At 46.3% G+C, this 57,671-nt stretch carries 52 protein-coding genes, 1 tRNA gene, 1 pseudogene and 1 riboswitch (1 of these 55 running past the window's edge); of the genes and pseudogenes, 10 read left to right on the top strand and 44 right to left on the bottom strand.

The window, feature by feature from the left end:
- Positions 1 to 30: the end of a peptidase associated/transthyretin-like domain-containing protein gene (locus BM241_RS06405; protein WP_025748009.1), read on the top strand. Its footprint begins 504 nt before the window's first position; only the last 30 of its 534 coding nucleotides appear in the window; its start codon lies off the left edge, out of view; it ends in the stop codon at positions 28 to 30.
- Here the strand turns inward: BM241_RS06405 and BM241_RS06400 are convergent.
- The 6 genes from BM241_RS06400 to acpS form a co-directional block, all read right to left on the bottom strand.
- Complete coding sequence (locus BM241_RS06400) at positions 27 to 422, bottom strand: adenine nucleotide alpha hydrolase family protein (protein ID WP_092282317.1); 396 nt, start codon at positions 420 to 422, stop codon at positions 27 to 29. The genes BM241_RS06405 and BM241_RS06400 overlap by 4 nt on opposite strands.
- 88 nt (positions 423 to 510) lie before the next feature.
- Positions 511 to 1,341, bottom strand: coding sequence for a YitT family protein (locus tag BM241_RS06395; RefSeq protein WP_025748011.1), 831 nt, complete (start codon positions 1,339 to 1,341; stop codon positions 511 to 513).
- 151 nt (positions 1,342 to 1,492) lie between these two features.
- Entirely contained in the window at positions 1,493 to 1,843 is a 351-nt protein-coding gene (locus BM241_RS06390; protein ID WP_025748012.1) for a type II toxin-antitoxin system PemK/MazF family toxin, read from the bottom strand.
- A 6-nt stretch (positions 1,844 to 1,849) separates the two neighbouring features.
- Positions 1,850 to 2,125: a CopG family ribbon-helix-helix protein gene (locus BM241_RS06385; protein ID WP_025748013.1), complete on the bottom strand. Its 276-nt coding sequence runs from the start codon at positions 2,123 to 2,125 to the stop codon at positions 1,850 to 1,852.
- A gap of 196 nt (positions 2,126 to 2,321) precedes the next feature.
- Complete coding sequence (locus BM241_RS06380) at positions 2,322 to 3,911, bottom strand: NAD(P)H-hydrate dehydratase (protein ID WP_177206111.1); 1,590 nt, start codon at positions 3,909 to 3,911, stop codon at positions 2,322 to 2,324.
- Positions 3,874 to 4,290, bottom strand: coding sequence for a holo-ACP synthase (gene acpS / locus BM241_RS06375; RefSeq protein WP_092282326.1), 417 nt, complete (start codon positions 4,288 to 4,290; stop codon positions 3,874 to 3,876). The genes BM241_RS06380 and acpS overlap by 38 nt, the downstream gene beginning before the upstream one ends.
- A 249-nt stretch (positions 4,291 to 4,539) precedes the next feature.
- Here acpS and aroC point away from each other — a divergent pair, with 249 nt between their 5' ends.
- Complete coding sequence (gene aroC, locus BM241_RS06370) at positions 4,540 to 5,640, top strand: chorismate synthase (protein ID WP_025748016.1); 1,101 nt, start codon at positions 4,540 to 4,542, stop codon at positions 5,638 to 5,640.
- A gap of 211 nt (positions 5,641 to 5,851) precedes the next feature.
- A complete protein-coding gene (locus BM241_RS06365; protein WP_025748017.1) occupies positions 5,852 to 6,262 on the top strand; it encodes a YckD family protein in 411 nt (136 codons plus the stop codon).
- Between the two features lie 24 nt (positions 6,263 to 6,286).
- On the opposite strand, the gene BM241_RS06360 is transcribed toward BM241_RS06365, so the two are convergent.
- The 12 genes from BM241_RS06360 to BM241_RS06310 all read right to left on the bottom strand — a co-directional run bounded on the left by BM241_RS06360 (position 6,287) and on the right by BM241_RS06310 (position 19,215).
- On the bottom strand, positions 6,287 to 7,399 hold the full coding sequence (locus BM241_RS06360) for an MGDG synthase family glycosyltransferase (protein WP_092282315.1): 1,113 nt from the start codon (positions 7,397 to 7,399) through the stop codon (positions 6,287 to 6,289).
- A gap of 338 nt (positions 7,400 to 7,737) precedes the next feature.
- Positions 7,738 to 9,558 carry an L-fucose isomerase gene (locus BM241_RS06355; protein ID WP_035146705.1) on the bottom strand — a complete coding sequence of 607 codons (1,821 nt, stop codon included), beginning with the start codon at positions 9,556 to 9,558 and terminating at the stop codon, positions 7,738 to 7,740.
- A gap of 111 nt (positions 9,559 to 9,669) precedes the next feature.
- Positions 9,670 to 11,655 carry a beta-galactosidase trimerization domain-containing protein gene (locus tag BM241_RS06350; RefSeq protein ID WP_092282314.1) on the bottom strand — a complete coding sequence of 662 codons (1,986 nt, stop codon included), beginning with the start codon at positions 11,653 to 11,655 and terminating at the stop codon, positions 9,670 to 9,672.
- Between the two features lie 209 nt (positions 11,656 to 11,864).
- The gene (locus tag BM241_RS06345) at positions 11,865 to 12,869 is read right to left on the bottom strand and encodes a LacI family DNA-binding transcriptional regulator (protein WP_025748021.1); all 1,005 of its coding nucleotides are present in this window, start codon (positions 12,867 to 12,869) and stop codon (positions 11,865 to 11,867) included.
- Positions 12,870 to 13,316: 447 nt separating this feature from the next.
- Positions 13,317 to 13,481 carry a hypothetical protein gene (locus tag BM241_RS12445; RefSeq protein WP_156925102.1) on the bottom strand — a complete coding sequence of 55 codons (165 nt, stop codon included), beginning with the start codon at positions 13,479 to 13,481 and terminating at the stop codon, positions 13,317 to 13,319.
- Between the two features lie 121 nt (positions 13,482 to 13,602).
- Positions 13,603 to 13,678: transfer RNA gene (locus tag BM241_RS06340), tRNA-Ala, on the bottom strand.
- Positions 13,679 to 13,905: 227 nt separating this feature from the next.
- Positions 13,906 to 15,351 carry a proline--tRNA ligase gene (proS, locus tag BM241_RS06335; RefSeq protein WP_025748071.1) on the bottom strand — a complete coding sequence of 482 codons (1,446 nt, stop codon included), beginning with the start codon at positions 15,349 to 15,351 and terminating at the stop codon, positions 13,906 to 13,908.
- Positions 15,352 to 15,520: 169 nt separating this feature from the next.
- On the bottom strand, positions 15,521 to 16,504 hold the full coding sequence (locus BM241_RS06330) for a polyprenyl synthetase family protein (protein WP_092282313.1): 984 nt from the start codon (positions 16,502 to 16,504) through the stop codon (positions 15,521 to 15,523).
- Between the two features lie 10 nt (positions 16,505 to 16,514).
- On the bottom strand, positions 16,515 to 17,033 hold the full coding sequence (locus BM241_RS06325; RefSeq protein WP_092282312.1) for a Gx transporter family protein: 519 nt from the start codon (positions 17,031 to 17,033) through the stop codon (positions 16,515 to 16,517).
- An 11-nt stretch (positions 17,034 to 17,044) separates the two neighbouring features.
- Positions 17,045 to 17,443 carry a NusG domain II-containing protein gene (locus BM241_RS06320; RefSeq protein WP_092282311.1) on the bottom strand — a complete coding sequence of 133 codons (399 nt, stop codon included), beginning with the start codon at positions 17,441 to 17,443 and terminating at the stop codon, positions 17,045 to 17,047.
- Positions 17,440 to 18,498: an FAD:protein FMN transferase gene (locus tag BM241_RS06315; protein WP_177206110.1), complete on the bottom strand. Its 1,059-nt coding sequence runs from the start codon at positions 18,496 to 18,498 to the stop codon at positions 17,440 to 17,442. Before BM241_RS06315 ends, BM241_RS06320 begins: the two co-directional genes overlap by 4 nt.
- A gap of 186 nt (positions 18,499 to 18,684) precedes the next feature.
- Positions 18,685 to 19,215 (bottom strand): FMN-binding protein, encoded by a 531-nt coding sequence (locus tag BM241_RS06310; RefSeq protein WP_025748076.1) that lies wholly within the window; start codon positions 19,213 to 19,215, stop codon positions 18,685 to 18,687.
- 345 nt (positions 19,216 to 19,560) lie between these two features.
- Between BM241_RS06310 and BM241_RS06305 the strand changes: the two genes are divergently transcribed.
- The gene (locus tag BM241_RS06305) at positions 19,561 to 21,360 is read left to right on the top strand and encodes an FAD-dependent oxidoreductase (RefSeq protein WP_092282309.1); all 1,800 of its coding nucleotides are present in this window, start codon (positions 19,561 to 19,563) and stop codon (positions 21,358 to 21,360) included.
- 217 nt (positions 21,361 to 21,577) lie between these two features.
- Here BM241_RS06305 and BM241_RS06300 read toward each other — a convergent pair.
- From BM241_RS06300 to BM241_RS06255, 10 genes and pseudogenes are all read right to left on the bottom strand, one after another.
- Positions 21,578 to 22,759, bottom strand: a pseudogene (locus BM241_RS06300) (heavy metal translocating P-type ATPase); the annotation flags it as partial.
- 475 nt (positions 22,760 to 23,234) lie between these two features.
- Positions 23,235 to 24,341 (bottom strand): Gfo/Idh/MocA family protein, encoded by a 1,107-nt coding sequence (locus tag BM241_RS06295; protein ID WP_025748079.1) that lies wholly within the window; start codon positions 24,339 to 24,341, stop codon positions 23,235 to 23,237.
- A 17-nt stretch (positions 24,342 to 24,358) separates the two neighbouring features.
- A complete protein-coding gene (locus BM241_RS06290) occupies positions 24,359 to 25,084 on the bottom strand; it encodes a ThuA domain-containing protein (RefSeq protein WP_025748080.1) in 726 nt (241 codons plus the stop codon).
- 185 nt (positions 25,085 to 25,269) lie between these two features.
- Entirely contained in the window at positions 25,270 to 26,697 is a 1,428-nt protein-coding gene (locus BM241_RS06285) for a DUF4340 domain-containing protein (protein WP_177206109.1), read from the bottom strand.
- Positions 26,694 to 28,151 (bottom strand): GldG family protein, encoded by a 1,458-nt coding sequence (locus BM241_RS06280; protein ID WP_092282307.1) that lies wholly within the window; start codon positions 28,149 to 28,151, stop codon positions 26,694 to 26,696. Before BM241_RS06280 ends, BM241_RS06285 begins: the two co-directional genes overlap by 4 nt.
- Before the next feature lie 18 nt (positions 28,152 to 28,169).
- Entirely contained in the window at positions 28,170 to 29,033 is an 864-nt protein-coding gene (locus BM241_RS06275; RefSeq protein ID WP_025748083.1) for an ABC transporter permease subunit, read from the bottom strand.
- Positions 29,033 to 29,980: an ABC transporter ATP-binding protein gene (locus BM241_RS06270; RefSeq protein WP_025748084.1), complete on the bottom strand. Its 948-nt coding sequence runs from the start codon at positions 29,978 to 29,980 to the stop codon at positions 29,033 to 29,035. The genes BM241_RS06275 and BM241_RS06270 overlap by 1 nt, the downstream gene beginning before the upstream one ends.
- A 110-nt stretch (positions 29,981 to 30,090) precedes the next feature.
- Positions 30,091 to 31,095 carry a CPBP family intramembrane glutamic endopeptidase gene (locus BM241_RS06265; protein ID WP_025748085.1) on the bottom strand — a complete coding sequence of 335 codons (1,005 nt, stop codon included), beginning with the start codon at positions 31,093 to 31,095 and terminating at the stop codon, positions 30,091 to 30,093.
- A gap of 24 nt (positions 31,096 to 31,119) precedes the next feature.
- Positions 31,120 to 32,250 (bottom strand): S1C family serine protease, encoded by a 1,131-nt coding sequence (locus BM241_RS06260; protein WP_051456375.1) that lies wholly within the window; start codon positions 32,248 to 32,250, stop codon positions 31,120 to 31,122.
- A gap of 63 nt (positions 32,251 to 32,313) precedes the next feature.
- Positions 32,314 to 33,111: an MBL fold metallo-hydrolase gene (locus BM241_RS06255; protein WP_025748087.1), complete on the bottom strand. Its 798-nt coding sequence runs from the start codon at positions 33,109 to 33,111 to the stop codon at positions 32,314 to 32,316.
- A 358-nt stretch (positions 33,112 to 33,469) separates the two neighbouring features.
- On the opposite strand from BM241_RS06255, the gene BM241_RS06250 reads away from it, so the two are divergent.
- On the top strand, positions 33,470 to 34,309 hold the full coding sequence (locus tag BM241_RS06250; RefSeq protein ID WP_025748088.1) for a fumarate hydratase: 840 nt from the start codon (positions 33,470 to 33,472) through the stop codon (positions 34,307 to 34,309).
- 62 nt (positions 34,310 to 34,371) lie between these two features.
- The gene (locus BM241_RS06245; RefSeq protein ID WP_025748089.1) at positions 34,372 to 34,929 is read left to right on the top strand and encodes a Fe-S-containing hydro-lyase; all 558 of its coding nucleotides are present in this window, start codon (positions 34,372 to 34,374) and stop codon (positions 34,927 to 34,929) included.
- Between the two features lie 255 nt (positions 34,930 to 35,184).
- On the opposite strand, the gene BM241_RS06240 is transcribed toward BM241_RS06245, so the two are convergent.
- The 4 genes from BM241_RS06240 to BM241_RS06225 form a co-directional block, all read right to left on the bottom strand.
- Positions 35,185 to 36,480: a UDP-N-acetylglucosamine 1-carboxyvinyltransferase gene (locus tag BM241_RS06240; protein ID WP_025748090.1), complete on the bottom strand. Its 1,296-nt coding sequence runs from the start codon at positions 36,478 to 36,480 to the stop codon at positions 35,185 to 35,187.
- A gap of 212 nt (positions 36,481 to 36,692) precedes the next feature.
- A complete protein-coding gene (locus tag BM241_RS06235; RefSeq protein ID WP_025748091.1) occupies positions 36,693 to 36,911 on the bottom strand; it encodes an FmdB family zinc ribbon protein in 219 nt (72 codons plus the stop codon).
- 106 nt (positions 36,912 to 37,017) lie between these two features.
- A complete protein-coding gene (locus tag BM241_RS06230; RefSeq protein ID WP_092282306.1) occupies positions 37,018 to 38,532 on the bottom strand; it encodes a M1 family metallopeptidase in 1,515 nt (504 codons plus the stop codon).
- A 34-nt stretch (positions 38,533 to 38,566) separates the two neighbouring features.
- Complete coding sequence (locus BM241_RS06225; protein ID WP_092282305.1) at positions 38,567 to 39,859, bottom strand: ATP-binding protein; 1,293 nt, start codon at positions 39,857 to 39,859, stop codon at positions 38,567 to 38,569.
- A gap of 338 nt (positions 39,860 to 40,197) precedes the next feature.
- On the opposite strand from BM241_RS06225, the gene BM241_RS06220 reads away from it, so the two are divergent.
- A complete protein-coding gene (locus BM241_RS06220; protein WP_092282304.1) occupies positions 40,198 to 41,574 on the top strand; it encodes an MATE family efflux transporter in 1,377 nt (458 codons plus the stop codon).
- Positions 41,575 to 41,759: 185 nt separating this feature from the next.
- On the opposite strand, the gene BM241_RS06215 is transcribed toward BM241_RS06220, so the two are convergent.
- From BM241_RS06215 to BM241_RS12440, 4 genes are all read right to left on the bottom strand, one after another.
- Entirely contained in the window at positions 41,760 to 42,542 is a 783-nt protein-coding gene (locus tag BM241_RS06215; protein WP_025748095.1) for an ABC transporter ATP-binding protein, read from the bottom strand.
- Positions 42,543 to 42,546: 4 nt separating this feature from the next.
- Positions 42,547 to 43,539: a FecCD family ABC transporter permease gene (locus tag BM241_RS06210; protein WP_025748096.1), complete on the bottom strand. Its 993-nt coding sequence runs from the start codon at positions 43,537 to 43,539 to the stop codon at positions 42,547 to 42,549.
- Position 43,540: 1 nt separating this feature from the next.
- Positions 43,541 to 44,578 carry an ABC transporter substrate-binding protein gene (locus tag BM241_RS06205; protein WP_025748097.1) on the bottom strand — a complete coding sequence of 346 codons (1,038 nt, stop codon included), beginning with the start codon at positions 44,576 to 44,578 and terminating at the stop codon, positions 43,541 to 43,543.
- Positions 44,579 to 44,733: 155 nt separating this feature from the next.
- Positions 44,734 to 44,922, bottom strand: a riboswitch (cobalamin riboswitch).
- Positions 44,890 to 45,213 (bottom strand): hypothetical protein, encoded by a 324-nt coding sequence (locus BM241_RS12440; protein ID WP_025748098.1) that lies wholly within the window; start codon positions 45,211 to 45,213, stop codon positions 44,890 to 44,892. It overlaps the preceding riboswitch by 33 nt.
- A 192-nt stretch (positions 45,214 to 45,405) precedes the next feature.
- On the opposite strand from BM241_RS12440, the gene BM241_RS06200 reads away from it, so the two are divergent.
- Positions 45,406 to 45,639, top strand: coding sequence for an HPr family phosphocarrier protein (locus BM241_RS06200; protein ID WP_092282303.1), 234 nt, complete (start codon positions 45,406 to 45,408; stop codon positions 45,637 to 45,639).
- A 239-nt stretch (positions 45,640 to 45,878) separates the two neighbouring features.
- Here BM241_RS06200 and BM241_RS06195 read toward each other — a convergent pair whose 3' ends face one another.
- The 3 genes from BM241_RS06195 to BM241_RS06185 all read right to left on the bottom strand — a co-directional run bounded on the left by BM241_RS06195 (position 45,879) and on the right by BM241_RS06185 (position 49,964).
- Positions 45,879 to 47,303: an aminopeptidase gene (locus BM241_RS06195; RefSeq protein WP_025748100.1), complete on the bottom strand. Its 1,425-nt coding sequence runs from the start codon at positions 47,301 to 47,303 to the stop codon at positions 45,879 to 45,881.
- 249 nt (positions 47,304 to 47,552) lie between these two features.
- On the bottom strand, positions 47,553 to 49,709 hold the full coding sequence (gene feoB / locus BM241_RS06190) for a ferrous iron transport protein B (RefSeq protein ID WP_092282302.1): 2,157 nt from the start codon (positions 49,707 to 49,709) through the stop codon (positions 47,553 to 47,555).
- A 15-nt stretch (positions 49,710 to 49,724) separates the two neighbouring features.
- On the bottom strand, positions 49,725 to 49,964 hold the full coding sequence (locus tag BM241_RS06185) for a FeoA family protein (protein ID WP_035146723.1): 240 nt from the start codon (positions 49,962 to 49,964) through the stop codon (positions 49,725 to 49,727).
- Between the two features lie 408 nt (positions 49,965 to 50,372).
- On the opposite strand from BM241_RS06185, the gene BM241_RS06180 reads away from it, so the two are divergent.
- Both BM241_RS06180 and BM241_RS06175 read left to right on the top strand, forming a co-directional pair.
- Positions 50,373 to 50,807 carry a Fur family transcriptional regulator gene (locus tag BM241_RS06180; RefSeq protein WP_025748103.1) on the top strand — a complete coding sequence of 145 codons (435 nt, stop codon included), beginning with the start codon at positions 50,373 to 50,375 and terminating at the stop codon, positions 50,805 to 50,807.
- A gap of 2 nt (positions 50,808 to 50,809) precedes the next feature.
- Positions 50,810 to 51,472, top strand: coding sequence for a peroxiredoxin (locus tag BM241_RS06175; RefSeq protein ID WP_025748104.1), 663 nt, complete (start codon positions 50,810 to 50,812; stop codon positions 51,470 to 51,472).
- 336 nt (positions 51,473 to 51,808) lie between these two features.
- Here the strand turns inward: BM241_RS06175 and BM241_RS06170 are convergent, their stop codons facing one another.
- The 5 genes from BM241_RS06170 to tnpC form a co-directional block, all read right to left on the bottom strand.
- A complete protein-coding gene (locus BM241_RS06170) occupies positions 51,809 to 53,254 on the bottom strand; it encodes a tagaturonate epimerase family protein (protein ID WP_092282301.1) in 1,446 nt (481 codons plus the stop codon).
- A gap of 280 nt (positions 53,255 to 53,534) precedes the next feature.
- Positions 53,535 to 53,699, bottom strand: a complete 165-nt coding sequence (gene rd / locus BM241_RS06165) for a rubredoxin (RefSeq protein ID WP_084054708.1) — start codon at positions 53,697 to 53,699, stop codon at positions 53,535 to 53,537.
- A gap of 132 nt (positions 53,700 to 53,831) precedes the next feature.
- Entirely contained in the window at positions 53,832 to 54,983 is a 1,152-nt protein-coding gene (locus tag BM241_RS06160; protein ID WP_092282300.1) for a plasmid pRiA4b ORF-3 family protein, read from the bottom strand.
- 62 nt (positions 54,984 to 55,045) lie between these two features.
- Positions 55,046 to 55,183 carry a hypothetical protein gene (locus BM241_RS12435; protein WP_156925110.1) on the bottom strand — a complete coding sequence of 46 codons (138 nt, stop codon included), beginning with the start codon at positions 55,181 to 55,183 and terminating at the stop codon, positions 55,046 to 55,048.
- Positions 55,184 to 55,957: 774 nt separating this feature from the next.
- A complete protein-coding gene (gene tnpC, locus BM241_RS06155; RefSeq protein ID WP_092282325.1) occupies positions 55,958 to 57,529 on the bottom strand; it encodes an IS66 family transposase in 1,572 nt (523 codons plus the stop codon).
- Positions 57,530 to 57,671 lie beyond the last annotated feature (142 nt).

Genomic DNA, 57,671 nt, shown 5'->3' with positions numbered 1-57,671 from the left:
AGACAACTTGTGGAAAAGTTCAAACGCTAACTTTGGGGTACAACCCTCAGCTCCAAATCCGGCAAACGCTTCTCCATCTCCTGTATTATGTTTCTATCGCCATCTCCTCGAGAACCGGGCGATTCCCCCATAATCACAATGGAAACATTATTCTTTCTCGCAAAATCCACCAGCGTATCCACCACGCGGTCAGAGCGAAGCACTGTCATCTCAGCCCCCGCCTCTTTGGAGACCTGAAACAGGTAATCCAGGGCTTCCCCTTCATCGGGATTACCCAGAAAATTTACCCCATTTTTCTCCACATGAACTACATATAGTTTAGCACCGGTATAGCCTTTTACAATCTGCTTTCCCAATTTTATTAAGCGTTCGCAAGCCTTTTGTCGCGTCACGCAAATCATAACGTTGCGCTCATTAGCCATTTGATAACCCCCCCCCCGCAAAACTTGGAATTGTAGTATTTACGTCCGAGGGAGCCAACAGGCTTGTCAAAATCCATTTTGGGCCCAATCAAAAGCCCTCACCCATCACTTCCCTCACATCGGTAACCAAAACGAAAGCTAAAGGATCCACCTCGTTTACGATGGCCTTTAGCCGTACCACCTGTGCTCTATTCACCACGCATAAAATCACATTTTTCCTTTGCATGGTATACGCCCCTCTACCTTCTAAAAAGGTGACGCCTCTGTCTATTTCGGTCATAATCCTGTGGCTTATCTCATCGGCATGGTCAGAAACGATGATAAAAGCCTTGGCTGAGTCCAAGCCTTCCAGCACCACGTCTATCACGCGGGCGCTCAAGTATAAAGACACCAGCGCATAAAGCGCCTGGTTTGGTCCAAAAACGATGGCGGCCGTCAAGACAACTAAAAAGTCAACGACAAAGAGTATCCAGCCCACTCCCACCAGAGGGTAAAATTTGTGCACTATCTTGGCAAACAGGTCGGTGCCCCCGGTGGTAGCGTTGCCCTGGAAGACAAGTCCCAAACCAACGCCCATCAGCACGCCGCCGTAAATGGAAGCAAGTATGGAATCATGCGTAAGCGAGGGAACCTTTACAAGATCAATAAATGCCGACAGCAATACCGTAGCCAAAAGCGTCTTAAATCCAAAATCTTTACCTAATTTTTTAACGGCCATTATAAATATGGGCACGTTGAGAAGCAGCATGGTAACGCCCACTGGAATCCCAAAAAGGTAGTACAATACCGTGCCTATACCGCTTAATCCCCCTGGAGCAATCTTGTGCGGTATAAGAAAGAAGTTGAATGCAAGTGCAGTCAAAAACGTGCCTACCACTATGAGCACATAATCTTTTATCAGCAAATACAGCTTCTTCATGCAGTACTCCTTTTTAATCCTTTTGTTGTTTCGAGTGTAGTACTCTCCTCTCGTATATAAGATATATAAGAGTAGATTCCACAGCCGCTATTTCTGCTCCACAATCAGCTTTATTGGCAATCAAAAAATTAAACGCCCGCCCCATCCTGCTTTACAGATCAATAAGTCCCAGGCTTATCTGCAGTGCCTCGTTTACCTTTTCCATAACCTCGGGCGACAGCGTGCATATTTTTTCCCTCAACCTCTTTTTATCAATTGTCCTTATTTGCTCAAGCAAAATGACCGAATCCTTGGGCAACCCATACTCGGATGCGCTAAGCTCCACATGGGTGGGAAGCTTGGCCTTGTTAATCTGCGAAGTGATGGCCGCCACGATGACGGTGGGACTGTATTTGTTTCCTATATCGTTTTGTACTATGAGCACCGGCCTCACTCCGCCCTGCTCCGAGCCCACTACAGGGCTGAGGTCAGCGTAATAGATTTCTCCTCTTCTCACTATCATAATTAATCATTCACTCTCCGATAAAAGGGCTTCATAAGTGGCCAACGCCTCGTTGCTGGACTCAAATCCTACCTTGCTCAACTCGGCATTTATTTTTGCCATCTCTTCGTAGCCCTTTTTCATCTTTTCCCTTATTTCCATCTTATGCCTCTCCCTGATGTAAAGTTTCATGGCTTCTCGAATAAATTCGCTCCTGTTTCTCTTCTCAATCGCGACAATCTCATCAACTTCCCTCAAAAGGCTATCAGGTAAGCTCACCAAAATCTTCTTTAATTCAGCCACAGTGGGCACCTCCTATAAATTATGTACTCAAGATTCCCACCTTAACTGCTCCCTAGCAAAAACCGGAGCTTCCCACCTGCACAAAATTACCCCCTGCCTCCACAAACAATGTCAGCTATGTTCATCCAGGAAAGCAGGAAGATTTATGGTCGGCCTCACGCTGATGTGCTAACATACACCATAACTATATTCAGTATTATATACGATGTGACCAACTTTTACAATGCTCTGCCAGCAAATTATACATCTTCTTAAGTGCCAGCGGCACGGCCTCAAGTATATCCCCAGCCACCATTCCTGCCTGACCGTGGGCATCAGCCGCCAAATCGCCTGCATAGCCATGGACAAACGCGCCCAATACCGCCGCGTCAAAAGGCTCATACCCTTGTGCAATAAATCCGGCAATGATGCCGGTTAAAACATCACCGCTTCCCGCCGTAGCCATCCCGGAATTCCCAGTCGTGTTGAAGTATACTCTGCCATCCGGATGGCACACCACCGTAGTGGCACCCTTTAGCAATACCACCACTCCTGTTTCCTGTGAGAACCTTTGTGCCACCTCCACAGGAGACTCCACAATTTGAGCAACGTTCAAGCCTGTCAACCTTGCCATCTCCCCAGGATGGGGCGTAATCACCACAGGCCCTGCATGCTTACTGAGCAGGCTAATATCCCGGGATATATGATTTAATCCATCTGCGTCTAATACTATGGATATATCAATCCTGCCTAAAATATTCCTTAAAACTTCAAACACGGCACCGCTTTTCCCCAGCCCTGGCCCTATGGCCAAAACATCTGCATCCCTCACTAAGTCCAGTACATCATCCAATGCCTCCTCCTGCAGGCACCCCGTTCCATGGTCCTCCAGCGGCCTGGTCATAACCTCGGTCAGCTTGTTCTCCAAAATATCATTTAGGCTGGTCGGTATCCCCAGAGTGACAAGCCCCGCTCCGCTGCGCAATGCTGCCATAGCGGCAAGGCAAGCGGCTCCCGTCATGCCGGTAGAACCCGCCACCACGGCCACCCTGCCAAAGGTCCCCTTGTGTCCCTCGGCAGGCCGCTCTCGAAGCATCGCAGCCGCCTCATCTTCACTCAGTGTAAAGCCCTGCGCTCCAACAGCCTGGGCGCTATCAGGCGGCAAACCTATGGGGACAACATGCAATTTTCCGGTATATTTTCGGCCCGGGTATAGCAGATGCCCCCTTTTTGGATACCCAAATGTTACCGTATTCATAGCCTTTATGGCCGTCCCCATAACGCGCCCATCTGCGCCATTGACGCCAGAAGGTATATCGACAGACACAACTGGAACCAACATGCGATTGACCAGCTGGATCACCTCTGCAAAAATCCCCTCAACCGGCCTGGAAAGCCCTGTACCAAATATAGCGTCAAGCACAAGCGTTACGCTCTTCAAGCTCCCCTCAAGCTTTGCTACATCGCTCTCGTCCCGTACAAAGGACAGGGGCACCCCCAGCTTTTTGACGATATCCAGATTGACCCTTGCATCTCCCGATACAGCCTCTTCCCGTGCCAGCAGAAAAACCTTCACATTTACGCCCTTCAAAAATATATGGCGGGCAACGGCCAGGCCGTCACCCCCGTTATTTCCCATACCCGCCAGCACAACAACCCTATCCCGTTCTTTTAGCGAATAGACCTTTTCTATCACTTCCACCACTTTAAGGGCAGCATTTTCCATAAGCACAATCCCTGGGATGCCAAACTGTTCAATAGCCCTCTGGTCAATTTTCCTCATCTCGGATGGGGTTACGACAACCATGTTCATCCTCCTCAGTTTCGATAACCGCCTGGGCTACTGCCAGCTCCTTTATATGTGATATGGAAATCCATATCCTTTTCCCGCCCAGGCTTGACAACCTATGGGCCGCCCTGCCATGAAGCTGCACATATGGCCTGCCATCAGTCCCGTGAAGCACCTCTATATCCTTCCAGCCCACACCACCCAAGCCCGTACCCAGGGCCTTCATGACAGCTTCTTTGGCCGCAAAGCTTCCGGCAATGGTGTATAGATTATTTCGACGGCTTTTAAAGTATTCCCGTTCCCTTTCGGTAAATACCCTCTCTAAAAAGCGCGTTTTGCCACACGCATTCTTTATCCGCTCAACCTCGATGATATCTATACCAGTTCCAACAATCACCGCATTCCTTCCTTCCAGCCCATTCATTCTCAGGTTTATATATGCTCAATAGTCCCTTACCCTTTGTTATTCCGCTCTGCTCTCATTCCGCTCTACTACTCCCGTATTAACGGTGATCCCTATCGCCCTTCTCCAGTATATTTTAACATATCTTTTCTCTTAATTCACCACCAATTTAATCAAGGGATGCTGTACAGCATGGCTCCAAAATGGTACAATTCTGTAAAATTCAATGCCAAGGAGGTCTATATGTCAGGTTCAACCATCGGAAAGAACTTCACCGTCACCACCTGGGGAGAGTCCCATGGCAAAGCCCTGGGCGTGGTTGTGGACGGATGCCCGGCCGGCATTCCATTATGTGAAGAGGATATACAGAGGGATTTGGACAGGCGAAAGCCGGGACAATCCCCCTACTCCACACCGCGGCGCGAAGAAGACAAAGTGACAATACTGTCAGGCGTGTTCCAAGGCGTAACCACGGGTACGCCCATATCCCTCATCATCGCCAATCAGGACCAGCATTCAAAAGACTACTCCCAGGTCGCACATGTATATCGCCCTGGCCACGCCGACTATACCTATCATCACAAATACGGAATATGGGATTACAGGGGCGGTGGCCGCGCCTCAGGCAGGGAAACAGCCGCCCGGGTAGCCGCCGGCGCCATCGCCAAAAAAGTTTTGTCCCAACTGGGAGTGCGAATACAAGCCTACACCCTCTCTATAGGCCCCATAAAAGTCAACCCGGAAAATTTTGATGAGAACGAGATATACCGTAATCCCCTGGCCATGCCTGACGGCGAAGCAGCGAAAAAGGCTGCAGAGTATATCCAGCAGCTTAAGGAAAAGGGCGACTCGGCAGGCGGGGTCGTGGAATGCGTAATCCAGGGCCTGCCCAGCGGAGTGGGAGAGCCGGTCTTCGACAAGCTCGACGCAGCTCTTGCTAAAGCCATAATGTCCATTGGCGCGGTAAAGGGCATCGAATTCGGCAGAGGATTTGAAGCAGCTTACCTCACCGGTTCACAGAACAATGACACGCTGGTCTACTATCCAGACAGGGGGCTTACCAAACCCACCAACAACTCGGGGGGTATAACCGGAGGGATAAGCGAGGGATTCCCCATCGTATTCAGGGCAGCATTTAAACCCACGCCCTCCATTCGCATGCCGCAAAAGACAGTAACGCATGATATGCAAAACACACAGCTGGTATTGACGGGCAGGCATGACCCCGTAATAGTTCCCCGCGCCGTGGTGGTGGTAGAAGCCATGGCAGCCATTACCATAGTGGATTTGCTCTTCCAGCGCATACTATCCAGGATAGACCTTATAAAAAAGGCGTTGTCTTGATAGGGCTATATTTTAAACAGCTCTCAACAATCTGTGCTTGAGTTTTATTTTTGTAAGCTATGTTTGAATTTTACTCAAGGAATCGGTCAATCATTATATTATATAGATAATTTACAAATTATTCACGCAATATTCACACGATATTCACAACTTTAATATAGAACACGGGTACAATATTAATAAGACAAATCTAAAGAGGAGGTGAACAGACTTGAAGAAATGGTGGATCATGGCCATAGCCATAATGCTGGTAGGAGCCATTGCAGTGCCTATTGCATGGGCCCAAAACGAAAATACGCAAACTCCTTCCAACGCTGCGGGAACACAGCTCACTGAATCACAGAAAAAAGAGCTGGCACAGCTGTACTCAAAAATTACCGAGCTCAAGAAACAAATCGTGGACAAATATCTGGAGTTTGGAGTAATCGACCAAGAGCGAGCAGAATTTATGAAACAGAGAATAGACCAGATGGAAAAATTCCGAACCGAACAAGGATACCTGCCAGGATTTGGCCGTGGCAAATTTAACGGTGGTTTCGGACGGAGAAGAGGTATGGGTTTCGGTGGGCACTGCCCATTTATTCAGCAAAACCCATCACAGCCTACACAAACTTCTCAGTAAAAATAGTTTAAATTAAAGGGGGCTTCAAGCCCCCATTTTTATTTGCTGTATAATGAGGTCAGCCAGCTCATCCGCAGCATATGGCCTGCCTACCTCACGCATCATCTCGATCAAATACTTTCTCCTGCTGTCATTGTGAAACAGCTGGTAAACCGCTTCATCCACCGGAAAAGTCTCGCTGGTCTTAATGGCCAGACCATTGTTCAGCAAGAATTCCGCATTCCTGTCCTCCTGTCCCGGAATGGGGTTTATCAGGATCATGGGAATGCACTTGGCAAGGCTTTCAGATACGGTAAGCCCTCCAGGCTTGGTCAATATACAATCCGAGGCGTCCATCATGATGTCCACATTGTCCACAAAGCCGTAGTTGTAGATCTTTTTCTTTATATCCAGCGAATCAATCTTTTTCTTCAATGAAGCGTTATTGCCGCACACCGAGATTATTTGAAAATCCATATCCATGTTGTCCAGCCTGCGAATGACGTCATCCACATTTCCATAGCCCATGCTTCCGCTCATGACCAGAACCGTGGTCTTATTCTCAATACCCAGCAGCTTTCTGGCCTCCGCTTTGTCCATCTTATTGGCAAACTTTATGAAAATGGGAATCCCAATGGGCCAAACCTTTTCGAGGGGTATCCCCTTTCTTTGAATCTGCAGGTTCAGCAAGCTGCTGGCAGTCACGTAATAATCCAAATTGGTATCTTCCCAAAAAGGATGGACAGTGAAATCGGTTATAATACCCACGCTCTTGCATGACAGCCCCTTTTCCCTGAGATAGCTTATCACCTGTGCAGGGAAAATGTGGGTGCAAATGATCACGTCAGGTTGATATTCACTGAGGAACACCGTCAATTTCCTGGACAAAAGCGAGCTTATTATCTTACCTATGTAGAGCTTTTCGTTAGATTTCTCCAATCTTTCTCCCAGCCGGTACAGTCTCCCGTAAACAGCGGGGGTAAATTTCGTAGAAATGAGATAGGCCTTGGCAACCGATTCGCTCAATATGGGATTTATATACTCAAATATATCCAGCAACACGCAGTCGACGCCTTTAGTCTTCAAACTCTCCATGGCAGCCCTGGCCGTCTGATTATGGCCATGACCTGCTGATACCGATAAAAACAGTGCTTTCACAGCCTTCACCTCTTTCGTTAACGCTCAGCAACCAGATCTATGATACACTCAAATCAAAATTTTGTGAACTATCATTCACTTTTGGGAATCTCAAGTATATTTTGCCATATTTAATCTTAAGTATATTCTACCATGTTTTTTGATAAGTGTATCCCCCCTACTTTCGTAAAATTCCCATTAAGCTAGCAGCTACACTCAAGGACGGTCACCTTGCAAGAAATTTTACAGCATAAAAAATAAGGGGCCTACCCTTCGTGGGAAATAGGCCCCAATGAGCGTATAATCGGCAAATAATGCTTGTAAATCGATGACGGACACTTCAATCAGAACAAATGCACTTATTTCCTGCCATACAGCGGTCCAAAGGCAGCACATGCTCTGTAGTCTGCACCCTCCAAGTCATTTGTACCAAACGCATTCCATGCGCTGGGCCTGAATATCCTGTCCTCCGAGACATTGTGCATGCATACCGGAATTCTCAGCATGGATGCCAGGGTGATGAGCTCGGCTCCAATGTGGCCATAACACACAGCCGCGTGGTTAGCACCCCAGCTGTTCATGACGGTGTATACATCCTTAAAAGCGCCCTTGCCTGTAAGTATGGGAACAAACCAGGTAGTGGGCCATGTGGGATCAGTGCGCTTATCAAGAATATCGTGCACATCCTCAGGCAACTCCACCGTGTAGCCCTCGGCCAGCTGAAGCACCGGGCCTAACCCCTTCACGATGTTTATCCTCGAGATGGTAACCGGCATCCCGCCTCTGGTGGTAAAATCGGTCGAGAAACCGCCGCCGCGGAAGTAGCCCAGGTTGGCATACCTGAACTGGGTTGCGTCGAGGCATCGGGCAACCTCCTCAGGCGTCACTTCCCAGAAGGGCTTAATGGCCGGCTTGCCGTCCTTAGTTTGCTGGCCCGTACCGTCCAATGCCGCCGACCCGGAATTGATGAGATGTATAACACCATTGGCTGCCAACCCTGTTAATTCTTTGCCGGTTACACGCTTTACAGCCTCAGGACTCCAATACGTCCTTACATCTGCAAAGATCTGGGCCGTACCGGTGAGCAGATGCCCAAACAGCATGGCAACGCCGTTTAACGAGTCGTTCTCGGTTGCAAGGATGTAGGGCTGCCTTATGCCGTTCCAGTCAAACGACGAGTTGAGTATGGTCTCCATAAAGTCGCCGTTGGGGAAGTGGTCGGTCCACTGCCTCTGCCCTTGGAAACCCGCCACGATGGCATTGTGTCCCAAGGCTTCCTCCTCAAACCCCATCTCGGCCAATTTTGGATTGCCCACCATAAGGTCACGGGCAATCATTGTCATCTTTATAACCATTTCCCAGTCCTTATCCTTTTTCTCCCTGGAAACCTGCATCTCTGGCGGGTTGTTGTCAGGGCCCTCTTTGCAGTTGGCCTTTACCCAGCGCAAAGCCCGTTCAAACTCCTCTTTATCGTAAATGCCTTCTTCGATGCGCCTTATGAATTCTGTCTCATCTATGTATTCCACGCGCATCCCCAAATAGCTCTCAAAGAAATCGGGATTGACCATGGAGCCGGCAATGCCCATCGATACCCCGCCCATGGAGAGATAGGATTTGCCCCTCATGTTTGCCACAGCCAGGGCCGCTTTGGTAAACCTGAGAAGCTTCTCCTTCACATCGTCAGGAATGGTGGTATCGCCAGCATCTTGTACATCCCTGCCGTATATGCCAAAGGCCGGCAAACCTTTTTGATTGTGAGCCGCCAGCACCGCAGCAAGATATACAGCCCCCGGACGTTCGGTCCCATTGAAGCCCCATATCGCTTTTGGAATAAAAGGATCCATGTCCATGGTCTCAGCGCCGTAGCACCAGCAGGGCGTCACGGTGATGGATACGCCCACCCCTTCACGAGCAAACTTCTCGGCTGCCTGTGCCGCCTCGGCCACCCCACCAATGCATGTGTCAGCAATCACGCACTCAACCGGCATGCCATTGTAGTGCCTGACGTTTTCCTCCAGAAACTTGGCCACCGCTTTAGCCATATTCATGGTCTGCTCTTCCAGAGACTCCCTGACACCTCGCCGCCTTCCATCGATGGTAGGCCGTATCCCGATTTTGGGCATACCTCCTTTAAACCTGTTGTGCGGCGGAATCAATTTCATTCCCTCAACATTGGCCATAAATCTCTCCTCCTCTTTTATGTATTTAAATTTTTGATTTTAGTGTAAAAAATCTATTTTGGTGCACAAAACAAAATTCACAATTTTGAAGCAAAAATGACAGTAATATCATCATTTTACGCCCTGTTCAAACACCACCATCTCGTGTCCTTCTACCCTTGGCACCACCACTTTTACATATCCATCCGTATACTCAAAATCCAGCTGTGTGCCTTTAGGAGCACAGTACACCCTTTCAGGCTTTGAAGAAAGCTTTACCTTCACCTCTACGTTATACAGAGGAATTACGTCTTCTATAATGTCTATCTCCTCGCACCGCCTTTGGGGGATATAATGGAGGATATGGAGAACATACCGGTTATGGGGCTTCTGGTAATTCAAGAGCATATGCGCCGTGGTGGGTGCATTGGTTTCAACCAGCTTATCAGGCAAAAGCAGCCGCAAAGCGTTTACCACCAGCTGCTTATAAACCCTTGCTCCATGCTTGTGATACATTGAAAACACAGGGTGTGCAAAATAGATGACGGAACCTTTCTGCGTAACCGCCGGATATCCGCTTTCCTTTTCAGGTGGCGTCTGACGATGGGAACAAAAATGCTTGTAGCTTCTGTTGAAATAGGGATTCCAGATTGAGGCCAGTACCCTGGTCCCTTCCTGAGGCTTTACCCATAAGCCCCTGTCATACATGACATACTCCGTATCAAACAGGCCCTGATTTATGGCCTCACCCGCCACCACATAGTCAGGCGAGTATTCGGCATCGCCCACCAGCTCAACTCCCATACCCGACAGCACAAATTGTTGCTGACCTCTTGCCATCCCGGATTTGTATGAGAGCAGCAGCTTGCCCCCGTTTGCAACGTAGCTTTCCAGTTTATCTTTTAGGGCCTCATCCAGAGTGATTACATCAGGAAGAATGATGACCCTGTAGCGGCTGAAATCCATCTGTTCATCGATTACATCAAACTGATAATGTGACTCCTCCAGCATCCTGTAAGCGCCTCTCAATGATGGATGGAGCCTGACGGCAGTATCCTCAATCGCTTCTGGCGTAAATACCCCTATCTCGGTCACCGCAGTGACATCATCGCACCATGGTTCCTTCTCTTTTACTTGGCTATACACGCTGCCAATAAGCTTGTATGTAGCTTTATTTATAGCTCCACTGGGATGAAGCTGATCGCCTATGGAGCACTTGGCGCCATGAGCCAGAGCTGTAAAGCATTCATATTCCAGCGCCGCCTGATTCTTAAACCCACCGAAATCGGCCCACGACTTATGGAATCTGCCGGTCATCCCCAGATATTCGTATCCCAAATTCCTGGCATACCTTACAGTGATGGGGAAATGCTCGTATCCCCACCCACCGCTAGGCAGGGATTCCAGCTCTAAATGGGTATACGTATCCAGGGTATCCCTAATTGAGGGACCAATATGCCCTGCATTGTAGAAAATGGTACAGTCTTTATTATACCTGCGCACAGTGGCCGTCATCCTTCTCTTGAAGGCATCCAGAACCTGCTTGGCAAACTTTTTGCGATCCTCCGGGTCTTCAGGGTTTAGCCCCGCCCGTTCCATCCCTTCCATGCAATAGCTGCAACAGCAAGGGTGTTGGATTATTATGTCAAAGAACAAGCCATCCACTTCATCTCCAAACTTTTCCAAAACCTCAATGGTCTGTTCCTCCACATAATCGATGTACGGAGTATTAAAGCATAAATGCTTCCAGCCTGCCTCTAAAGGCCCTGCGCCATAAGGCCTGCCATCCGGCATCCTCTCCAACCACTCGGGATGCTGCTTTGCCATGTATTCATCCCAACCCACGGTTATGTAGATGGGTACCCGAATGCCTACCGCATGACAGGCTTCAATCTGCTCTCGCAAAAGGTCTCTTTTGAGCCCGGGATGCCGCGCAGGAAATTTGGTATCGTAGTAAATCATCCCGTGGTGACATCTGGCAAAGCAGGTGATGGAATCAACGCCAGCTTCTTTCAAGGTGTGAGCAAACTCCTGAGGGTCAAAAGCGTTTCCCACCTCCACAATCTTCTCGGAAGTGTGAAAATCCAGATGAACCTGCCTGAACCGCAGTTTACCCATGTTATCTCCCTTTCTATTCAAATTTGTTTTTAGGTCTTTGTAAATCAAGCAATTAAAAATATAATCCTTTCTAATCAAATTAGATTTTGGAAACCCAGCAACCAAAATATAGCTATCAAAATTGAAACGGTTCAAATTAAGCGTAAAAGAATTAAAGAACACATCTAAGACATTATTTGAGTATCAGGCTTCTTCTTTAACTGCCAAGACTAAGAAATGGCTCTTACCGAATCCCTCACAATCATCCTGGTATGAAGCGTGTGTACCTCCGGGTAACCTGTATAGTCTCCCTTTATCCTCTTTAATATAAGATTGCCGGCTATTTCCCCCATTTTTGAGGTGGGCTGTTCAATCACCGTCAATGAAGGCTTTATGACATCTGACAGCTCGAAGTAATCAAAGCCTATGATGGACAGCTCTTGCGGAACCTTGATATTCAATTCATGGATAGCCATGACAGCTCCCAACGTCATGTAATAATTGGTAACATACAGGGCAGTGGGAATATCAGCCCCTTCAAAAAACTCTTTGGCAGCCAGATAACCTCCTACCGTCGTAAAATTACCATATTTAATCCACCGGGATTCAACAGGCAGGTTATAAGCTTCCAATGCCTGCTTGTATCCCTCAAACCTCTGCTGGCTGACCCACGAGTTGGGCGGCCCATTTATTATGGCAATTTTGGTATGGTTGGAGTGTATGAACCTCTCAACCGCTCTGAAAGAGGCCCCGGCATTATCCACCAGTACTTTATCGGTATTAAAACCGGGAATATCTTCATTTACTATTACTATGGGAATCCCGTCACGAATATACTCGTCCATTATGCTCAAACGAACGTTGTTGGAAAAAAGGATAAGCCCATCCACAAAACGGTCCCTTAAAAAATTCAGCTTCTGTTCGAGCTTCTCGGTATCGCCTTCGTAATCGCACAGTATGATGCTGTAATTCTCCTTTTCCACAGTCCTTTCTATGGCTGTTACGATAGAAGTGCAGAAAATGTTTGTAAAATCATCAATTACCACTCCGATTGTCATGGAACGGTTACTTTTGAGGCCTTTAGCGATGATATTCTGCTTAAAACCCAACTCCTGGATGGCTTTCTCAACCTTTAAACGGTTCTCTTCCCGCAACCTATAGCCATTGAGGTACCGGGATACCGTACCCAGCGATACACCTGCACGCTTTGCCACGTCGCGGATGGTTACAGCCATATCTCTCTCCTACATGCCCTATAAAAATTGAACCAGTTCAATTATTATTATAATCTGATGTAATGGACACGTCAAGATTTGGAAAACAAAACCCCCGACTGAAATTATCATGGCAGTCGGAGGATAACACTGCACATCTCTTTACTCCTCAAATTCAAGGCATATGCTGGCAACGCTACAGGGTTGTGCATCAAATGATACACATGTATCATCTATGAAAATATTAAAACCCGAGTCAAGCCAATCACGTTCATGTGGGGCGACCCACAACCCATGCTGTCATACCCTTGCTGGGGTTTTCTTCAATTAACCTGAAAATGCCGGCAAGAGACCCACTTTATAAACTCCTCTCCCAAACCACTATCTCAGCCGCTTCATCGCTTGCCACCGGTGCAGGATTGAAAACGTGGAATATGCGGGTCTTTCCCCTACCCTTCTCGGATTGGGTCACCTTAAACTGTTCTGCACCAAATCGCGCTCCGGCCCCTCAGACACGCTGTCCCTATCGTCTTCTTCTGATCTCTCAACCTTTTTAAGTGTTGTTCCATAGCAATCCCCCTTTTTCAATTTTCGATTTTCGCACCCAAACCTGCGGAATAAATATAAACCCACTTAAAGACCTGCCATGTTATACGTTATTGTTTTTATAAACGGTATTACAAAGTTAAGATGTGTCCCTTTTTTCTCAAAAACGAAAAAACCGCCTTCCTTCACCCTCAGGCGGTCTTAACTGTGGTGGAGCTAAGGGGATTCGAACCCCTGACCTCAACACTGCCAGTGTTGCGCTCTCCCAACTGAGCTATAGCCCCATAATATGGACTTGTGCGAACCAGCAAGTCATATTATAACCTAATACATTCGTTTTGTAAAGTAGAAATTTTTACTTTCCCTGGCTGCTTGAAATCAATATCCAAGCAGCCAGGAAAGCCATCTTACAATACTTCGCGTTCCTTATTTCCCAAATCATGCCACAAAACAAACCCCATAGCCCATTCCATCATTCTGTAAAAATACCTTCACCATTTTCATCGCAGGTTTAGTATGCCCTGGCAAAGTACACCATATGTTTGGCTAGGCGTCCGCAATAAACGCAGTGGTCATCTATATGCTCCTGTTCGAAAGGTATGCATCGCGTAGTAGCTCCGGTTTCGGCTTTTATATTATCCTCGCACTCCCTCTCGCCGCACCACATGGCCTTGACAAAGCCCTTCTTTACCTCTATAGCCTCTTTAAACTCATCAAAATTGCGTGCCACATGGGTAAAATTCTCTCGCATCTTCAAGGCCTTGTCGTATATTCCCTTATGCACCTCGACAAGCATATGGTTTATGGCCTGCACAACGTTATCCATGGGTACAGCCACCTTCTCAAAGTTGTCGCGGCGCACCAGTACCACCTGGTTTTTCTCTATGTCCTTGGGCCCTATCTCAAGGCGCACCGGCACTCCTTTGAGCTCCCACTCGTTGAACTTCCAGCCCGGCGTCTGCGTATCCCTATCGTCGATTTCTACGCGAATGCCGGCATCGGCAATCTGCCTGTATACCTCTCTGGCTTTGTCCAGCACGCCCTCTTTGTGAATGGCAATGGGCACGATGATCACCTGTACAGGAGCAACCTTAGGAGGCAATACCAGACCGCGCTCATCTCCGTGTACCATTATTATAGCGCCTATCAGCCGTGTGGATACGCCCCATGAAGTCTGCCATGCGTATTTGAGCTGACCATCCTTATCTAAATACTGAATATCAAACACCTTGGCAAAATGCTGGCCCAAATTGTGCGACGTCCCCGCTTGAAGCGCTTTGCCGTCCTGCATCATGGCCTCCATGGTATAAGTGCGCAAAGCGCCGGCAAACTTCTCCTTTTCGGACTTACGGCCGACAACGACAGGGATAGCCAGCACATTTTCGGCAAACTCCTTGTATATGCCCAAAATCTTCAGCGTCTCCTCTTCGGCCTCTTCTTCGGTGGCATGCACCGTATGGCCCTCCTGCCACAGGAACTCGGCAGTCCTCAAAAAAGGCCTGGTTGACTTTTCCCAGCGCACCACGTTGCACCACTGGTTGTACAGTATGGGCAGGTCCCTGTAAGACTGCACCCATTTGGCGTACATTGCACATATTATGGTCTCAGATGTTGGCCTGACCACCAAAGGCTCGGCCAGCTCTTCGCTTCCGCCACGGGTAACCCAGGCCACCTCAGGCGCAAACCCTTCTACATGTTCGGCCTCCTTGCGCAAAAGGCTCTCGGGTATGAACAGAGGGAAGTATGCGTTTTTATGGCCTGTGGCCTTAAACCGCGCATCCAGCTCCTTTTGGATGTTCTCCCATATAGCGTATCCATATGGCTTGATTACCATGCAGCCCTTTACGGGAGCATAATCGACCAGGTCCGCCTTTAAAATCACATCGGTATACCACTGAGAAAAGTCCTCTTCTTTGGGAGTTATATGGGTAACAAACTCCTGTTGCTTTTTTTCCATACACCAAGCTCCTTTCACAAAACACGCGATGTTTACAACAATTCCCTCAGTTTCTTATTTAGGTATTTTAGCATCAGCAGTATATATTTTCAACATATTTTCAACTATATTTGCTGGATTTTAGCCAAAAACGCTTCAATTTCTCAACTAAAGAGCTAAACCTACTGCCTTAATAGCTACGGTCGATAAGCCCATCTAAAAGATTCTCCAGCGCCGCTTTGGCTGGAATAGGCGCAAGGCCATCAATAAATTCGCCGGCGCGCTTTAAATAGCTTTTGGCCAAGTTCTTGCTGTATTCAATACCTCCACTTGCACGCACCAGCTCAATCAACTCTTTTACATCTTCCGGAGTATAGCTCTCTTTATCCAAGAGCTTTATGACCTCGTCTCTATAAGATGAGTTGATGGCATATATCAAGGGCAGGGTATACACCCCTTGAACGAAATCGCTTCCCACCGGCTTGCCTATCTTAGCAGGATCACCTGTGAAATCCAGCAGGTCATCGGTAATTTGAAATGCCATGCCAAAGTTAAATCCAAACTCCCTCAAACACCGCACAACCTTTGACGGGCACTCGCTTTCATGCGCTCCAATATAACAGCTCAGGGCAAACAGCAGCGCCGTCTTGCGCCCTATCCTTTTTAGGTATTGCCTCACGGTGACGTGTTTGTCATACCTTGATTGGTACTGTGCAATCTCACCTTCACAGATGGCCTTAACCACTTTGGATAGGCCCCGCATGTTTTCAAATGTTGTGCTGTGGGCAAGCAGCAAAAAGGTTTTGGCAAACAAAAAATCACCCGTAAAGACGGCTATGTCTTTCCCCCACCGCGACTGAACCGTAGGCCTGCCCCTCCGTATCTTTGAGTCGTCGATTATATCATCATGGACCAGGGTAGCCATGTGGAGTATCTCAACGGCCGCCGCTAAAGGGATAAGCTTTTTCCGGTCATATTTGCCAAACTTGCCCGACAATAACACCAGTGCAGGTCGAAGCCTTTTACCGCCAGCCTCCAGCAGTTCCTTCAAAGCCGCTTCCAACACCTTTTGCTTGGACAAGAGGGTGGCTTTTATGTGCTCATCAACCATTTTAAGCTCATCCCCGATTATATCGACATAGCTCACGGTTAACCTTTTGCTTTGACTCTTCATCAACAACCGTTTAACCCCTTTCCCACTTAAACCACTTTTGCTCTTCTAGGTATTTAATAATATACCTGGATGCCAGGCCTACAAAAAATCCAGTACCCATAGCAGCAACGGTCAACACAGGCAAATAGGTAAACAATATACCTATCGTTCCAAACACCCATGACGCCACCAGCAGCTGCCCTATATTATGGAATATAGCTCCTGCTGTGCTAATGCCCATCATGCTGAAATAAGCCCTCCACCTGAAATACAACCAGCCCATCACCAAACAGCTCAAAATCCCACCCGCAAGGCTGTAAAGTATTGCCGTAACGCTGCCTGCAAGGAGCGAACCCAGCACCGAGCGAACTATAACTACCACTAACGCCTCTTTAAAGCCGAAGAGTACCAAAGTGACCAGGGTCATAATGTTGGCCAATCCCAGCTTTATCCCCGGAGCCACAACCGGCATAAAACCCTCTATCAGATGCAAAACTAAAGCCTGCGAAATGATAAGCGCCAGCATGACCATCTTTCTAACTTTATTCATAAACTTTCTCCTCAAGATGCAATATCATCTACATCGGGCGTTTCTTCATGGCCAGCCGTTATCTTCACGACCACCCTATGAGGCAGGCACACTATGGCTTGACCGGCATGACGGATGGGACCTGACTTTACGCAAACTTGATCAGGACAGTTGGCTTCTTTTATTTTTACCTCTTCATATGTTACCGATACAACATTATATTTGCCGTTTCCAGCATCCACACGAAACTCCACAGGAGCCATACCTTTATATATACGGCAGGAATACACCTCTTTGCCCTTTACTTCAATCACCACATTCTTATCGCTGCTTTCAGTCCCCATCACATACATGCCTAACAAGCCCACCACGATTAACGCCGCTGCAAAGAAGTATACCACCAAATCCCCTACTTTTATCGGCATCCTCATGGCTGAAGCTCGTACTCCTTATCGGTCACAATCAGCTTCCCCTGCAACCCCCTTGAGGTATATATTTTCTTATCAAATGTGATGGCCAGGGCCTCTATGCCCTCCATCTTATCAACCAGCTCAAGCCCTTTTTTAGCCCCCATGACAAATACAGTCGTGGACAGTGCATCGGCATCAATGGAGTTTGGAGCAACCACCGTTGTAGCCATAAGCCCGCTGTTTGCGGGATAACCCGTCGAAGGGTCAAATATGTGATGGTACCTCTTTCCTGTTTTCTTATAAATATCTACGATATAGCGTTCATAATCGCCCGAGCTGACAACGCTTCCGTCCATTACCTCTATAATAGCAATATGGCGCCGCGCTCCTTCAGCTCTGGGGTCCTGTATGCCTATTCGCCAGGGCTGACCATTGGGCTTGCCGCCCATGGCCACCATATTCCCCCCCATGTTTATAAGGGCGTGTACCACGCCTTCTTCTCTTAAAATCCTGGCCACTTCATCGGCGGCATATCCCTTGGCAATGGCCCCCAAGTCTATGCCCATGCCCGGCTTTTTGAGGTAAACGGTCTTCTCGTCCTCGTCGAGCACCACATTGCGATAGTCCACAAAGCGCAGCTTATCGCGTATCTCAGCATTTGAGGGCACACGAGGATGCTCAGATGTGATCCCCCACAGCTTTACGATGGGATATATGGTTATGTCAAAGGCTCCATTGGATATTTCGGCATATTCCAATGCCTTTTTTATGACTTCAAAGGTATCATCGTGCACCTTCACTGGCTGCTTGCCGGCATTGCTGTTTATACGGCTCACGTCGCTGTCCGGTATAGTAACGCTCATGCGGTTCTCTATCTCTTCAATTCGCCTTATAGCCTTATCCAGAATATCGGGCCCTTCTTTGCCCGCATATATACGTATATTGACCCACGTATCGAGGGCAAATATATCCTTGCGGTACTCTTGAAGCCCTCTCGTCCGTGCGCAACTCTGCAAAGCCACGCTCGCCAAAAAAATTATTATGATTAAAGCACAAATCCTTTGATACCCTTTCAAATGTAAACCCCCATCTCTCCATGTTGATTTGGATGTAACATCCATCCAGTGTAGCCTTTTAAATGCGCTTTTTCTGCATACTAGTTCAACATAAAATTAATACCATCTGATACCCTTTCTGACAAGCTTTCGAAAACTTATCATTAAATAAAAGACCTGTCTTGCGACAGGTCTTTTATCTAAATTTTACTTGCTCTGTGCTTCCTTCAGAGCTTCTTTGGCTAATGTCTTGAATTTCTCCGTTGTTCCAGTGGCACCGGTGTAAGTATCAACAGCATCGGGATCCTGCTTCTCGACAAGGTCTTTCTTCAATGTCTCATAGGCATCCAACAGGTCTACATTCTTTTGTTCCTTGAATCTCTTATGATACTCTGTATCCTCGCTCTTCTTTTTGCCTTCCTGATTTACCTCATCATAATTTACTTCGGTAATTTTGCCGCCTTCAACCTTTATTTCAATCTGTCCTTTCCAACCATGATCATCGAACTCTGGCTCCTCAGCCTTATATGTTCCATCTTTGTAAGCAGCAGTTTCAGCTCCCTTTTCATCGGCGTCTTCCTGTTCCTGATCACCAGTAGCTCCCTGTTCTTCAGTCGCGGAATCATTAGGAGCTGCCTGTTCTTTTTCATTGGAATCATTAGCGGTGCCACCACCACAGGCTGTTAACAGAGCAATAGTTAACAGCACTATCAATCCCATGCTAAGTAACTTTTTCATTGTAGACACTCCTCCTTTTCTTTTTTGTTGTTATTTTTTAGGCATTGTCTATTCTATCTTAAAACATAAATATATTCAATGCTTTTATCGGTTTATTCTCTCCAATTTTTTCAATAATAGAGATTATAAACGCGATTTTGCTTGCCTTAATACAAATCTCCCTCCATTTTCTTTGATTTTAACCATTATTGTACATATATTGTGCATATGCTCGTTAAAATTATATCTTTCACTTGATAAATTTATGTCTTTTAAGTATTTAGATTATATGTTAAAATTTAATAAGCGTTAATCTTCTAACACTTTTCTACAGACAACCTGTATAACTCAAAGGAGGTAGATATAATGTCCGCTAAGCAGGTGGTTATACTGGGAGCAGGGTACGGTGGGTTGGAAGCAGCCAAAACTCTGCACAGGCTATTAAAAAAGCGAAGCGATGTAGAGATAACCCTCATAGATCAAAACCCCTATCACACGCTGCTTACCGAGCTGCATCAGGTAGCTGGCCACAGGATTGAACCCAAAGGTGTAAAGGTGTCAATCGAACACGTATTGCAATATACAAAGGTAAAGTTTGTACACGACAAAATACAAAAGGCTGATCTCAAGAACAAAAAGCTGATATCGGCAAACCATGAGTACAGCTTCGATTATCTGATTTTGGCCGCCGGTAGTCAGCCCGCATATTTTGGAATCCCTGGAATGAAAGAGCATGCGTTTACGCTGTGGTCGCTGGAGGACGCACAGAAAATACACGACCACATAGTACACATGTTCCAGCTGGCATCAAAGGAGCAAAGCCCTGATAAACGCAAGGAAATGCTCACGTTCGTAGTTGGTGGAGGTGGGTTCACCGGCGTAGAGATGATGGGTGAACTCATGGAATGGACGGCCACCCTATGCCGTGAGTACAACATACCCAAAGAAGAAGTGCGGCTAGCGGTTGTAGAGGCATTGCCGACCATCTGCCCAATATTGGACGAAAAGCTGTCCAAAAAAGTGGTTAACTTCTTTGAAAAACATGGCGTAGAGGTATACACCAATACGCCTATAACCGAAGTTCATCCCGAAAAGGTATGCATGAAGACAGGGGACGTTATACCCACCAGGACCCTCATATGGACCGGAGGCGTCGAAGCAAATGAGTTTGCAAAGGAGTTAGGGCTTACGCTGGGCAAGCGTAACCGAATAGTGGTGAATGAATATCTGCAAACCGTTGAGTATCCATATGTATATGCCATCGGCGACATAATGGAGTTTAAAGAAAACGGCGATGTGCTTCCTGCTTTGGTCGAATCAGCCCTTCAGTCAGGTAAATGCGCAGCACAAAACATCGCCGCTGAGATTTTGGGCACCCAAAAGCAAAAGTTTAAACCCGAGCTCCACGGCGTAATGGTGTCGGTAGGCTCCTTCTTTGCGGTGGCGCAGATCAAAGGCCTGCCTCTGCTGGTCGGCATATGGGCCACTATTATGAAGCATCTGGTAAACATGCATTACCTATTTGGAATAGGCGGCTTTGAGCTTATATGGGACTACATTTACGACCAGTTCCTGTACAAGGCCAGAACGTACAACGCTTTCATAGAGACAGCCATTGGGCACATTAAACGTAGGAACTTTACATTCTGGCTTGTGCCGCTGAGAATATGGCTGGGAATCATGTGGCTGACATCGGGCATTCAAAAAATACAGGCCGGCTGGTTTGGGGATTGGGAGATGCTGGGCCCTGGAGGTGCAACCGACGCCACATCATCGGCATCCATCATTAGCCTGGTGAGTGACCATACCCCCGGCTGGTATGCCTGGATAGTCGAAAACATCATTTATCCCAATGCCCTGCTGTTCCAGAAGCTCATTGTGATCACCGAGATTGGGCTGGGAATAGCTTTCATATTCGGAATATTTACGTTTATCGCAGGGCTGGTGTCCATCGCCATGAACATCAACTTCATGCTATCGACAGGCCTTCCTTCCACCAATACTGGCCTACCAGACCTGTGGTACATCATGGCTTCGATAGCCATGCTGGCCGGTGCTGGAAGGTCGTTGGGAGTGGACTATTACCTGATTCCTTACCTCAGAAATCAGGTAAGATACTTCCAGAAAAACAGGAGCTTCCATCTATTCAAGGGATGGGAGTGGTAAAGCATATAATATGTTACCTGGTATAGCGATTTCAGAAATGAACGGTTTGCATAAAGTTTGAGATGCACCAACACAACAAGCAGACGATAGGTAAAAAGCTTTTGCCGACGCCATAAGCACGAAAAGATTAAAAACAGGGCCAAGGCGCGTTTTCACCTTGGCCCCGTTTTTATTTTATACCAGGTTTTTTATTTCATGCCACCGTTGTCTGATCTCTTTATGCTGCAGTTGCCTCATCGCATCTATGGCTTCTCGGCTTTTTTATCACGCGCATGGCATTGAGTATAGAAAGTATGGCAACCCCTACGTCGGCAAAAACCGCTTCCCACATGCTGGTAGTACCAGCTGCCCCCAGCAAAAGCACCAACCCTTTAACTCCCAAGGCCATAATTATGTTTTGCCATACGATGCGCTTTGTACGGCTAGCTATCATGATAGCGGTCACCAGCTTGGAGGACTCATCGGTCATGAGCACCACATCTGCCGCTTCGATGGCGGCATCGGAACCCAATTCTCCCATTGCCACCCCTACATCCACTCTGGCCAGCACCGGCGCATCGTTTATCCCATCGCCCACAAATACCACCTTGCCTTTCCTGGTGGCTTTCGTCTTTTCTATCGTCTCCAGCTTCTCCACCTTTTGATGTGGAAGGAGTTCGGCATACACCTCATCCAGCCCTAGATTTTGCCCTACCTTAAGGCCTATGTGATAGTTATCACCTGTAAACATATCGGTTCGCTTTACGCCCATTCGCTTTAAATCATTGATGGCCTGTTTAGAGTCTTCTTTCAGCTCATCCTCTATTATGATATACCCTGCATACTGCCCATCTATGGAAAGGTGCACAGCGGTATAAGCAAGTTCAACCTCCGGACATGTCACGCCGTGCTGCTTAAGCAGGCCAGCAGTTCCAACCAGCACCTGCCTGCCCCTTATTCTGGCCTTGACGCCATATCCCGGAATTTCAGTGTATTCGTCAACCCGCTGCCGGTCCAAAGGCTTGCCGTAAGCCTCCACTATCGAGAGTGCAATGGGATGGTTTGAATAGCTTTCGGCCAGGGCAGCGTAGTCAAGCAGCTCCTCTCTTGTCATATCAGCCATTGGAACCACTTTAGCAACCTTAACTCCTTTGGTCAATGTCCCAGTCTTATCAAACACCACGGTATCAACATTTCCAAGGGCTTCAAGGTACTGCCCTCCTTTGACCAGTATACCGTTTCTGGAAGCACCACCCAATCCTCCGAAAAATCCAACGGGTATCGATATCACAAGAGCACAGGGACACGAGACCACAAGAAATACAAGGGCTCGGTATACCCACTCATCAAAAGGCTGTCTCCACAGGAGCGGTGGGATAATGGCTATCGAGGCAACAACCAGCACCACCGCAGGCGTATATTCCAATAATTCATCTTTATGAATATGAGAGATCCTTTTTACCAAATTAGGACAAATTACATCCCCAATCCCAACATAAACATACCATATTTACTATTGGGATCGCTGTACTGTATAATTAACAAGTCAACATTTTAAAGTTTAAAGTAAAAAGGAGTAAGGAATATACCTTTTAAAAATAGGAATTATTACGCTCTAATGATAGAAGGTACCCTTTTTTCACTGGTTTAGCTTTCCTGGATACCAACTCCATGGTACCCGTGTTTATTCATACCTTTACGCAAAGCCTTCAGCTGGGTTGAAACAATTAATTCATAACGTAAAAAGGATTAATTTGCTTTTATGAATTACTCACAAAGTTATCAGAAAGTTATACACAGTTCATATATAAGCAAAGAGGCAAGCCTTCATTTATATGGGGCTTGCCTCTTTTTGAGTTTAGATAATAACCATATCCGATCCTTTTAAATTTATCCTATTCATCCAGCAGGCCGTCTCGGAGCCCAAGGGGCAATGGTTCCGGGCGGCTGCACGAACTGGAAAGGATATAATGGCTTCCGCTCTGTGAGGCATCCAAAAATCCCTGCATCACGTCCAGCACATGATAGGCCATCTCACCGTTAGCCCTGTGCGGCCTCCCCGACAACAATGCATAAGCCATATCAGCCACTCCAATGCCTCGGCTGTTGTCGGCATAACCGTGAGTCAAAGGAATCTCACTCCATTCACTGGCCCCTTGACGGCGTATCAGCACAGGACCGCCAAAGGTGTTGGGATCGGGCACGCTTAGGCTGCCCTCGCTGCCGTAAATCTCAATTCGCGGCAGATTGGCGCTCCATACATCAAAGCTGGTAATAATGGTCCCCACAGCGCCGTTTTCAAAATCCATAACGCCGGCAATATGAGTGGGCGTTTCCACCTTTATCTTTGTGCCATACTTGGGTTGACTGGTGATGGTCCTCTCTGGAAACGTAATCCTGGCGGATGCCGTCACCCTCTTTATGGGACCTATAAGGGATATCAGAGCCGTCAAATAATAGGGCCCCATATCAAACATAGGGCCTCCGCCCACCTGATAGTAGAACTCGGGATCAGGATGCCAGCTCTCATGGCCATGGCATACCATAAACGCCGTCGCCGCTACCGGCTCACCGATCCAGCCATCGTCTATCAGCTTTCGACAGGTCTGAAGCCCGGCCCCGAAAAATGTATCGGGAGCACAGCCCACCAAAAGCCCTTTTGCCTTGGCTATATCCAGTATCCTTTTGCCTTCTTCACGAGTGATGGCCAACGGTTTTTCAACATACACATTTTTGCCGGCTTCAAGAGCGGCAATGCACACCTGGGCATGTGCTTTAGGAACCGTCAAATTGACCACGATGTCGATCTCGGGATCCGCAAGAAGCTCCTCTACCGAGCACGCTTTAGGTATATTGAATTCTTTTGCTCTGGCCTGTGCCCTTTCCAAAATCAAATCCGCACAGGCCACCACTTCCAAAATCTCAAATCGCTGGCTGCAGTTTTTTAAATAGATGCCGCTTATGTTGCCGCATCCGACAATCCCCACCTTTACCTTTTTCATGACAACCACCCTTTCACTTAAAACATCCTCTTTACCGATTGGATTAAAACTTCGGCGTTATCACTGGCCTGCATGGCAATGTCCTTACCTTCAGCTGCCCAGAGGAAACCCCTTTTCATTATGGTTCGAACCGGCTCAACCTGCAACACGTCTACATGATGTCCCAAAGAACAGTAGAATACCCTTCCTCTTCCCCAGCGCTTGGTCCATATGACCGGCACATCCACCTGCCCATTGGCAGCATGCGGGCCATCCACCACAGGAAACCGTGTGGTGGCAAGCACTTCAATCGCCGGGTCAATATGTACATAGTATTGTTCGCTCTTTACGGTAAAATCCTCAATCCCTTCAACAATGGGGCTGGAGCCCCTTTTGACGTTGACAACGTATTCTACCCCATCCCCTCCGGGATGAGCTACCCACTGTCCCCCCGTCATAAACTGCCACTGGACGCACTCCCTAAAGGCATCGCACATGCCGCCATGGCACCCTGCAATGCCCACCCCCCTGGCCACAGCCTCAAGGACCGGCCCAACCTGAGCGTCGGTTATCTTGCCCATGGTCCATACGGGAATGATAAGATGAAGCGATTTTAACTTTTCCACATCAAGAAATGCATCCAGCGTCTCGGAAATCTCTACTTCAAAGCCTTCTTCAATAAGAATATCGCGAAAGAGCTCCGAAACCTCGACGGGCTGATGGCCTTCCCATCCCCCTCGAACTACCAGGGCCTTCTTCCCCATAATGACATATCCCCTTTCGATAAAAATTTTTTGATGTTATCCATAACAATTATATTAGAAAAGTGCCGTTAGAACACACAGAGAAATGCCAATTTTTCAATGCTCAACCTACAAAACAACCACGTTGAAATATTTTACACAAAAAACCTCTCCAGCCTGACCTCACCGCTGGAGAGGTTTAAAAATCACTCATCCTTTACCAGATCTCCACGGATCAAAGCTTCCAGATCATCCAGCATCTTGTTTACCTGGCTTCTGGATACTACAAATTCGGCCTTTCCGCTGCGGAATACAGCATAGAAATCATTATCGTATGGCACGTAGTTCACATGAACCTCTCTCCTCGACCCTTTGTTGAGGAAGAAAGTGGTTTTAACTTCGGGATTCTCCTCAGCCATTTCCCTATCAATTTCGGCATCTACCAGTATTCCAATCAAACTCTGATAAAACTTCTTAAAGGGCTTTTCCTCTACTTCCTTGCCATCCACCATGTATGTGGCTATGACTTCATCCTCTTCGCCTTCCTTCTCAGCCTTTTTGGTCTGCCTGGTAATGGTTAGAACATGGGTTTTCCCTCGTCCTTCCACTATGATCTTATCCACATTATCGATGTTGACAATATACGCAAATTTGTCCACAATGTCAAACGGCTTTGTATCAAGTAGCTCGGTCTTGCTTTTCTCCATAGTATAGACCGAGTTAACGTCGGCCGTCTTGAAGTACACGCTTTTACCGTCGTCTGTATCTTTTCCAAAGTACAAATGCAGTGTATTTTCTTTGTCCTTGACGATGAGCTCGGCCACCGGGTCATCCAAACCATACTTAGAGAGGTCCTGGGGATTATCCTCTACAAACTCCTTAATGGCATTGCTGGTAAGCGAGGATATGCCATCCAAGACTTTTTGGAACTTATCGGACGATACCCCCATCGGCTCATTGTAAGGCTGGGTCATCCTCCACAGGCTCAAGCCAAACTGGGCTTCATCCTTCGACTGCTCATCATTCCTCTCTATTTCAATGGTAGACTTACCCTTCTTGGCTATCTTCAGGTAAGTCAGCTCTTGGGTATTAATCTCGGTCAGGTCCTTTTCACGTACATCCGAGAGCTTGTAGCTGAAATGCTCCCCATGGTTCATCCACACCGAATAAACCTTTGGGTCCCCTTCAGCCATCAAATAGTAGGTATTGCCTGCCGGCGTCTTGTTGCCAAGATACAATACCTTCTGGGTGCCGTCCTTCAGAAAAGCCCTGGCAACAACAGCCGGCTTATCCAGGCCGTACACCGATAGGTCCTTAGGATTTTCATCTATTATCCTCTCGGCATACAGGCTGGCAAAGCTGTAAGCTATATCATCGACGCTTGTCTGATCCAAAATCACAGGATGGGGATAGTCCACCGTCCACTTGTCATCCTTCTTTTCAAACGTCAAGGTAGTCCCATCCCGTGATTCCAGGACCATTTTGACGATGTCCTCTTTAGGCACTTTGCATATCTCTATGGTTTTATTATCCTCAGCCTGCTTTTTTGGACGGTTGCTCACGTAAAAATACGCACCAACCAGCACTGCCAGCACAACCACAAGAGCAATTATACTTCGCTGTCTCTTCTTCATAGATGTCTCCTCCTCAACCATACTGTCAATCCTGACACCAGTACGATCAGAGGAATCAATATAACAACTATACCTGAGAATATAAGCTGCTGATAAGCCGATATTCTAAGGCGCGAGACCGTCAAGCTCTTGGGCCGTATCGAGATGCTCTCCTCCCTGTCCTGCAGCCAGTTAAGGCTGTTGAGCAGAAAATTGACGTTGCCCGGCACCTGCGAAACTAGCTGGCTGTTTAGCAGATTAGTATTGGCTACCACTACCAGCCTGGTCTCCTTGGTCTCGTTATCCTCATATATCTTATCCGTGATGGCAACCGCAATGTTGAACGGCCCTTCCAAATCACCCTCTTCTTTCTCTATTGTAGTGGCCTCCAGATTGGTCTTGGCCCAGGCTTTATCTGAAGTAACCAGCAGCGGCTCTATCTCCAAAGTCCGTCTCTTCATCTCAAGTACCTCTATGCTCTGCGACTGGGGCGCAAACACATACATCTGTCCGGATTTAAGCGGACTTAAAATGCTGTGGCTCTCCATGTTGGGTATTATATAGAGAGGATTGCCCGGATAATGCATATTAGCATCACCCTCAACCACTACAACCCGCTGTAGCGCTACTCCATAACTCTTCAAGAGTGATTCAAAATTGGGTAGCTCCCCATTTAAATTCTGTATAAAGAATATCGCTCTACCCTGATTTTCTAAATATTTCCTGATCTTTTCCTCTTCCTCTTTTGTAATATCCCTCTTGGGCGAAAGCACTACCAGAGCATGTGCCTTCTCGGGTACCGAATCTTGGGTAACAAGATTCAAATCCTCTATAGTATAGTTCTCCAATTCCAGTTGCTTCCTCACATCATAAGGAATCGAATCCTCACCGTGGCCTATCAGCATATATACCACAGGGAGCTCTTCAGCCGTCACATACAATATAGCCCCTGTGAGGCGCTGCTCCACAGCCAGAGACTGAGCATACCACTGACCAGAATACTGGTTGTAGCTATAGTTTACCAGGTCATAGCGATCGATCACCTTGAATTTGTCTCCACTCTCCACGATCAGGCTTCCAGTGCTCAGTGACCCGCCATCCTTCTCATACTTCGCAACCAGTTGCGGATATCTCTCGGGATCAACAGTAGTAAAACTGATCCTCTTTGAGCGTTTTTGATACCGCTCTATAATTTCCAATACCCTTTTATCTTCTTTTCCAGCCTCATAAAGGCCAATGATCTTGACATCCTGTTTTAGGTTGTCCAGTACCTTAGTAGTCTGTTCCGACAAAGAATACATCTGGTTTTGTGTCAAATCTAGTTCCCAGGGGATCTGGTCCACAATCAGGTTGATGATTATGGCAATGGCAATGACGACGGCCACCATCAAAGTGGCATAGCCACCATATTTGAACTTTTTGCTTTTAAACGATTCCTTTACAGACTTGAAATTGAATCCAAGAAACTTCTTCATTTCGTTTCCCCCTTCTGGTTAGCTCCACCTTCTCTTTTCAATTACCCGTACAGTCAAGAATAGAAATACAGCTGAAAAGGTAATATAATAGACAATCGGGCTTAAGCTTAAAATGCCCATCATGAAGTTTTCGTACCTCTTAAGCAAAGAGAACCACTCAAGGGTCCTCACAATAAATCCATCAAAGAAGTATTCGTTGGCAAAATATACGCCCGCTATGATGCCAAATCCCACCACAGCAATTGCAACGCTTACAAATATGTTCCTGGTGGTGAAATACACCAGCGCTGCCACTCCTACTACCAGAGCACATGCAAATACTATGCCTGAAATCCTATCGGTCGGAAGCCCCTGTATGACCCAGTCCAGAATCCATATAAAAAGCAGCGCGCTGAACGTCACAACCGCCGCAATCACCTGATTGTCAGTTAAAGAAGAGATGAACAATCCTATGGATATAAAAGCCGCACCCAGCAGGAAAAACCCAATATATCCACCAACTATTTCCCAAACGGCAATGGTTCCAAAAAAGCTCAAAATAATGGGATACAGACAGGTAATCAACAGGGTGAGCAGAAATACGGCTACAGCCGCAAAATACTTGCCCAGCACTATTCCAGTAACGCTCAATGGGCTGGTAAGCAACAGCTGGTCAGTCTTCTGCCTGCTCTCCTCCGACATCAACCTCATGGTAAGAACCGGCACCACTATCAAAAACACAAAGGTTATACTGCTCAACACGCTTATATAATCCGGGCTCGCGGTGAGCAAATTGGAGAACGCAAAGAATATGCCGCATATCAGCAGAAAAAAGCCCATGAAAATATACCCTGTTGGCGATGCAAAATACGCTTTTAATTCCCTCTTGAATACAGCCAGCATCAGGAAACCTCCCTTTCCTCAGTTGTAACTTGCAGGAATATCTCCTCAAGCGTCAAATCGACCGACTTCATATAAAGGATGGGATATTCTGCGCGGCTCAAAGCATAAAACAGCGGCCTGCGTATATCGATATCCATTTCAGCTTCTACCAGTATATCAACCGTACCGGGCTCTTTAACCCCCTGTACTTCAGCGTTTTTGACGCCCTCAAGCTCCCTGACCAGCTTCAATACCTGCTTTTCTGGCCCGGCCACTCGCAATGAAAGCCTGCCCGCACTGCTCAAACGCTTGGACAGATTCTCTGGCGTATCGCTTGCAACTATCTTGCCCTTGTTTATTATTATCACTCGTCCGCACACAGCGCTGACTTCCGGGAGGATATGTGAACTCAATATGATGGTGTGCTCTTTGCCAAGCTCCTTGATGAGGCTTCGAATCTCTATGATCTGCTTGGGGTCAAGGCCCACCGTCGGCTCGTCCAATATGAGCACCGGTGGCGTACCAATCAAAGCCTGTGCCAGCCCCACCCTCTGCTTATATCCCTTGGAAAGGTTCTTTATAAGCCTTTTGCGCACATCGCCTATTTTGACCAGGTCCATGATCTTTTCCATGCTTCTCTTCTTGGTTGCCCTGTCTATCTTCTTGATATCGCTCACAAAATCCAAGTACTCCTGCACCGTCATGTCCATATACAAAGGTGGAAACTCGGGCATATATCCTATCCTCTTTTTGACTTCCTCGGGCTCCTCCAGAATATCAAAGCCCTCCACTTTAACAGTCCCTTCGGTCGCTGAAATATAACCAGTTATAATATTCATGGTCGTGGTCTTGCCAGCACCATTTGGCCCCAAAAAACCTAGTATCTCGCCTTTTTCAACCGTAAAGTTGACGTGATCCACTGCTACGTGCTGGCCATACCGCTTGGTCACGTCTATAACCTGAATCAATTATATCCCCCCTGTTTGCAATTTTAAAAATAAAATTATACTACAACCAATAAACATTATATCAAAAGTTTGCACACAATGTATGAACAAATTGTGAATTTTGTGCGCTATTACACGCCCATGACCATTGCAACAACCTCTACACACAAATATACAATCACGATAACTCCCGAGGCTATAACAGGCAACATTTCCTTTATAGAGAGGCCCTTCACCTCATGGATCATCAAACCGCGTATGCTTTCCTTACCGTATGTAATGCGGTGAAAAGAGGTTACACAGGCAGCAAAAAGCCCCAGGCAGAAAAAGGCTATTATACCCCATACAGCCATGGCGGCAGCCAGCAGCTCAGGCGGCATCTGCTTTACATTTTCCGGCACCGCCATCCCTTCCCCCAAGTACCGTTGTGCAAATTCCTGAAGAAACAGAAACGATATAGACAGAAAATTTTGTGTGAAATGATACAGCACTCCGGCAAAGATGGAATCGGTACGCACAACCACATAGCTGATCATGATTCCAAGGAATATGACGGCAGGCAGGTTCACCAGATTCAAATGAAGCAGCCCAAAGAGTACGCCACTTACAACTGTAGCCGTCAATGCCCCAAACCGTTCGTATCCTCTTAAGACCACTCCCCTGAACAAAAACTCCTCAACCAGGGCGGGTGTCACAGCCATGGCCATTATTGCCATTATGTATTGTCTGCCCGTCTTAATTGGCGGGAAAACCGGCTCAACAGGGTTGCCGATGCGATTGAGCATAGAGTACCATACCATATTGATGAATCCAACAATTGCGTATCCGAACACTGCCATGCCTAAAACCAGCAGCAGCTCCACTCCTCTGATCCGATTTATCCTGGCCACCCGTTTTATATCCATCCTGGAAGCAAGAAGATAGATCAAAGGAGGAACGCCTATCACCGCTATCTCCATGAGAAAGGTAGCAATAAGCCAGCTTTCGGTGTTCATCTTTGGATTAAAAAGGCCGGATACAATGCTGGATAACGTAATCATCAGTACCAACACAACAAGGTAGAGGTAGTTACTCCCCAGGACAGTGGGCCACCTCTGCTGTCCGTCGGCAAGCTGTTCATTGTCGTATAAACTCATAAATTACCCCTCCCCCAGTGATGTTCATTTATATCTCGGCTTTTGCCGCAATACCATGGTAACGGTACGCCTTTCCCCACCTCTTATGATTTCTATGCTGACTTTATCACCCACTTTATATGAATAAATGGCACTCCTCAGGTCAAGCATCTTGGTGACCTTCCTATTTCCCACGCGGGTTATGATGTCATCAACTCTAACCCCTGCCTTATAAGCCGGCCCTCGTTCATCGATATCCACTACATATACCCCTTCCTGTATGTTCTCACTCTGCTTAAAGTAACGGGCCATCTCCCTGTCAAAACCCACTATCCCAATATACGGAGTAACAAACGAACCTTCCTTTATAAAATGTTCGATAACCGGCTTGGCAACGTTAATAGGAATGGCAAAGCCTATACCCTCAGCGCTGGTCACCTTAATTGTATTGATGCCCACCACTTCACCTCTCATATTGACCAACGGGCCACCGCTGTTGCCGGGATTGATAGAAGCATCAGTCTGGATAAGGTCTTCCATGAAATTCTGTCCGCGCTCGGTAGGGACCTGTACCGTGCGGTTCAGTGCGCTGATGATTCCGGCCGTTACAGTATGTTGAAACTGCAGGCCTAGCGGGGTACCGATGGCAATGGCAGTATCCCCCACCTCAAGCTGGTCACTGTCCCCCAGGATAGCGGCCGGCAAATTTTCGGCCTCCACCTTTACGATGGCCAGGTCCAAAGTAGGGTCGGACCACAGAGTACGCCCTTTCAGTCCATCCCCGTTTTTCAATATGACGGTTATATGGGCGGGATTGCCTCCCACCACGTGGTCGTTAGTCAAGATATAGCCTGTGGGATGCACGATGACGCCCGAGCCCACCCCCTCTATCACTTCGGTATCATCCCATACCGTGGTTCTTGCAGTATGTACGGTTGAAATTCCCACCACCGATGGAATCACCTTTTTTACAACTTGAGATATAGAGGTTTCATGGGCAGCGTTCTTCTGCTGAATTGGAGCTGGCGCGAGTTCTTGCTGTGTAAGTTCCCCTTGCCGCTCTTGATAGTCATATTTTTCCTTAGGAGACACAGACCAGCCCCATCCACAGGCATTGGTCAAAAACAAAATCCCTGATAGTACAACCATTAAAGCAGCAATCCTTATCCCTTTCACGAAATTTTCCTCCTCGTCTTTCTTTTTGAAGTATCACCCCCATCCCCTTTGAAATTTCAAAAATCACTCTATATGGTAAAAGCTGCTTATACCGTTGCGGTACGTCAAATCTATCACCACGTCTTTTCCCGGCTTAATGCCGTTTGAAAGGAGTATACCGGTCACCGTTTCATAGGCCAGCGCAGGAAGATTGTTCTCCTGGCTCAAATGCGCCAAAAGCACATACATGGTTCTATCCTTAAGCATTTCTACCAAAGCCATACCGGCCTGTTCGTTGGACAGATGGCCATACTTCCCCATAATGCGCTTCTTAAGGGGCCATGGATAAGGCCCCATCTGCAGCATATGTACATCGTGATTTGCCTCCAGCAAAATCAAATCCGAATCCTGTACCATCTTGATTATGCTAGTGTTAGTATGCCCCAAATCGGTGACAATACTAATCTTTTTATTGCCGTTGTAAAAGCAAAAGCCTACAGGCTCAACTGCATCATGGGGTACAGCGTAGGATTGAATGTTTATATCATTTATATAAAAATCCATGCCTGTATAAAATATCCGAACATTATGGGGAGCGATGTCCCCTACCTTTTGCTGCATTGCCTTCCAAGTTTCCTGATTGGCGTATACAGGTATGTCAAACTTCCTTGACAGCGCCCCTGCACTCCTTATATGATCGACATGCTCGTGAGATATAAGAATCGCATCCAGGTCATACGGTGACACATCAATGCTTTGAAGAGCATCAAGGGTATCCTTCAAAGTCAAGCCTGCATCCACCAATATGTTTGTGCAGCTGGTGCCTATATAAGTGGCGTTGCCGTCACTACCGCTCGAAAGCGAACATACCCTAAACCCCATCCCGTCCATCTCTCCCTCTTTTGTTTAGTCAAGCTATCGTCTTTTATAGCACATCAGCAGCCGCGCCCTTTTACAGCCCTCAATGGTACTCCAAAACGGCTCCTTGCATACCGTTCCGAAACAACATCAACAAGCGCCAACCACTGCTTATTATAATACATAACGGGGATGCATTGCTATTGATTTTATCAAAAACCCTATTCCTCCCTGCAAGATGGGCCACCCCCACACAAAGTTGCGTTTGTATTTTCCGTATAAAACTGCTAGAATATATATAAGCCAATTTACTAGATTCGAAAGGAGGACGGCGTTTTCCTTTTCCGATTTCCAAAAATTTTTACCTTTACGCCGTAAAACCATGAAAGAAATACATGTAAGCGAGATAACCGATACTGTTGCACGCCTGTGCATAGAAGCCTGTTATAACGTGGGGGATGACGTAAAAGCCCTGCTCGAAAAAGCTAAACGGCAGGAGGCCTCGCCCCATGGAAAAAACATCCTGGATCAGCTGCTCGAAAACCTTCGCATAGCCCATGAGCTAAAACTACCCATATGCCAGGACACAGGTATGGCTGTGGTGTTTCTCGAAATCGGGCAGGACGTACATATAGTCGGAGGAGACCTCTATGAGGCAGTACATGAAGGAGTGCGCCGGGGTTATAGAGAGGGGTATTTAAGAAAATCTGTGCTCTCCCCCATAACAAGAGTAAACACCGGCGATAACACTCCCGCCATAATACATACCGAGATAGTCCCCGGCGATAAGGTCAAGATAACAGTCGTGCCCAAAGGGTTTGGCAGCGAAAACATGAGCCAGCTCAAGATGCTAAAGCCCTCCGATGGCCTGGAAGGCATAAAAGGATTCATATTGCAAACTGTAATTGACGCCGGAGGTAACCCCTGCCCTCCCATTATAGTGGGAGTTGGAATAGGTGGCACCATGGAAAAGGCGGCATATATGGCAAAAAAGGCGCTGCTACGCCCGGCCGGTCAGCATAGCCCGGATTCGTTGGTGGCGCAGCTGGAAGAAGAGATGTTGCAGGCTATAAATAACACGGGGATCGGTCCCCAGGGGCTGGGCGGGACGGTAACAGCACTGGCCGTACACATTGAAACCTACCCCACACATATTGCCGGCCTGCCAGTGGCGGTAAACATACAGTGCCATGCCGCGCGGCACAAAGAAGCCCTGCTGTGACCGCCTTGCTGTGACCGGCATTTTAGTACAAACGCAGTCATATTCAACAGGAGGTCAATCCCATGGAAACAAAAAAGATCTTTCATGCACCGGTAATCCATGAAGAGCTCAATTCCCTCAAAGCAGGTGACACAGTATACCTGAGAGGCAGCATAATCACTGCGCGGGATGCAGCGCACAAAAGAATATATCAGCTACTGCAGGAAGGCAAACCGTTGCCCATCGAGTTAAAGGACCAGGTGATATACTACGCTGGCCCATGCCCGGCAAGGCCGGGCCTCATCATAGGCTCCTGCGGCCCCACCACCAGCAGTCGGATGGATGTATACACCCCTTTGCTGCTTGAGCATGGGCTCAAAGCCATGATAGGCAAGGGGCCTCGCTCTGCTCGGGTCATCGAGTCCATGGTAAAATACGGTGCCGTGTATCTGGCAGCGGTAGGCGGTGCCGGTGCCCTGATCGCCTCGTGTATTAAAAAAGTGGAGGTAGTAGCCTTTGAGGACTTAGGCCCCGAAGCCATTTACCGTATGGAAGTCGAAGACATGCCTCTTCTGGTAGCTATAGATGCTCGAGGCAATAACCTGTACGAAATAGGTCCTCGCCAATTCGCACGTATATAAAGTCTGTATCGGCATATAAACAGGCTGTAGTATACGGTTTAACAGAACGGCCAAAACGTCAACGCACCCGTAAGCAAAATCAATAAATTAAAGCATAACCGATTTGCCAATCCATAAAAGACGAGCCGCACATGGGCTGCCATGCACGGCTCATCCTATTATTCTTCACTTCAGTTTCATCCTCCTAAGCTTGCAATCAAAAACACAGGATACAGTTACAAGATTTAATCCAGCACGCCCTGCAAGGTGCATTCTTCACTTCTTTACCAGCTTCAGCCTGGCCACTTTGTTGTTCTGGTCGCTGACCCTCTCAATATCAGCTCCCAGGCTGCGCAACTTTTCTTCCAAACGCTCATAACCCCTATCTATATGTATGATGTTGGTGACTTCGGTCACGCCCTCAGCTATCAGCCCGGCAATGACTAGAGCTGCACCTGCTCTCAAATCGGTAGCCTCAACCTGCGCACCGGTGAGCTTTTCAACCCCTTCAATGATGGCATTCCGGTCCTCCACTCTTATGATAGCTCCCATGCGGCGCAGCTCTTCCACATGGCGGTATCTGGACTCCCATACGTTCTCGGTGATAATGCTGGTACCCTCTGCCACGCTCAGCAGCACCGACATGGGCTGCTGAAGGTCGGTAGGGAATCCCGGATAAGGAAGGGTCTTGATGTTGGCCTTTCTGGGGCGTCCAGTACCTATTACCCTCACATAATCGTCCCCTTCTTCCACATACATCCCCATTTCAAGCAGCTTAGCTGAAACGGCTTCGAGGTGCTTGGGTATAACCCCTGTTATCTTTACATCCCCTCGCGTGGCAGCGGCAGCAATCATGAAAGTACCCGCCTCTATCTGATCAGGTATTATGGTATATTCACACCCGTGCAGCTTCTCTACACCTTTTATCTTTATGGTATCAGTACCCGCACCTTTGATGTTGGCGCCCATCGAGTTTAAGAAGTTTGCCACATCCACCACATGGGGTTCCTTGGCCGCATTCACTATAGTAGTGGTACCCTCGGCTTTGACAGCGGCCAGCATTATATTGATGGTGGCGCCTACGCTTACCACGTCCAGATATACCTCATTGCCCACTAGCTTATCCGCATATGCCTTTATGAGTCCGTGACTTATGGACACATCGGCGCCCAGAGCCTGAAAACCTTTAATGTGCTGATCCACGGGACGCGCTCCTATCTCACAGCCTCCAGGAAAGGCTACCTCCGCTCTCCCAAATCGTCCCAGAAGCGCCCCTAAAAGATAATAAGAAGCTCTCATACGCCGAACCAGGTCATAATCCGCTCGGCAACTGCTAACTCCGGCCGCATTTATCGTTATCCGCCCTCTAGGCTCTAGAGTCACCTGTGCGCCCATTTGCTTTAGAATTTCAGCCAACATTATAACATCAGCTATATAAGGCAAGTTATCTATGACACAGGTTTCGTCGGTCAGCAAAGCAGCGGGCATCACAGCTACCGCAGCATTTTTTGCACCACTGACCTTCACACTACCTATTAACTTTTTCCCTCCACGTATTACCAACTTTTCCAACTACGCGTTCCTTTCCCTCTCCGGAAAGGAACTTCACCTCCTACTCTATTCCCGACTGAACCTGCAATTGTTCTTGATGGAATCAAATTACACTTGTTATTTTACCACAATATTTTATTTTTTAAATTTAAAATATAGTTACACTTACATTAACTTCAGTTAAAAAACCAGGTTCGTCCACTTCTGGCACAAAAAAATATTTATTAAAAATATCAATGGCCGCAACCACTGCAGCTGCAGCAACTGGAACCGGAACATCCGCTGGAACCAGAAGAACTGCCACTCATTCCGAAATAACACTTGCCTTCATATATCCGCTTTAGGTCATTGCTTCCACACTCCGGACACTTTACCTTGTCCCAATTGCCTCCAAACACCAGCTCCTCAAACTTCTTTCCGCATTTGTTGCACTGGAAATCCAGCAAGGCCATCACCATCTACCCCTTTTACTTCAATAGATTTAACATTAGTAGACTTTAACATTATAAGTATAGCGCTTTTTAACCAAAAAATCAAACAGAATAAATTGGATTTTTACTACCAATTTAGCGATTTCAAGCGCTTCTCAAAAAAGTCCTCCCACGATTTACCTGTTACTTCCTCGCAAGCCTTTATCAACTGAACAGCAGTGGCGTTCTTAAACTTGTTATCCTCATAATACTCCTGCAAGATCCTGTAAAACGTTTGATGGCCTACAGCCTGGCGAAGATCGTTAAATAAGCTGGCCCCCTTTCCATACACGACCAAATCATATGTAAGCCAGTCAGTAAATCTATACACCGGTTGATCGATTGTATGCACCAGCCCTTGGACATGGTATTTTTGCAGATAGGAACACTTGCCATTAACTATGACGTTGTCATAGACTTCCTTTCCCACATCCTCGCCGTACCTGTTCTCATAGTACAGTATCGTCGAATACTCGGTTAATGCCTCATCTAGCCATGCCTCATCTATCTGGTCATTGCCCACCACTGCATACCACCATTGATGCGCCGTCTCGTGCACCGTGACATACTCCAGCCATTGCTGCTCCCGGCCATACAAGCTTTGATCTATCATGACGAGACACGGATACTCCATGCCCCCCACAAAAAAATCAGATTGTACCACCGACAGCTGGCTGTAGGGATACCTTCCAAAACGGCGATTAAAAATTTCGACGGCCGCTGCAGCACAGTCCAGGACTTTTTCTCCCCCATCCCTGCTTTCTGGCAAAAAATACGAATAGACCGTGATGCCATCTACGCTGCGGGATAAAACTTCAAAATCTTTACTGGCAATCCAAGCAAAATCCCTAACAGCCAACGCCTGAAACTCCCATACCTTATAATCCCCCTCGACTTTTACGTTAATCGCTTCCCCCGTAGCAGCTATGGTATAATCGGAAGGGGCTTTAATCTCAACCCTGTAATTTGCCACATCGCTGTAAAACGGATCTCCTATGGGATAATAGGGGTCAGTATTCCATCCGGTGTAGTCATACACGCCTACGATGGGATACCAATTGGTGACATTGAAGGTGTGCTGCCCGTATCCGAACCTGCCAATGCAATTGGGAAGCTTTACAGTATATATCATATCAATCCTGGCAATTTGACCGGGCTTCAAAGGAGTGCTCAACACAATGCTGAGTATATCGCTGCTATAACCTCCAATGTTGAACTCAACCGAATTGCCATTTACCGTAACCAGCTCTATATCAAGCCAACCAGGTGAAAACCCGTTTGGATATGCCCTTTGCTTCTCCTCAGCGAAAAAAGGTACGCGATCTTCATCCCTGAAGGCGTTAGGGTAAAGGTGAAAGTAAAGCCTGTCGAACTCAACATTATGGTTATTTTTATACTCTACCGTTTGCGTACAGCTGAGCTTTGCCTGCTCGGGGTCAAATACCACAGCTATACCATACCAGTTTAAACCCTCGCTGGCTTTCAACAGCTCTGCATCGGCTCCTGGCCGGGCAACGCTGCTCCAGTATAACAACCCCGCTCCAGCCAGCAGCATGCAGGCCAGTATTACAAGTATAAGCCGTTTTAAAGCCTTAACATCCATACTTTACCTCCATCTTCATCATATCCTTTATGCACTACTCTACGTACGGCAGTTCGATTACAAATTTCGTTCCCACGCCCACCTTGCTTTGTACTCTAATATTGCCATTATGATTTTTTATGATATTTTTGCATAAAGTCAGTCCCAGACCGCTGCCACCTTTTTTTGTGGTGTAAAAGAGCTTGAATATGTCCGAAAGGTGTTCTTCAGGGATTCCCATCCCTGTATCCTCAAATTCGATCAACGCCACGCCAGACCGTTCATCCCTCAAAAGCCTTATGGTAAGGGTACCTCCTTTTTCCATGGCTTGTATGGCGTTTTCGATTAAATTAATAAATACCTGTTGAATAGCGCCCTTATCCACCTTTACATACACATTTTGCTCAGGCATCATGAGCTTTATATCCACTTTTCCTATACGAGCTTTGGCAAGCATCAGGTCAACCACATAGCAGAGCAACTCGTTTAGCGAATGCCTCATAAGTTTCCGCTGTGGTGGCCTGGTCAAACTTTTAAAATCATTCAGGAGCTTATCAACCCGCGTGACCTCTGTCAGTATTTTATCTGCTCTTAATGTATCCAGCACTTTTTCAAGCTGCAGCAGCTGTACGTATGCACTTATGGTGGACAACGAGTTGCGGATCTCGTGGGATAGCATAGAAGCGGTATTGACGATATCGTTATTAAATTCAAACAATCTGCGGTTAAAAGCCTCCAGCTCCGCATATTCACTCCTTAAACCCAGCTGATCCTCTATCCCCTTGGCTGCCAGAATGACCATCCCTAACATGCCATAGTTGGCATCCTCTTCTTTCACATAAATGCCCAAAGCTCCCAAAATCCTGCCATCCATGGCATGAATAGGGGCGGCAACACCAGCCCAACCTTTAAAAGCCGCTAAAAAATGCTGATCACCAAATACAGCAATCGGCTTATCGATGACAATGCATGTGCCCAGGGAATTGGTCCCTATATTATTCTCTCTGACTATATGCCCTTTCTCAATCCCCAGCTTGGCAAGGAGAGGTGCCTCCCCTAGCTTATAAAAAATCACGCACTCTTTATCACATAAAAGCACTACGCTATTGTGTTGGGGGATAAGGCTCTTTATTTTCATCATATAAGGAAGTGCAAAATCGATAAGGATTTGGTTGTTTTTTACGATATCGCTCAGTTCAAACTCAGACACTGTCTCTATCTTTGGCAGATCCCGATGTGCCAAACCATTGCCTTTACATCGCTCCCATGACAGGCGTATTTCCTCATCAAAATTCCAAAGATTTTGCTTCGATTCTTCCTCCATATCGAAATTCATACCCTTTATCATCCCCAATCCTCCAGTTGTACAAAAATAATACAAGAAACCGGTTGCTGAAATAAAGTTTCACATTTTTCTTCTAACTTTTATAAATTCTATATCGATCCCTAAATTCCTTCAAAAATTAACTTGGGACCCGACAAAATATCGGTAGGAATATAGTCCATAAAATTAGCTTATTTTAAAACAACGTTACAATAATAAACGTCACCATAATATATATAATCGCTTGAGCCAAAATATATTCAGCTCTACAAAGCGTTTGACAACAAATAAATCGAAATTTATAATGTAAAAGACGACTTTCAAATTTCAAATCCACTATAAAACTTGAAGGAGAAAACAGTATGTCAAAAACAATAGGAAGGGACTTGACAGAAGGAAGCATTGTAAGACATCTTATTGCTTTTTCATCGCCCTTACTTCTAGGCAACGTTTTTCAGGCGCTTTACAACACGGTCGACAGCATATGGGTGGGGCAGTTTCTAGGGCCAGAAGCACTGGGCGCTGTATCAGTGAGTTTTCCCATCACCTTTGTATTGATATCCATGGTTATGGGTATTACCATGGCCACATCAGTACTGGTGTCACAGTATGCAGGCGCCAAAGACGCCGGCATGATTTCAAGGACCATAAACAACTCGTTTTTTATCTTGGGAATAGCCGCTGTCATATTTACAGGACTAGGACTTATTTTCAGCAAAAAGGTGCTCTTGCTTTTAAATACGCCGAAGAACATTCTCGGCTATGCGGTAGAGTATCTGAATATATACCTTTTAGGCCTTGTGTTTACATTCGGCTACAACGTAGTAAGCTCGGTGTTAAACGGCCTGGGGGATTCCAAAACGCCGGTTAAGTTCCTCATCATCGCTACAATCACCAACATCATCCTGGATCCCCTGCTTATCTTCGGCTTTGGGTTTATCCCAGAAATGGGCATCGCTGGAGCAGCCCTGGCAACAATAATGTCTCAGGCCCTGTCGTTCTTGCTGGTGTTTCGATTTCTCATCAAGAACGACCACCTTATAAAGCCTGATTTCAAAAATTTCAAGTTTGACCGTGCTCTGGCATGGAAGCTAATAAAAATTGGGTTGCCTGCGGGCCTTCAACAAATAGTGGTGTCCATGGGGCTGACCATGATGACGGGCATAATTAACCTTTTTGGTTCCAACGCAGTCGCGGCCTTTGGCGCCACCTCCAGGCTGGACCAGTTCGCTCATATGCCCGCCATGTCATTAGGCCTAGCCACATCGGCCCTTACAGGCCAAAACCTGGGAGCCGAAAAGCATGAGAGGGTCAAGGAAATATTCAAGTGGGGCAATATACTGGCGGGTGGCATCACAGCCCTAATCGTCATACTGGTAATGGCATTCCCCAGAGCCATTTTGCAGATTTTCACCACTACCCCTCATGTACTGGACATAGGCAGCAGGTACCTGAGAATCGTAGGGATCTCCTATATTCCCTTTTCTTTGATGTTTGTGACAAACGGAATACTGAGAGGGGCGGGAGATACACTGCCCACCATGATTTTCTCGATTGTATCCCTGTGGCTTATAAGAATACCGCTGGCTCGTTACCTGTCATCGTTAAAAAGCTTAGGAGTGGATGGCATCTGGATGGCCATAGCCATAAGTTCCGTAATCTCTATGATAATGAGCATCACTTACTATTTATCCGGCAAGTGGAAAAACAAAAAAGTGGTCACCAAAAAGGCCCAGTGACCAGCTTTTTGCATACCTTAGCTCCACAGTAGATAAGCATAAAACACGGAGCATATCATTTAAACATGTCGTTCTTTAAACATGTTGCTCTTCCCGCTCACAACACAAATTTACAACGACATAAACTCGAAAAAACTCGAACCGGTCATCCCTCAAGTGTATATCTTTCTCCCTACTGCCCTTTGTCACCTTATGCTCAAATAGGGAATTACATATGGTTTCTTCGAAACAGGGCTTTCAATTATCCTAGCATCCACCGAAAAGGCTGACATTATATTGTCCCGCGTCAGCACTTTAGCAGGAGAGCCACACGCTACCATTTGTCCTTCTTTCATTATGAGGATCTCATCACAGAATTCGGATGCCAGGTTTATATCGTGAAGCACGACGATTACCAGCAATCCTTCAGACGCTAGGTCCCTCACAAGCGACAGTATCTCGATTTGATACCTTATGTCCAGGTGGGATACTGGCTCATCCATCAGCAGAATCTTTGGCCTTTGAGCCAGAGCCCGGGCTATATACACCCGCTGCCTTTCCCCCCCGCTCAGATGCCTTATGCTTCTCTCCTTAAAATGCCATGTGTTGGTTGCCTTCATACATTCTTTTACAATATCCCTGTCTTGTTTTGTTTCAGATTGAAATCGCTTAATATACGGCATCCTGCCCATCATCACTATGTCATAGCAGGTGAATTCGAAGTCATACACCCCGTCCTGTGGAACGTATCCGATATACCTTGCTCTCTCCTTTATGCTGTAATCCCTGATATTTTTCCCCAGTACGGACACGGTGCCGGAGACAGGCGTCAAATAACCCGATATGTTTTTAAGAAACGTGGTCTTGCCGCTGCCATTAGCGCCTATTATGCCCAGCACCATATTCCTCTCTATGCTAAGGTCTATTCCTTTTAATACCTCCACTTCTCCGTACGAGAACCTCAACCTATCCACCTTAAGAATGTTCATGGCATCACATTCCTTCGCCTTTTCGTCTGTTCTTTATCAGCAGGTACAAGAAAAAGGGCCCGCCAAACGCTGCCGTGATTATACCTATAGGTACCTCTACCGGCTTCAATATCACCCTTGCCACTACATCGGCAAAAAGCAAAAAAGTTGCCCCTGCTATGGCACTGAAGGGCACAAGTACCCTGTTGTCGGGCCCTACAATAAGTCTCGATATATGAGGTACGATAAGTCCAACAAACCCTATGACCCCCCCAACCGATACAGCGGTTGCGGTCACCAGCGAACCAAGCGCAAGCACCACCTTTTTTACCAGTTCTGTATTGACCCCAAGATGCTCGGCCACCTCTTCCCCGGTCAATATGGCATTCACATCCCTTGAAAAGGTATACAGCACAAAAGAGCCGATGGCTATCACCGGCACCGAAAACATCACATCTTCCCAGCTTGTAAGATTGAATCCCCCCATGGTCCAAAAGATTATCCTCGACAGCTCACTACGGTTGAGCAGCATCATCAGGGATATGACAGCCGACATAAAAGCGCTTACGGCTATCCCGGCCAGCAGCATGGTGGTCATGGATATTCTGGCGCCGATTTTGGATATGGAGTACACAAAGAATACGGTGATGAGCGAAGTGATAAACGCCATAGCATTGAGCCCGAAGATTCCAAACCCCAGCACTATGGCTATGGTAGCGCCCAGGGCCGCCCCCGACGAAATCCCCAGCACATACGGATCAGCCATCGGGTTTCTCAGTAACCCCTGGAAAAAAGCCCCCACAACCGAGAGGCCCATACCCACCACAGCCGCCTCAATCGCCCTGGGGAGTCTCAAAGTAAGGATTATGGTCTTTGAGGGGTCATCGCCCTTGCCCGTGAAAACATCTAAAATTTTCCGCAGGGGCATTTCCACCGCCCCCGCAGAAACCGAAAATATGGCCACTACGATAAACACAAGGAAAGCTATGACAAAATACGCGCTCCTTTTAAGCCTCACTTTACTCAAATACCTCCGGATGTAATATTCTGGCAATCTCTTCAAGAACTAATATGATTCTATTAGAAGGTCTGGAAATAAGGTCATCATTGCTTAACACAAATACCTTATCATTTTTTACAGCATTTGTATCTCTATAACCTACCATATTTTTAATATCTTTTACTTTATCTGCATAAGAAGCCCCCATTATTATAATATCTGGATTTTTCTTGACCAGTTCCTCAGTGCTGTACTGTATCCATTCACCGTCTGCATCAGCCGCTATATTCTCACCGCCGGCCAGGGCTATCAGCTCATCAATGAAGGAGCCTTTGCCGGCCGTCCAGTTGCCATTTATGTCGAGCAGATAAAACACCTTTACTTTGGGCAAATCCTTTGTCTTGCCGCTTATCTCATCAATTTTATTCTGCATCTCACGTATAACTTCCTGCCCTTTCTCCTGTTTGCCCGTCAGCTTTCCGATGAGCTGAATGGATTCATATATCTGCTTGATGTTTCTGGCTTCCAGCACCGCAACAGGAATACCAGTAGACTGCTGCAGCGACTCCATCTGGTCCTTGCCAGACAAAGAAGACGCAAAAATTATATCTGGCTTTTGGGCGATAATGGCTTCCACGTTGGGCCCATTGAAATCGCCCACTTTGGGCACATCTTGCACTTCCGGGGGATAATTATCAAACGTGGTGACGCCCACCACCCTGTCGCCCGCTCCCAAAGCGTAGATAAGCTCGGTTATGGAAGGAGCAAGCGATACTATTCGCTGGGGCTCCTTTTCAACGGTTACTTCCCTGCCCACGAAATCAGTGAACTTAAATGGGAACGCTACAGCGTCGCCAACATCTGTATCCTGAGATTCGCTATCAGGAATAGTCCCCTGTACTGCCTTGCCAGCATCTTCAGACTCGGTATCCTGCGATGCGTCGCTATCGTTGGCAATATCCTGCGGCTTCTCGCCACTAGCGTTTGAGCAGGCCACAGCCCAAAAGGCCAGCAAAAGCACCAGCAACCACCCAAGCAAACCTTTCAACCTTCTCATAACCATCCTCCTCAGCTTAAGGTTTTTTGTTTATCATGAAAAAAGGCCCACCTCCCCACGGAGGCAGGCCTTTTAGGCACAAAGGCACAAAAGCAGACAAAACGATATTCCAAAGCCGAGCACAAAAATACCGTTCCACCTTCCCTCCGAAGGCGAACTATCCACGTCTTATGGCAGGTCTCCTGGCTCGCGATTCATCTTCCACCCAACCTTCCCATCCCCTTCAACCGAATTGGGGGACAGTGGCATATCAGGGCTTCATCCTCGCTCACAGTAGCGGGGGCTGCAGCGGATTTTCACCGCTTTCCCTTTTAACCTTTCGGACCATAAGACTTAAACCGGCTATGCAATTGTATATATAAAATTTTACAATTGTTGATGGGACAAGTCAATAGCCATTTAACTATTTTGTATTTTGAAGACTGCTTTTTCAGCCCTTCTTCGATCCACTCAAAGAATTCATCAGGCACCTCTATGTAACGTCCTAGCGTATCCTGCTCAAAGCGACAAATACCAAACTCGCGGTAGCACAGCAAAGGACCATATCCCGTATCCTCGGCGAAAAACTCCAGCAAATAGGTATAGGGCTGAAGTATTATTCCTTCCAAGCCATCCCTTTCATTGTGCACCACCACATCCACTATCCTTTGTATTATATCAATATTTTAGCACATAAGACAATCACTTGCACTCCTAAATCCCATCTATACTCCATCTCATTTATGCATTCTTTGGATAAGATTGATATTTGAATTTCAAATTCAGTGGTATATAATATATGGAACTGAGAATATGATCTTTAAGTAAAAAGGGAGGTGGGTTACGGCATGACGATAGAAAGGCAGGTAAAGCTCGAGAAGCTCACCCAGGTGTGTGACTTCGTCAACCTGGCTTCCAAATACAGCTGCGACGTAAAGGTGAAGAGCAACGACCACGTAGTAGATGGCAAGAGCATACTGGGCATATTGACCCTCTCCCTGTGGAAGCCGGTGACGGTATCAGCCTCGGGAGAGGACGCTGAAGAATTTGTAGCCCAACTGGAGCCATTTCGACCTCAATGAAAAAGGTATCCCTTCAATAATAAAAAGCGAGAGGGATACCTTTTCGTTTTTAAGCAATTTTTTCAGTATGCGTATGTCCCATGCTTTAAACGCACACACCACTGCTTTTAGCCCAAGGTCAAGCATGCTCTGCCTTTTACAATCAAACCCAACGTGCAATTTACACCAATGCATTATACTGCCAAAGAGAAAAGCGTAAATACTATTTTAAACGGTGTAAACCGCAATATTGCAGTGGTCTACGCTTCCACAAGGAAAGCATGATATCCTCGCATGGCTTCGTATATATCCGCCTTGCTGGTAACTTCCCAGGGCGCATGCATGCTGTGAACCGGAACCCCGCAGTCTATTACATCCATTCCATATTTGGCAAGTATGTACGCGATGGTTCCGCCACCACCTTGGTCCACCTTGCCCAATTCAGCAGTCTGCCATGTAACGCCGTGCTTATCCATGATGGCACGAAGATAGGCAATATATTCGGCATTGGCATCGTTGCTGCCAGATTTTCCCCGCGTCCCGGTGTATTTGTTAAACGTGATGCCTTTGCCCAAATAGGCAGCGTTTTTCTTCTCCATTACCGACGGGTAGTTTGGATCGAAACCCGCACTGACATCGCAGGACAGCATTTTGGAATTGGCCAGGGCCCGCCGCATCTTAAGCTCACTGTAATCCCCCGAAAGGTTCATGATTTCAGCTAAGGTGTTCTCAAAAAAACGCGATGTCATGCCTGTTGCTCCTACGCTGCCTATCTCTTCCTTGTCCACCATCAATGCCACACACGTCTTTTCAGGGCTTTCCACCCTCATGAGGGCTTCGAAAGACGTATAAGCGCATACGCGATCATCCTGTCCATAGGCAATGACCATGCTTCGATCCAGCCCATAATCCCTTGCCGGCCCTGCAGGTACCACCTCCAACTCTGCCGAAACAAAGTCCTCTTCATCTATCCCATACCTCTCATTGAGCAGGCGCAAGACATTCTTCTTGACCCGCTCCCCCTCGTTTTTATCGTCTACCTTGAGCGGCATGCTGCCTACGCACACGTTGAGGTCCTCACCTTCAATACCTTTGGCAAGCTTTTTCTCCATCTGCTCAGCAGCCAAATGGATTAGAAGGTCGGAGATCCCCACTACAGGGTCATCATCCTTTTCGCCAATCACCACGTCAATGACCGTACCGTCCTTCTTAACCACCACCCCGTGTATGGCCAGCGGTATGGCAACCCATTGATACTTCTTAATGCCGCCATAATAATGGGTTTCAAGCATCGCCAGACCTGAATCTTCATATAGTGGATTCTGTTTTAAATCAAGGCGTGGCGAATCTATATGGGCCCCCAGAATTCTCATGCCCTTCTCAAGGGGCTGCTGCCCGATAACAAACAAAGCCAATGTCTTGCCCATGTTGTTGGCATACAGCTTATCGCCGGGTTTCAGTCTCTCCCCTCGCGCCATAACCTCCTCAAGATTTCGATAACCACGGCTTTCGGCCAGTGCAATGAACTCCCTGACACATTCCCTTTCAGTTTTGCACTTTGATATAAAAGCCTTGTAGCCTTCAGCAAAAGAAAATACCCTGCCTAGCTCTTCGTCGGTGTACTTATCCCAGGCATATTTATATACCTTTACCAAATCCAAACCGCTCTTTTCATTCGCACCCATCTTTAAAACTCATCCCCTTATTTTAAAGTTTATGTAACCTTTTATAATCGCTATAGCTTTTATCCCCACCAAGCAGTTTATACACCCACCACTGGTTATGTGGTAACAGACAAATCCTCCAGATACTTCCTTCAATATTTTACCACATTTTTTAAAATAATTCATCCATATACTGCAAAAACATAATTCACTGAACTTGATATAAGCCAAAAATTTCCTTAAACACTCAACTATAACGAGGTAAAACTTTTAGACCAGCCCCAGCAGGCGTGCCGTCTGCGCCACCACAAAACACAAAACAATTCCAGTAATGGTAGGAACCATAAACGAGAGCAGCGTCCATTTCCAGCTGCCGGTTTCCTTCCGAATGGTGAGCATCGTGGTACCGCAGGGAAAATGGTTGAGGGAAAACAACATGGTGCACAGGGCGGTCAACCAAGTCCAGCCATGCTCCACCAGTATCTGCCGCAGGACGCTTAAGCTGTCCAGCTCCACCAAGGTTCCGGCTGACATATAGCTCATGAGCACTATGGGTATCACTATCTCATTGGCCGGCAAGCCCAGTATGAAAGCCATTAAGATATATCCATCCAGCCCCAGCAAGCGGGCAAACGGGTCAAGGAAGCCCGCAAAATGGCTCAACAGGCTATCCCCTGCTACGCTTACATTGGCCATAACCCATATGACAAGTCCGGCAGGAGCGGCCACCGTAACAGCACGGGCTAACACAAACAGCGTACGATCCATCAATGAACGCACCAAAATCTTACATACCTGTGGCTTCCTGTAGGGTGGAAGTTCCAATACAAACGAAGAAGGCAGCCCCCTTAAAACGGTACGCGACAATATCTTGGAAATCAAGAGCGTGATACCTACTGCCAGCGTGATCATAGCCATAACTACAAGGGTTGCTACTATCGTTTGAAGCCATCCCGCCCCTCCGGCCATAAATATGGTCGCTAAAGCGATCAGCGTAGGAAATCTCCCATTGCATGGAACATAGTTGTTGGTAATTATAGCGATAAGCCTTTCCCTGGGAGAATCGATTATCCGGCAAGCTACAACTCCGGCTGCATTGCAGCCAAATCCCATACACATGGTCAAGGCCTGTTTACCGTGGGCACACGCCCTTTTGAAAAAATTGTCCAGGTTGAAGGCCACCCGTGGAAGATATCCCAGGTCCTCCAACAAGGTAAACAGGGGGAAAAATATGGCCATGGGTGGCAACATCACTGACACCACCCACGACAGCGTTCGATATACTCCATCGATTAATATGCCACACAGCCATTCAGGCGCATCAGAAGCCATAAAAAGTTCGACGAGCTTCTGTTCCAGATGAAAAAATGCCTTAGCCAGTATCTGTGAAGGATAATTCGCCCCCTCGATGGTAATCCAGAACATCAACCCTAAAAGCGCGAGCATGGCGGGTATGCCCCACACCCTTGACGTAAGCAGGTCATCTATTTTGGAATCTATACTATTGATTGCGCTTTCTTTGCGGTGTACCACCTGACGGCTTACCTCTTCGGCATTGTGGATCAATGCAGATACTAGTCGGTCTCGAAGCTGGCCAATGGTTATACCCTGTTCCACAAGCATATTCCGCGTTTTGTGCAACCTTTCCCTAAGGTCGGTTGAAGCAAAGATGTCGGTCCCCAGATAACGTTTAAAAGCCTCTGCAATAGCTTGGTCCCCTTCAAGAAGGCGCAGTGCCAGCCATCGGCTGCTTATACTGCAGCCTAAGTTATCCATTAGACGGCTTATTTGCGGTTCAATAATGCCCACAGCATCTTCTATTACCCCATCGTACTCTATCTTGATGGGATTTACGCTAAACCTACCACAAGCCACGCTCCACACCGCTTCCTTCAATCTGTCCAACCCTTGCCCTTTAAGCGCGCTGGTACCCACCACCGGCACGCCCAGAATATCCGAAAGCCTCTTCAGGTCGACTTGAATACCTTTTCTGTGGGCTTCATCCATCAAATTTACGCATACCACCACCTTGGGCGTCATCTCCAGAATCTGAAATACCAGATTGAGATTTCTCTCCATACAGGTGGGATCTACAACCACAACCGTTACATGGGGATCACCAAAGCATATAAAGTCCCTGGCCACCTCCTCTTCCAGCGAATTGGCCATCAGCGAATAAGTACCCGGCAAATCCACCAACACGAAGTTTTTCCCATTATAACCATAACGTCCACAGGCGTTGGTAACCGTCTTCCCAGGCCAATTCCCAGTATGCTGCTTTAACCCCGTCAAGCTGTTAAACACGGTGCTCTTCCCCGTATTGGGGTTGCCGGCTAAAGCAACTACGATATCGCCGGACAATTGTACCTGTACTTGAGATATCCGACGTATTGTAGCCAGCCCGGTCGACTGTCCTGTCAGTCCCACACAAGCCACCTCCTACTATAACACAAATCTTTCAACTAAAATTTTTGAGGCCTCCTCGCAGCGAAGCGCAATCATGGCTCCTCTTATCTCATACAAAGTGGGATCACCTGACAGGCTCTTGCGTACAGCCTTAACTTCAGTGCCAATGATAAGCCCCAGGTCCATAAGCCTCCTCCGCAAAGCTCCGTGAGCATTTATCTGTCTCACCCTTGCTGTGCAACCAATAGGAAGGAGATTTAAAGGTAAAAGCTCCATCCGCAGTCCTCCCAAGCCATCTGTAAATTTTCAGAAAAAGGTATCTCTTTCGGCTAATTATATGCCCAAATTCGGCCTTGTGTGCTTGTGCCACTCATACAAAACTCAATAAAAATTTTTTAAATACTGTATTGACAAGATAAAAATCTGTAATTATAATTAAATTGTAATCATTACAAAATTAAAATTATTACAGAAACGTTAAGAAGTGCACACAGCCGGTTACAAAACGGTTATAAAAGTTGTGCTTCTGACAGCATACTAAAAAGACCGTTGGAACAGCATAGCCATGACAACATGGAAATGGGCTAACAGATAGGGCCAACTGGAGCCGAATTTGGTCAAAAACCATAGACAAATCAACAGAGAGGCTCAGATACTTTTATCAGGGACGAAAGGATGAAGGAAATAGAAATGGAACATACGGTTAAGCAGCTTAAAGAATATCTTAGCAACCACGACATCAAGCCATCCACTATAAGGCTTAAAATATTGGAATATCTGCTCAATAACCGAATACACCCAACAGCCGATGACATCTATAAAAATTTACTGGATCAGATACCCACTCTTTCTAAAACCAGCGTCTATAACACCTTGGACTTATTTGCCGATAAAGGTGTGGTAAAAGTCCTATCCCTCAATGAAAAGGAGGCACGCTATGACATAAATACCCGCTTTCACGGCCACTTTAAATGCCATGTATGCGGCCGGGTATATGACTTTTCCATTTCCTATGACATTTCAACACCACAGGAATTAAAAGGGTTTGACATCAATGATATTGACATAAATTTTTATGGCATATGCCAAAATTGTAAAAATCAAGGGAGGAGGATTTGAAAATGGAGGAGATAAGGATGAAACTGCTTGGAGAGAAATTTCCGTCTATGGAGGTGATAACGACCCACGGAACCAAAAAGCTTCCCGAGGACTACGCCGGCGAGTGGTTTGTACTCTTCAGCCATCCGGCAGACTTTACGCCGGTGTGTACCACCGAATTCGTCGAGTTTGCCCGGAAAGCCCCCGAGTTCAAGGAATTGAATACTGAATTGATAGGCCTGTCAGTTGACCAAATATTCTCCCACATAAAATGGGTGGAGTGGATGAAAGAGAACACCGGCATTACCATTCCTTTCCCCGTCATTGCTGATGAACTGGGTAGGGTGGCAAATCAGCTGGGGATGATTCATCCAGGGAAGGGCACCAACACAGTACGAGCGGTATTCATAGTGGATGACAAGGGCATCATCCGGCTGATCATGTACTATCCACAGGAAGTTGGAAGAAACGTAGACGAGATATTGCGAGCCCTCAAGGCCCTACAAATATCTGACAAATATGACGTGGCCTTGCCGGAGAAATGGCCCAACAACTACCTGATTAAAGACCACGTGATAGTTCCACCATCCAAAGACGAAGCCGGCGCCAATGAAAGAAAAGAAAAGATAAAGGCAAAAGAGATAGAAGCATTTGATTGGTGGTTTGTGCATAAGCCGCTAAAATAACAAGAAAGCAAGGCAAAAGATAACCTATTGGATAAGATCTTATGATAGATATTTAAACCGCGCAACTGATAAAGGAGACAACAGGAAGGCCTTTTATATACAGGCTTTCCTGTTGTCTTTATGTAGCCACATCTTTTTATTGCATTTTATCATCTCACTAATAACACGTCAAGCTCTACAGCCACACGCTGCATACTCAGCCTGTCTGCATACAACCGTCACCATGCAGCCGCCGAAATTCCGCGCCTTGCAAGCATCTTGCATTGCCATTCTACCATGTCTTGCATTGCCACCTCACTGCTGGAATATAGCTCAATCCAGTTGAGGAAGAGAATGTCATTTTAAAAGCTCCAAATGCTTCTTTATATTGTCTGACACATACCTGTAGTGCTCGGCTTCATGCTGGTTCAATACCTCGTAAATCTCTTGCCTTTTTTCATCTAACAGTACCCCGTAAGATATGTGCAGCAACTGCTTTACTTTGGGATTTTGAAGCACATGGAGGTTATCCAGATCCAATCCTTCCTCGAAGTCCTGCCTGTAGATGGAAATTTTATACGCCTTTTTGCTCTCCTCCAGGTTATCCAGGGCAATGTTGTAAAGCTCTTTAAAAAGCTGCCTGTCTTTTTCGTGTATCACGTTTAAAGCCTGCAACCAGCTGGTACCCGAAGTCTTTATATGGAAGTTATGCTGGGTTGCGTCATTGAAAATTCTGTATACGCTGAACTTATCGCTACCCGAATGAAGGCTCAACCTGTACCCTCCAAGCATTCTTGCAACGGCGCAGTGCTTGTTGAGCTCCACCGTAAATTTGTCTATATCACCCCTGTAATCCACCGCCTTCTCAAATTCTCCAGGAAATTTGGGAGCCAGGCTCCAAAAATCTATCCCTCTCCTATGCAGATACTCGGCCACAAATATGTGGTCCTCCACCGTCGTATCTCGGTCCCCTTCGTCGATGGAGACCTCGAGGTCAAAATCCTTCAGCCTTTCTTTAAGCAAACCATGAACCCTCTCAACAAAATTCATGGCCTTCTCGTATATCACAGCAGACCTGTACAGCTCTTCTTCCTTTACCGTATACTCCCCGCCTTCGAAACTGATTCTTTTGCCGCTGAAGTCTTTTATTATATCCCTGCTGTGCTGAGAAAGATGGTCTGCCTTATCCGGCGAAACATCTCCCTTTACCAGCATCTCGCTTACATCCAGGGTATACATGGTATAGCCAGCATCTGCGGCTTCCAGCAAATACCTCTCATCCTTTATATGGTCGGCATCTGCACCAAATTCGCCGGTGTAACCGGCCTCCAGCACGCCCAATACGGCCTTCAACAGGACATCCCTGAAATCCCTGTGGGTTTTCTCAAGCTCCCTAGGCGATTGCTGTGCCAACACAGGGAACATGTTATAGCTTTTGAAGGCATCTAGGTGTGCAGGGGTGGCCAAACCAAGCCTGTCGCCGGTACCGAAGGACGCCTTGTTTTTGCATGGCACCAGAGCAATGCCAAATTCATCCCTCAAAATGAGGTAGTTTTCAAAACTTAACGGGTAGAGATTGAAGGAAAAGCCAGTGGCTTCTACTTTGATGTCTTCAGCAAAAAACGGAGCCTTAAACCCGAGGGCCTTTCCCTTGCTTAAGATCCCTACTTTCTTGTCAGCATTGCCCTTGGCCACAAAAACATAAATGTCTTCTGCCAGATTGCGCACCGAATTGGGATATAAAACAAATGAATGGCGTGACAGTAAACTCGAGAGTTGATTTAATACATCCTTATCCATCATGCCCATCTTCCCCTTCTATTGAATTGATATTTCTAAAGTTTCAGCCTTTAATTTTCCCCTCAAGCATGCATATACGGATCATCAACCAACAAATATTTTACCATATATCTCCCCACAATGCATCTTTTAGACTACAAAATGACTAAATCAATTTTGCTGCTCAAAACGAAATCTTCATATTGGAATACCGTTCACCATTGGCCACATACACCATATTCAATCTCCCTTTCGCTTTAAAAATTTATAGCCGGTATAGAAACCGGCCATACCTTAATACGCATCACTCGTCCAGGGGCTCAAACATGTCTTTCCCAACGCCACACTCGGGGCATACCCAGTCATCCGGTAAATCCTCAAAAGCCGTGCCTGGTGCAATCCCTCCATCTGGATCCCCCACCGCAGGGTCATAAACATATCCACACACGGTGCATTGATATTTGGTCACAGTACTTCCTCCTTCCCATTTTCCGGTGGTAAATTACACTCTGCCCGTGAATTACCACCCACCTAAATTCGAAAGAATTTTTACAACAAAATATTTACCCTCATTTTAACTATTAAAACAACAATTTCTCCTTTATTCTCCCCAGTCGTCATCTTCATCATCGTCATCATAATAATACCCATACTGCCTCGGGGCCTTACCTTTCTCTTCTATGACCTCAGGCTTCTTAAGCAGAGGTTCATCCCTATTAATTTGTAATAGCTGCACATCAAACTCCCATGAGTCACCATAATCAAAAAAATACAAAAAATGTTGTCCTTCATACAAATCAAGTTCACCGATTCGCACCTGATTCACATATGGCCCCTCATCTAACAAAGGCGCATGATACGCGTTATCGGAATATTTCTTTCCATCCATAAAAAATGAATACAGATGGTCATTATCAAAATCAAAAGCCATTTGTATGGCATCATGCAAATCTTCTAGTGTATGCCTGGATGAAATCTTTATCTTTCGCCATACTCCTCTCCCAAGCGATACCTTAAACACATAGTTCCCTTCAACGTCTTTATGTATTTCGGCTGTAACGGTTTTATTCAGCACTCCTTCCGGAAATACAGGTTCTAACAACTTGTAAAACGGAACAGATTCCCTTTTGTGTTTTCGTTTGCGCGATCTACTTGCCTTTGCTCGTCCCCTTACATTCATAAGCTGGGAAAATAAATCTACTCCAAAATGAGAATTGTCCGATATGTTCTTCTCATACAGCCCATTCTTCTTTAACCAGGGTATATTCCAATTTAGTATGTCGTATTCGGCCAAAATTTTGCACACCTTTACTCCAAATTCCGTTGGAATCACTGCTTCTATTCTATCATCGTATTTGGTCAGTTTCTTTCCATTTTCAACAACTGGTATATATGTGCACAAGCCAAAATAATCTAGGTATTGTATTATTACCGAGTATGAAGAAAAGATCGGGTCATCCATTTCATAACCCGAAAATGCACCACTTCTCAACTCTTCTCCCGGCTTTGAAAAAGCTATAGTCTCCACCACTCTATCAATAGGATCTCTAGAAAATATATATGAATTTGCGATCTCACCAAAATCATATCTAGTCCAAAAAGTTTCAAAAATGAAGGCATACTTTTCAAAAATATTTAAAGAATCAAATTCATCTTTTCTCACGGTATGAATCAAATGAACATTCCCCTTATGATCTGCTATTCTTTGATACAGCTTTCCCGCTAAGGCTAGATTAAATAACAAATCAATCACAGGATATGCCTCCTGCTGAAAATTTGGAGCAGCAACTTCCTTTTTGTGAACGAGCAGTGAATTTAATTCAAATAAATCTTTTTCCCCACTACGCCCTTCTTTTTGGTCAATACTGGATTGTTTTGATCAATAAAATTGCAAAACCTCACAAAATCGTTCACAGTAGCGCTTATATCCTTCTCACTTGCTTTATACATCATTTAAAGCTTCACCTACCTTATTTTATTATCCTTGATGTTCAAAAATTTTGTGAATTTTACCTTCAACAAAGGAACCTCACGGAAACAAAAAACCCCTCTCCGTTTTAATTTTATCACAACCGCACATTATTATGCTAGTTACTTATTTTGGTTTGTGTCAAAGTAAATATAATCATTATTCAATTACTCCTGCATATATCTTTTGCCGGTAATATATTCGACATAAATTGCAAAATTACTTGCAGAACTTTAAATACAATTTGAACTACCTATTTTTAACATATGGAGTCGAGGTTATAACAGTTTTTAAAAAAATTGAAATACTTACTTTTACAAATATTTACAAGCCTTATTTTATGCTGGTTATAACAGAAGTTTTTAGCCTGTCTATAAGAGATTGAAACATGCATCTCAAAAAAGGCATAAAAATACCACCTCAACCTTGCTTGGTTGGGTGGTTTAATGAAATATCACCTTAATTCTTGTAGCTAATTCCCTGATTGGTATCCCATCAATTTTAAACTCATTCAAGAATTCCTCAATTGTATCATATTCTTTTTCGGTTTCTGGTTTGTTGGTAAGCGTAAAATAATACCCACCTTGACGAGAAAACATCATTTTGTGGGCACAAATTGCACAATCGGAATAAGAAAAACAGCTTAATTTCAAGCTTTTTCAAACTTTAACTGACAAACTGATAACTTAAACCGGCAATTATCAAAGTATCGCGATAAAAACAATCCCCACCTTATATAAGGCGGGGATTTCGTATCTTTATTTCACCCTGCAACAACTCGGCAGAGTGGTTGACCATGGTAAAACCTCGTCCAACTTTTCCTTATCCTCTATATCAATATTCGGCAGCTTCTCAAATAAATACTTCAAATATTCAAACGGATTTAACCCATTCTCCTTGGCAGTCTCAACTATACTGTAGATCGTTGCACTGGCTCTTGCACCCTTCGGCGTATTGCTAAATAGCCAGTTCTTCCTCCCTATCACAAACGGCTTTATTGACCTCTCGCTTATATTGTTATCTATCTCCAGCCTACCATCCAATAAAAATGCTGTAAGCTTATCCCACTGGTTTAGGCAATACCTAATAGCCCCACCTAACACGCTCTTAGGCAGTACCCTTGGCATATGGTATTTTAAATACGAATAAAACTCATCCAGTATCGGCTTACTCCGCTTCAATCGCTCTTCATACCTCTCCTCGGGTGTAACATCTCGAAGCTCCCGCTCAATTGCAAACAGCTTATTGCAGTAATCAAGCCCCTCCTTTGCCACGCTTGCTATACTTTCACTCGTCCCAGGTATTGCCTTTAATGCTTCATCAAATTTCCTCCTTGCATGCGCCCAGCATCCCACTAATACTACATCAGGTATACCATTGTATCCTTCATAACCATCTACATGCAGATACCCTTTGAATCCCTCTAAAAACTTCTTCGCATGCCTCCCTGCCCTCGTCGTCTGATAATCATAAAGTACTATCGCTGGACCATCCCTACCTGTACGATAAAGCCACATGTACGATACAGTGTCGGCTGCCCGCCCTGGCTCGTGTAATACCTGCAATGTCGTCTCGTCTGCATGCAGTATATCCCTCTTGATTAGATGTTCCCTCATCCTCTCATATACTGGCCTCAACCACCTCTCTGACCCCTGTACCATCCAGTTAGCCATCGTCTGCCTTGATAGCTCTATCCCCATCCGTTCCCACTGCTGCTCCTGCCTATAAAACGGCATCCCTTCCACAAATTTCTGAGCCATTACATATGCAATAGCAGATGGTGAGGCAATACTTCCAGGAAGTGCAGCTTTAGGCATTGTTGCTATTACTATGGGTGTGCTCACTTCATTTTGCTCACAATTGCGGCAGGCATATACATAGCGTACATGCTTCACTATGCTTACCTTGGCAGGTATAATCTTTAGCTCTTCCCTCACCTCTGTGCTCATCTCATGAAGCTTACCACCGCAGCATGGACATACCTGCTCTTCTTCTGGTAAACGGTACTCTATCACTTCAACAGGAAGGTCCTTTATATTCTCTGCCCTGTGTCCTTTCCTCTTGCGGCGCTTGTATGTTATCTCCTCTATAGCAGGCTCGGCAGCTTCTGCGTTCGATTCCTTCTCCGCTTCATTGAAAAAACTGAGCTGTTCCCCCTCCCCCGAATTCGTCTTCTCGCTCGAACGCCCATACATCTTTTGCCGGCTTAAGCGAAACTGTTCTTCAAACCACCTCAGTTTCGCTTTAAGCTCCTCTATCTCCTGCTTTAAAAGGCTGTTCTCTTTCATTAACTCTTCAATTGTAACTGTAGCAGTTGATGTATTTTCCATGATATTTATTGTATTCGACATCAAATGCTAAAACCCTTCAATTCTTCTGAAAATTTTTAAAAATTCTTTATATTACCGTATTCACAGTCACTTTTTTGTGGGCACTTCTCTGCTCTAGTGACAATCCATCCAGTAACCATCT

It is taken from the genome of Caldicoprobacter faecalis (genome assembly GCF_900115765.1).
Taxonomy (GTDB): Bacteria; Bacillota; Clostridia; order Caldicoprobacterales; family Caldicoprobacteraceae; genus Caldicoprobacter; species Caldicoprobacter oshimai.
Note: the sequence above shows the minus strand (reverse complement) of the source record. Positions and strands in the feature narration are given on the sequence as shown.

Bases quoted from the DNA above. Each gene is read 5' to 3' on its own strand.
- BM241_RS06275 (WP_025748083.1), bottom strand. From the start codon at position 29,033: ATGCTGGCTGTATTCAAGAGGGAATTAAAAGCGTATTTTGCATCGCCA.
- BM241_RS06175 (WP_025748104.1), top strand. From the start codon at position 50,810: ATGGAGGAGATAAGGATGAAACTGCTTGGAGAGAAATTTCCGTCTATG.
- BM241_RS06220 (WP_092282304.1), top strand. From the start codon at position 40,198: ATGTCAAAAACAATAGGAAGGGACTTGACAGAAGGAAGCATTGTAAGA.
- BM241_RS06380 (WP_177206111.1), bottom strand. From the start codon at position 3,911: ATGGTTGTCGTAACCCCATCCGAGATGAGGAAAATTGACCAGAGGGCT.
- proS (WP_025748071.1), bottom strand. From the start codon at position 15,351: ATGGAAAAAAAGCAACAGGAGTTTGTTACCCATATAACTCCCAAAGAA.
- BM241_RS06245 (WP_025748089.1), top strand. From the start codon at position 34,372: ATGGAAACAAAAAAGATCTTTCATGCACCGGTAATCCATGAAGAGCTC.
- BM241_RS06215 (WP_025748095.1), bottom strand. From the start codon at position 42,542: ATGAACATTCTTAAGGTGGATAGGTTGAGGTTCTCGTACGGAGAAGTG.
- BM241_RS06305 (WP_092282309.1), top strand. From the start codon at position 19,561: ATGTCCGCTAAGCAGGTGGTTATACTGGGAGCAGGGTACGGTGGGTTG.
- BM241_RS06205 (WP_025748097.1), bottom strand. From the start codon at position 44,578: ATGAGAAGGTTGAAAGGTTTGCTTGGGTGGTTGCTGGTGCTTTTGCTG.
- BM241_RS06255 (WP_025748087.1), bottom strand. From the start codon at position 33,111: ATGGGGTTTAGGGTATGTTCGCTTTCGAGCGGTAGTGACGGCAACGCC.
- BM241_RS06295 (WP_025748079.1), bottom strand. From the start codon at position 24,341: ATGAAAAAGGTAAAGGTGGGGATTGTCGGATGCGGCAACATAAGCGGC.
- BM241_RS06235 (WP_025748091.1), bottom strand. From the start codon at position 36,911: ATGGCCTTGCTGGATTTCCAGTGCAACAAATGCGGAAAGAAGTTTGAG.
- BM241_RS06200 (WP_092282303.1), top strand. From the start codon at position 45,406: ATGACGATAGAAAGGCAGGTAAAGCTCGAGAAGCTCACCCAGGTGTGT.
- BM241_RS12435 (WP_156925110.1), bottom strand. From the start codon at position 55,183: ATGATGTATAAAGCAAGTGAGAAGGATATAAGCGCTACTGTGAACGAT.
- BM241_RS06265 (WP_025748085.1), bottom strand. From the start codon at position 31,095: ATGAGTTTATACGACAATGAACAGCTTGCCGACGGACAGCAGAGGTGG.
- BM241_RS06280 (WP_092282307.1), bottom strand. From the start codon at position 28,151: ATGAAGAAGTTTCTTGGATTCAATTTCAAGTCTGTAAAGGAATCGTTT.
- BM241_RS06395 (WP_025748011.1), bottom strand. From the start codon at position 1,341: ATGAAGAAGCTGTATTTGCTGATAAAAGATTATGTGCTCATAGTGGTA.
- BM241_RS06185 (WP_035146723.1), bottom strand. From the start codon at position 49,964: ATGGAGCTTTTACCTTTAAATCTCCTTCCTATTGGTTGCACAGCAAGG.
- BM241_RS06285 (WP_177206109.1), bottom strand. From the start codon at position 26,697: ATGAAGAAGAGACAGCGAAGTATAATTGCTCTTGTGGTTGTGCTGGCA.
- BM241_RS06195 (WP_025748100.1), bottom strand. From the start codon at position 47,303: ATGGGTGCGAATGAAAAGAGCGGTTTGGATTTGGTAAAGGTATATAAA.
- BM241_RS06225 (WP_092282305.1), bottom strand. From the start codon at position 39,859: ATGATAAAGGGTATGAATTTCGATATGGAGGAAGAATCGAAGCAAAAT.
- BM241_RS06290 (WP_025748080.1), bottom strand. From the start codon at position 25,084: ATGGGGAAGAAGGCCCTGGTAGTTCGAGGGGGATGGGAAGGCCATCAG.
- BM241_RS06350 (WP_092282314.1), bottom strand. From the start codon at position 11,655: ATGGGTAAACTGCGGTTCAGGCAGGTTCATCTGGATTTTCACACTTCC.
- BM241_RS06400 (WP_092282317.1), bottom strand. From the start codon at position 422: ATGGCTAATGAGCGCAACGTTATGATTTGCGTGACGCGACAAAAGGCT.
- tnpC (WP_092282325.1), bottom strand. From the start codon at position 57,529: ATGGAAAATACATCAACTGCTACAGTTACAATTGAAGAGTTAATGAAA.
- BM241_RS06325 (WP_092282312.1), bottom strand. From the start codon at position 17,033: ATGAATAAAGTTAGAAAGATGGTCATGCTGGCGCTTATCATTTCGCAG.
- BM241_RS06170 (WP_092282301.1), bottom strand. From the start codon at position 53,254: ATGATGGATAAGGATGTATTAAATCAACTCTCGAGTTTACTGTCACGC.
- BM241_RS06330 (WP_092282313.1), bottom strand. From the start codon at position 16,504: ATGAAGAGTCAAAGCAAAAGGTTAACCGTGAGCTATGTCGATATAATC.
- BM241_RS06230 (WP_092282306.1), bottom strand. From the start codon at position 38,532: ATGGATGTTAAGGCTTTAAAACGGCTTATACTTGTAATACTGGCCTGC.
- BM241_RS06320 (WP_092282311.1), bottom strand. From the start codon at position 17,443: ATGAGGATGCCGATAAAAGTAGGGGATTTGGTGGTATACTTCTTTGCA.
- BM241_RS06390 (WP_025748012.1), bottom strand. From the start codon at position 1,843: ATGATAGTGAGAAGAGGAGAAATCTATTACGCTGACCTCAGCCCTGTA.
- BM241_RS06310 (WP_025748076.1), bottom strand. From the start codon at position 19,215: ATGAAAAAGTTACTTAGCATGGGATTGATAGTGCTGTTAACTATTGCT.
- BM241_RS06345 (WP_025748021.1), bottom strand. From the start codon at position 12,869: ATGGCTGTAACCATCCGCGACGTGGCAAAGCGTGCAGGTGTATCGCTG.
- BM241_RS06250 (WP_025748088.1), top strand. From the start codon at position 33,470: ATGAAAGAAATACATGTAAGCGAGATAACCGATACTGTTGCACGCCTG.
- aroC (WP_025748016.1), top strand. From the start codon at position 4,540: ATGTCAGGTTCAACCATCGGAAAGAACTTCACCGTCACCACCTGGGGA.
- BM241_RS06355 (WP_035146705.1), bottom strand. From the start codon at position 9,558: ATGGCCAATGTTGAGGGAATGAAATTGATTCCGCCGCACAACAGGTTT.